The sequence below is a fragment of the Pantoea sp. UBA4549 genome (assembly GCF_002387285.1).
Classification (GTDB): domain Bacteria; phylum Pseudomonadota; class Gammaproteobacteria; order Enterobacterales; family Enterobacteriaceae; genus Pantoea; species Pantoea borealis.
Genome location: NZ_DGLH01000005.1, coordinates 114,607 through 172,277, shown reverse-complemented (window position 1 = coordinate 172,277; position 57,671 = coordinate 114,607). Strand labels below are relative to the sequence as shown.

The 57,671-nt window shown below is 55.9% G+C and carries 51 protein-coding genes (2 of these 51 only partly in view); 31 read left to right on the top strand and 20 right to left on the bottom strand.

What is annotated here, in order from left to right:
- The 9 genes from fhuE to B3041_RS01940 form a co-directional block, all read left to right on the top strand.
- On the top strand, nt 1-763 hold the 3' portion of the coding sequence (fhuE, locus tag B3041_RS01980; protein ID WP_292968794.1) for a ferric-rhodotorulic acid/ferric-coprogen receptor FhuE. The gene continues 1,412 nt to the left of window position 1, outside the view; the window shows 763 of its 2,175 coding nt (coding positions 1,413-2,175); the start codon falls outside the window, past its left edge; it ends in the stop codon at nt 761-763.
- 648 nt (nt 764-1,411) lie between these two features.
- Nucleotides 1,412-2,611: a glycosyltransferase gene (locus B3041_RS01975; protein ID WP_292968792.1), complete on the top strand. Its 1,200-nt coding sequence runs from the start codon at nt 1,412-1,414 to the stop codon at nt 2,609-2,611.
- A 188-nt stretch (nt 2,612-2,799) separates the two neighbouring features.
- The gene (locus B3041_RS01970) at nt 2,800-3,795 is read left to right on the top strand and encodes an MsnO8 family LLM class oxidoreductase (RefSeq protein WP_292968790.1); all 996 of its coding nucleotides are present in this window, start codon (nt 2,800-2,802) and stop codon (nt 3,793-3,795) included.
- Between the two features lie 168 nt (nt 3,796-3,963).
- Nucleotides 3,964-5,274 carry an LLM class flavin-dependent oxidoreductase gene (locus B3041_RS01965; RefSeq protein ID WP_292968788.1) on the top strand — a complete coding sequence of 437 codons (1,311 nt, stop codon included), beginning with the start codon at nt 3,964-3,966 and terminating at the stop codon, nt 5,272-5,274.
- A 20-nt stretch (nt 5,275-5,294) separates the two neighbouring features.
- The gene (locus B3041_RS01960; RefSeq protein ID WP_065647342.1) at nt 5,295-6,227 is read left to right on the top strand and encodes an ABC transporter substrate-binding protein; all 933 of its coding nucleotides are present in this window, start codon (nt 5,295-5,297) and stop codon (nt 6,225-6,227) included.
- 9 nt (nt 6,228-6,236) lie between these two features.
- Nucleotides 6,237-6,746: a GNAT family N-acetyltransferase gene (locus tag B3041_RS01955; RefSeq protein WP_292968787.1), complete on the top strand. Its 510-nt coding sequence runs from the start codon at nt 6,237-6,239 to the stop codon at nt 6,744-6,746.
- Between the two features lie 10 nt (nt 6,747-6,756).
- The gene (locus B3041_RS01950) at nt 6,757-7,683 is read left to right on the top strand and encodes an amino acid ABC transporter permease (protein ID WP_292968785.1); all 927 of its coding nucleotides are present in this window, start codon (nt 6,757-6,759) and stop codon (nt 7,681-7,683) included.
- A complete protein-coding gene (locus B3041_RS01945; protein WP_292968783.1) occupies nt 7,667-8,461 on the top strand; it encodes an amino acid ABC transporter ATP-binding protein in 795 nt (264 codons plus the stop codon). The genes B3041_RS01950 and B3041_RS01945 overlap by 17 nt, the downstream gene beginning before the upstream one ends.
- Complete coding sequence (locus tag B3041_RS01940) at nt 8,461-9,363, top strand: ABC transporter substrate-binding protein (RefSeq protein WP_292968781.1); 903 nt, start codon at nt 8,461-8,463, stop codon at nt 9,361-9,363. Before B3041_RS01945 ends, B3041_RS01940 begins: the two co-directional genes overlap by 1 nt.
- Here the strand turns inward: B3041_RS01940 and B3041_RS01935 are convergent.
- Nucleotides 9,357-10,751 carry an EAL domain-containing protein gene (locus tag B3041_RS01935; RefSeq protein ID WP_292968779.1) on the bottom strand — a complete coding sequence of 465 codons (1,395 nt, stop codon included), beginning with the start codon at nt 10,749-10,751 and terminating at the stop codon, nt 9,357-9,359. The genes B3041_RS01940 and B3041_RS01935 overlap by 7 nt on opposite strands.
- Nucleotides 10,752-11,088: 337 nt before the next feature.
- Here B3041_RS01935 and B3041_RS01930 point away from each other — a divergent pair, with 337 nt between their 5' ends.
- The 3 genes from B3041_RS01930 to B3041_RS01920 all read left to right on the top strand — a co-directional run bounded on the left by B3041_RS01930 (nt 11,089) and on the right by B3041_RS01920 (nt 12,835).
- Nucleotides 11,089-11,649 carry a non-canonical purine NTP pyrophosphatase gene (locus B3041_RS01930; RefSeq protein WP_065647348.1) on the top strand — a complete coding sequence of 187 codons (561 nt, stop codon included), beginning with the start codon at nt 11,089-11,091 and terminating at the stop codon, nt 11,647-11,649.
- A complete protein-coding gene (locus B3041_RS01925; protein WP_065647349.1) occupies nt 11,646-12,440 on the top strand; it encodes an SIR2 family protein in 795 nt (264 codons plus the stop codon). The genes B3041_RS01930 and B3041_RS01925 overlap by 4 nt, the downstream gene beginning before the upstream one ends.
- 71 nt (nt 12,441-12,511) lie before the next feature.
- Nucleotides 12,512-12,835: a YebG family protein gene (locus B3041_RS01920; protein WP_065647350.1), complete on the top strand. Its 324-nt coding sequence runs from the start codon at nt 12,512-12,514 to the stop codon at nt 12,833-12,835.
- A 509-nt stretch (nt 12,836-13,344) separates the two neighbouring features.
- On the opposite strand, the gene B3041_RS16880 is transcribed toward B3041_RS01920, so the two are convergent.
- A complete protein-coding gene (locus B3041_RS16880) occupies nt 13,345-13,473 on the bottom strand; it encodes a hypothetical protein (RefSeq protein WP_414692351.1) in 129 nt (42 codons plus the stop codon).
- Between the two features lie 662 nt (nt 13,474-14,135).
- On the opposite strand from B3041_RS16880, the gene B3041_RS01915 reads away from it, so the two are divergent.
- Nucleotides 14,136-16,076 (top strand): methyl-accepting chemotaxis protein, encoded by a 1,941-nt coding sequence (locus tag B3041_RS01915; protein WP_292968775.1) that lies wholly within the window; start codon nt 14,136-14,138, stop codon nt 16,074-16,076.
- 39 nt (nt 16,077-16,115) lie between these two features.
- Here the strand turns inward: B3041_RS01915 and cybB are convergent, their stop codons facing one another.
- On the bottom strand, nt 16,116-16,655 hold the full coding sequence (cybB, locus tag B3041_RS01910; RefSeq protein ID WP_065647353.1) for a cytochrome b561: 540 nt from the start codon (nt 16,653-16,655) through the stop codon (nt 16,116-16,118).
- A 120-nt stretch (nt 16,656-16,775) separates the two neighbouring features.
- Complete coding sequence (locus tag B3041_RS01905; protein ID WP_292968773.1) at nt 16,776-17,573, bottom strand: SGNH/GDSL hydrolase family protein; 798 nt, start codon at nt 17,571-17,573, stop codon at nt 16,776-16,778.
- 574 nt (nt 17,574-18,147) lie between these two features.
- Between B3041_RS01905 and B3041_RS01900 the strand changes: the two genes are divergently transcribed.
- The 3 genes from B3041_RS01900 (at nt 18,148) to B3041_RS01890 (ending at nt 22,126) form a co-directional block, all read left to right on the top strand.
- A complete protein-coding gene (locus B3041_RS01900; RefSeq protein WP_292968771.1) occupies nt 18,148-19,275 on the top strand; it encodes an acyltransferase family protein in 1,128 nt (375 codons plus the stop codon).
- A 220-nt stretch (nt 19,276-19,495) separates the two neighbouring features.
- Nucleotides 19,496-21,478: an autotransporter outer membrane beta-barrel domain-containing protein gene (locus B3041_RS01895; protein WP_065647356.1), complete on the top strand. Its 1,983-nt coding sequence runs from the start codon at nt 19,496-19,498 to the stop codon at nt 21,476-21,478.
- Between the two features lie 117 nt (nt 21,479-21,595).
- On the top strand, nt 21,596-22,126 hold the full coding sequence (locus B3041_RS01890) for a DUF2058 domain-containing protein (protein ID WP_065647357.1): 531 nt from the start codon (nt 21,596-21,598) through the stop codon (nt 22,124-22,126).
- 12 nt (nt 22,127-22,138) lie between these two features.
- On the opposite strand, the gene B3041_RS01885 is transcribed toward B3041_RS01890, so the two are convergent.
- Nucleotides 22,139-22,825, bottom strand: coding sequence for an RluA family pseudouridine synthase (locus tag B3041_RS01885; RefSeq protein ID WP_292968767.1), 687 nt, complete (start codon nt 22,823-22,825; stop codon nt 22,139-22,141).
- A 51-nt stretch (nt 22,826-22,876) separates the two neighbouring features.
- Entirely contained in the window at nt 22,877-24,175 is a 1,299-nt protein-coding gene (locus tag B3041_RS01880; RefSeq protein ID WP_292969239.1) for a glycoside hydrolase family 10 protein, read from the bottom strand.
- Between the two features lie 139 nt (nt 24,176-24,314).
- Here B3041_RS01880 and B3041_RS01875 point away from each other — a divergent pair, with 139 nt between their 5' ends.
- Nucleotides 24,315-24,635, top strand: a complete 321-nt coding sequence (locus tag B3041_RS01875; RefSeq protein WP_065647360.1) for a hypothetical protein — start codon at nt 24,315-24,317, stop codon at nt 24,633-24,635.
- A 29-nt stretch (nt 24,636-24,664) separates the two neighbouring features.
- Here the strand turns inward: B3041_RS01875 and gabP are convergent, their stop codons facing one another.
- Nucleotides 24,665-26,059: a GABA permease gene (gabP, locus tag B3041_RS01870; protein ID WP_065647361.1), complete on the bottom strand. Its 1,395-nt coding sequence runs from the start codon at nt 26,057-26,059 to the stop codon at nt 24,665-24,667.
- Between the two features lie 100 nt (nt 26,060-26,159).
- Nucleotides 26,160-27,416: a 4-aminobutyrate--2-oxoglutarate transaminase gene (gabT, locus tag B3041_RS01865; RefSeq protein ID WP_292968765.1), complete on the bottom strand. Its 1,257-nt coding sequence runs from the start codon at nt 27,414-27,416 to the stop codon at nt 26,160-26,162.
- 109 nt (nt 27,417-27,525) lie between these two features.
- On the opposite strand from gabT, the gene B3041_RS01860 reads away from it, so the two are divergent.
- Complete coding sequence (locus tag B3041_RS01860) at nt 27,526-29,040, top strand: PLP-dependent aminotransferase family protein (protein ID WP_206099876.1); 1,515 nt, start codon at nt 27,526-27,528, stop codon at nt 29,038-29,040.
- A gap of 49 nt (nt 29,041-29,089) precedes the next feature.
- Here B3041_RS01860 and B3041_RS01855 read toward each other — a convergent pair whose 3' ends face one another.
- From B3041_RS01855 to B3041_RS01845, 3 genes are all read right to left on the bottom strand, one after another.
- Nucleotides 29,090-30,556, bottom strand: a complete 1,467-nt coding sequence (locus B3041_RS01855) for a pyridoxal phosphate-dependent decarboxylase family protein (protein WP_292968762.1) — start codon at nt 30,554-30,556, stop codon at nt 29,090-29,092.
- A gap of 12 nt (nt 30,557-30,568) precedes the next feature.
- On the bottom strand, nt 30,569-31,951 hold the full coding sequence (locus tag B3041_RS01850) for a diaminobutyrate--2-oxoglutarate transaminase (protein ID WP_065647364.1): 1,383 nt from the start codon (nt 31,949-31,951) through the stop codon (nt 30,569-30,571).
- Nucleotides 31,952-32,164: 213 nt separating this feature from the next.
- Complete coding sequence (locus B3041_RS01845) at nt 32,165-32,920, bottom strand: prepilin peptidase (protein WP_292968760.1); 756 nt, start codon at nt 32,918-32,920, stop codon at nt 32,165-32,167.
- 459 nt (nt 32,921-33,379) lie between these two features.
- Between B3041_RS01845 and arnB the strand changes: the two genes are divergently transcribed.
- The 10 genes from arnB to B3041_RS01795 all read left to right on the top strand — a co-directional run bounded on the left by arnB (nt 33,380) and on the right by B3041_RS01795 (nt 44,101).
- Nucleotides 33,380-34,528 (top strand): UDP-4-amino-4-deoxy-L-arabinose aminotransferase, encoded by a 1,149-nt coding sequence (arnB, locus tag B3041_RS01840; RefSeq protein WP_292968758.1) that lies wholly within the window; start codon nt 33,380-33,382, stop codon nt 34,526-34,528.
- Nucleotides 34,518-35,504, top strand: coding sequence for an undecaprenyl-phosphate 4-deoxy-4-formamido-L-arabinose transferase (arnC, locus tag B3041_RS01835; protein ID WP_292968756.1), 987 nt, complete (start codon nt 34,518-34,520; stop codon nt 35,502-35,504). The genes arnB and arnC overlap by 11 nt, the downstream gene beginning before the upstream one ends.
- A complete protein-coding gene (gene arnA, locus B3041_RS01830; RefSeq protein ID WP_292968754.1) occupies nt 35,501-37,480 on the top strand; it encodes a bifunctional UDP-4-amino-4-deoxy-L-arabinose formyltransferase/UDP-glucuronic acid oxidase ArnA in 1,980 nt (659 codons plus the stop codon). The genes arnC and arnA overlap by 4 nt, the downstream gene beginning before the upstream one ends.
- Nucleotides 37,477-38,367 carry a 4-deoxy-4-formamido-L-arabinose-phosphoundecaprenol deformylase gene (gene arnD / locus B3041_RS01825; RefSeq protein WP_292968752.1) on the top strand — a complete coding sequence of 297 codons (891 nt, stop codon included), beginning with the start codon at nt 37,477-37,479 and terminating at the stop codon, nt 38,365-38,367. Before arnA ends, arnD begins: the two co-directional genes overlap by 4 nt.
- Nucleotides 38,368-38,380: 13 nt before the next feature.
- On the top strand, nt 38,381-40,036 hold the full coding sequence (gene arnT, locus B3041_RS01820; RefSeq protein WP_292968750.1) for a lipid IV(A) 4-amino-4-deoxy-L-arabinosyltransferase: 1,656 nt from the start codon (nt 38,381-38,383) through the stop codon (nt 40,034-40,036).
- Nucleotides 40,033-40,365 carry a 4-amino-4-deoxy-L-arabinose-phosphoundecaprenol flippase subunit ArnE gene (arnE, locus tag B3041_RS01815; RefSeq protein WP_292968748.1) on the top strand — a complete coding sequence of 111 codons (333 nt, stop codon included), beginning with the start codon at nt 40,033-40,035 and terminating at the stop codon, nt 40,363-40,365. Before arnT ends, arnE begins: the two co-directional genes overlap by 4 nt.
- Entirely contained in the window at nt 40,362-40,736 is a 375-nt protein-coding gene (gene arnF / locus B3041_RS01810; RefSeq protein ID WP_065647372.1) for a 4-amino-4-deoxy-L-arabinose-phosphoundecaprenol flippase subunit ArnF, read from the top strand. The genes arnE and arnF overlap by 4 nt, the downstream gene beginning before the upstream one ends.
- A gap of 122 nt (nt 40,737-40,858) precedes the next feature.
- Nucleotides 40,859-41,680 carry a TIM barrel protein gene (locus B3041_RS01805; protein WP_292968745.1) on the top strand — a complete coding sequence of 274 codons (822 nt, stop codon included), beginning with the start codon at nt 40,859-40,861 and terminating at the stop codon, nt 41,678-41,680.
- Nucleotides 41,681-41,705: 25 nt separating this feature from the next.
- Complete coding sequence (locus tag B3041_RS01800) at nt 41,706-42,716, top strand: Gfo/Idh/MocA family oxidoreductase (RefSeq protein ID WP_292968743.1); 1,011 nt, start codon at nt 41,706-41,708, stop codon at nt 42,714-42,716.
- A 146-nt stretch (nt 42,717-42,862) separates the two neighbouring features.
- The gene (locus tag B3041_RS01795; RefSeq protein WP_065647375.1) at nt 42,863-44,101 is read left to right on the top strand and encodes an aromatic amino acid transporter; all 1,239 of its coding nucleotides are present in this window, start codon (nt 42,863-42,865) and stop codon (nt 44,099-44,101) included.
- A 40-nt stretch (nt 44,102-44,141) separates the two neighbouring features.
- On the opposite strand, the gene uraH is transcribed toward B3041_RS01795, so the two are convergent.
- From uraH to malE, 8 genes are all read right to left on the bottom strand, one after another.
- Nucleotides 44,142-44,555: a hydroxyisourate hydrolase gene (gene uraH, locus B3041_RS01790; RefSeq protein ID WP_071668326.1), complete on the bottom strand. Its 414-nt coding sequence runs from the start codon at nt 44,553-44,555 to the stop codon at nt 44,142-44,144.
- Between the two features lie 127 nt (nt 44,556-44,682).
- Complete coding sequence (locus B3041_RS01785) at nt 44,683-45,786, bottom strand: NADH:flavin oxidoreductase/NADH oxidase (protein WP_292968738.1); 1,104 nt, start codon at nt 45,784-45,786, stop codon at nt 44,683-44,685.
- 344 nt (nt 45,787-46,130) lie between these two features.
- A complete protein-coding gene (locus tag B3041_RS01780) occupies nt 46,131-46,973 on the bottom strand; it encodes a class I SAM-dependent methyltransferase (protein ID WP_292968736.1) in 843 nt (280 codons plus the stop codon).
- Complete coding sequence (locus B3041_RS01775; RefSeq protein WP_065647379.1) at nt 46,961-48,172, bottom strand: YcaO-like family protein; 1,212 nt, start codon at nt 48,170-48,172, stop codon at nt 46,961-46,963. Before B3041_RS01775 ends, B3041_RS01780 begins: the two co-directional genes overlap by 13 nt.
- 46 nt (nt 48,173-48,218) lie before the next feature.
- The gene (locus tag B3041_RS01770; protein WP_292968733.1) at nt 48,219-48,350 is read right to left on the bottom strand and encodes a hypothetical protein; all 132 of its coding nucleotides are present in this window, start codon (nt 48,348-48,350) and stop codon (nt 48,219-48,221) included.
- A gap of 458 nt (nt 48,351-48,808) precedes the next feature.
- Nucleotides 48,809-49,699 (bottom strand): maltose ABC transporter permease MalG, encoded by an 891-nt coding sequence (gene malG / locus B3041_RS01765; RefSeq protein WP_065647380.1) that lies wholly within the window; start codon nt 49,697-49,699, stop codon nt 48,809-48,811.
- Between the two features lie 9 nt (nt 49,700-49,708).
- Entirely contained in the window at nt 49,709-51,241 is a 1,533-nt protein-coding gene (gene malF, locus B3041_RS01760; protein ID WP_292968729.1) for a maltose ABC transporter permease MalF, read from the bottom strand.
- A gap of 58 nt (nt 51,242-51,299) precedes the next feature.
- Nucleotides 51,300-52,490 carry a maltose/maltodextrin ABC transporter substrate-binding protein MalE gene (gene malE, locus B3041_RS01755; RefSeq protein WP_292968727.1) on the bottom strand — a complete coding sequence of 397 codons (1,191 nt, stop codon included), beginning with the start codon at nt 52,488-52,490 and terminating at the stop codon, nt 51,300-51,302.
- 361 nt (nt 52,491-52,851) lie between these two features.
- Here malE and malK point away from each other — a divergent pair, with 361 nt between their 5' ends.
- From malK to malM, 3 genes are all read left to right on the top strand, one after another.
- Nucleotides 52,852-53,976 carry a maltose/maltodextrin ABC transporter ATP-binding protein MalK gene (malK, locus tag B3041_RS01750; RefSeq protein ID WP_065647383.1) on the top strand — a complete coding sequence of 375 codons (1,125 nt, stop codon included), beginning with the start codon at nt 52,852-52,854 and terminating at the stop codon, nt 53,974-53,976.
- A gap of 26 nt (nt 53,977-54,002) precedes the next feature.
- Entirely contained in the window at nt 54,003-55,304 is a 1,302-nt protein-coding gene (locus tag B3041_RS01745) for a maltoporin (RefSeq protein ID WP_292968724.1), read from the top strand.
- A 114-nt stretch (nt 55,305-55,418) separates the two neighbouring features.
- Nucleotides 55,419-56,330 carry a maltose operon protein MalM gene (malM, locus tag B3041_RS01740; protein ID WP_292968722.1) on the top strand — a complete coding sequence of 304 codons (912 nt, stop codon included), beginning with the start codon at nt 55,419-55,421 and terminating at the stop codon, nt 56,328-56,330.
- An 88-nt stretch (nt 56,331-56,418) separates the two neighbouring features.
- Here the strand turns inward: malM and malQ are convergent, their stop codons facing one another.
- Nucleotides 56,419-57,671, bottom strand: the 3' portion of a protein-coding gene (malQ, locus tag B3041_RS01735; RefSeq protein ID WP_414692344.1) for a 4-alpha-glucanotransferase. The gene runs 808 nt beyond the window's last position; the window shows 1,253 of its 2,061 coding nt (coding positions 809-2,061); its start codon lies off the right edge, out of view; it ends in the stop codon at nt 56,419-56,421.

The window sequence follows — 57,671 nt, the reverse complement described above, 5'->3', positions numbered from 1 at the left end:
CTGGAACCGTCAGGGCATCACCTCTGAACTGGAAGAGAACAATACCACGCCTTATGGCGGTCTGATCTGGGATATCAATGAGGCCTGGTCAGCGTTTGCCAGCTACACCTCGGTTTTCCAGCCGCAGGATAACCTGGACGCTGGCGGCAGCTTCCTGACGCCGATTGTCGGTAAAAATTATGAAGCCGGGGTTAAATCAGACTGGTTTGACAGCCGTCTGACCACCACGCTGTCTGTGTTCCGCACCGAGCTGGATAATGCGCCGGTTGATACCGGGCGTTTCAGCGACAGCGGGAGCGCTATTTATGAAACCACTGATGGTGTTGTCAGCCGCGGCGTTGAGTTTGAAATCAACGGCGCACTGACCGATAACTGGCAGATGACGTTTGGCGGCACGACCTATATAGCGAAAGACAGTAAGGGTGAGGCTTACAACTCACAGCTGCCCCGTACCTCTTTCAATCTGTTTACGCAGTATCGCATACCTCAGTTCGATAAACTGACGCTGGGCGGCGGCGTTAACTGGCAGTCTAAGACCTGGAAAGATATTGGCGGACCTGAGGGTAACGGAAACTGGCGTGTACGTCAGGGAAGCTACGCGCTGGTTGACCTGTTTGCCCGCTACGACGTGACAAAAAATCTCTCATTACAGGCCAATCTGAAAAACCTGTTTGATAAAGAGTATGATGAAAATGTAGGCAGCAGCGGCATCGTTTATGGCGAACCGCGCAGCTACTCGGTGACGGCAAGTTACCGCTTCTGATCCCAACAGGCGCGTTCAGGCGCGCCTTTTCTCCGCTCACAATTAATGATTTTTCCTGATTGAAATCGCGAAGAGCCGGGCCGCAATGCGCAATCGGGCCGAAAAAATAGCGTAGTACCCAGATAAAATAACGCGCCTTACTGTTTAACACGGTTATGGGTTAACCCGTGCGTTTTGTGCAAAACAAAAGCAGCTGTTTTTCAGTACATTTTGCCAAAGCCCGGTCATTTCATCTGCAAATCCATCTAAGCCACTGAATCATATAAATTATAAAAATAAAGCCAGTTGAGCGTTGCCCTTTACTCAGTACAGGATTTTGCCCTCATTATCAGACAACAGCAGCTTTGCTAATATTATCAAAGTTAATGGAATAGCCTTTTAAGGAGGATGGGTAAAAATTTATTCATAACGTTTTCTATGCAATTAAGCGGCAGTGTTTTAATTAGCTTGCTATCAATCATTACGGTAACTTTAAAAATAGCCGTAAAAATAACTAATACAAAATAACACGCTGAAATGTTTTTCGGGGAATAGTCTGAATAACAAAAGAGGAGGCTAATAAAGCATTATACTCGTCAGGCGATCTGCAATTTTAACTTTTTTGAATGCCGGGTTTGTAGTGCTTAAAGTTTATGGCCGGAGTATAAAATGAAAATCATCATTAGCGGCAAGGGATATCCCGAAAAAAGAAATATTGTTACGGATGTTAAAAAAACGTATATCGATTTTCACTCCAGAAATATCTGGACGTATATCAACGCGTTCCGTGGGAAAATTCTTAAACGCAATAAATTGTTTATTTTTTCTGCTCCGCTATGGTCTGCAGGAAACGATAAAAAAGTCGTGCATCTTTTTAACGAGGTGGCCACCAGCCGGGGACGCTGGGTTTCAACATTTGAAACAGAGCTGCCGCGGGTATTACCCGTGCCGGGCGTCGCCAAAACCGCCAATCCACTGTTAAAAAAACTCATGCGCCATGTTGCAGCACCGGACTGTGCAGGCATTATTGCTATTTCAGAAGCAACGCGAAAAATTGAGCTGAAACTGCTGGATGCATTTCCCATCGAACGGGAAGCGATTGCCGACAAACTGCATGTGCTGCATCCACCGCAGCCGGTCCTCTATGAAGGCGGACGTGCCCCTGCGGCCGATAAAATGGTATTTACCTTTGTCGGCAACGAGTTCTATCGTAAGGGCGGGGCAGAAGTCGTGATGGCTTTTTCCGAACTGATGGATGAAGGCGTGATATCAGCCGATCAGATCAGCGTTAATCTGATCGGTGACATCAAAAAACAGCATAATATTGCGCATCATGAATGGCAGGATGATGCCGATTTCCATCATCAGATTGAAACCCTGATAGCAGAGCGTTCGGTGTTCACCCATCATACGGGATTACCGAATGATGCCGTGATGCAGCTGCTGCGCAATACGCATGTCGGATTGCTGCCAACCTGGCAGGATACCTACGGCTTTTCCGTACTGGAAATGCAGGCGTGCGGCTGTCCGGTAATTACCACTAACGTCAGAGCACTGCCGGAAATTAATCCGGCACAGAGCGGGTGGCTTATCAACTGCCCGCTTAACGACATGTTCGAACTTAATGTTGACACCCTGGCAGAGAAAATGGCGCTGCGCATATTAATCGTGTCGCAGCTCAAGGCGCATATTAAAGCGATTCTGGAAGACAGGATGCGCGTGGCCGATTATTCAGCAGCAGCCGTAAACAGGATCCGCCAGCATCACGATCCGGATAAATTTAACCGCGCGCTTTCGGCTATTTATGGTGCAAAAGATACGCGCAGTTCATTTGACCGCAGCGAGGCAGGCACGCTTAAACGCTCTTAATCTGCATCCAGCTTTTAACCTTTCTTTAATCTGACTCCTGCATTTCCTGCAGGAGTTTTTTTATTTCTGTTCCGGTCAGCCAGGTGATATGCGCAAAACAGCAATAGAACTAACAATATGATGTTTTACGTAATGGAATCATCGCCTGCAAACTAAACGCCATATTCATCAGGACAAGGACAGGGCGTATGTCTTACCAATTAAGCGTGCTCGATAAGTCGCCGGTTGCGGCAGGAGAAAATGCGACACAGGCACTGGCGCGCTCGCTCAAACTGGCGCAGCTGGCTGAGAAATGGGGCTATAAGCGCTTCTGGGTTGCTGAGCATCATAACAGCGAGCAGCTGGCCAGTCCGTCACCTGAATTGCTTATCGCCTGGATTGCCGCGCAGACGCGCACCATTCGCGTCGGCTCTGGCGGCGTTATGCTGCAGCACTACAGCCCTTATAAAGTTGCAGAAAATTTCAACCTGCTGGCATCGCTGGTACCGGATCGCATCGATCTCGGCGTCGGCAAAGCGCCCGGCGGGTTGCCGCTTTCAACGCGTGCGCTACAGCTGGGGGTAAAGCAGAGTGAAAAAGGCAGCTTTGCTGAACAGCTTGCACTGCTCGACAGCTGGCTGACCGCATCACCCTCTGCTGATGAAGAGACGCTGCGCGCCACGCCCCAGCCGCCGCGTTCCGCCAGCCGTTTTTTGCTGGGTGCCAGCGACGCGAGCGCAGAGCTGGCCGCAGAGATGGGCTGGCAGCTGGTTTTTGCTGCACACCATAACGGCGATCCGCTGCAGATGGCGCGCGTCCTGCAGCACTACCATGAACGCAGTCGCAGCGGTCGTGCGCTGGTCGCGGTTCAGGCTGTCGTTGCGGATTCGCCGGCAGAGGCTGAACTGCTTACCGATGCGCTGCGGCTTTATCACGTCAGCATTAAAAATGGCCCGGCGGTGACCGTTGCCAGTCTGGAGCAGGCTGAGCGTTATGTGCGTCAGGGTGAATACACAGATTACGTGATAGAACCGCGCACACCGTCACTGCTAAAAGGAACTGCTGCGCAGGTACATGCTCAGCTGGAGTCGATGCACCACCGTTATGGCATTGACGAATTTATTATCGATACGCCACTCGCCGATGAAGCTGCCCGGTTTAAATCACTGGAGCTGCTGGCCACTGCGCGTATGGCTACGGTTTAAGGAGAGCGTAATGATCCGCTCCGTTTTTCTTATCCGCTTCTCTTTCCGGCATTTGCGTGAGCGATGTTGCCCGGCACAGCGCTGATTCTGTCTGCATAACACCCTTTAACTTTTTTTCGCCCGGCATCCTTTGCGCTGCCGACGGCTCTGCTTTGTCAGGAGTTTATAATGAGTAAAAGAGAATTACGCCTCGGTACAATGCTGCACGGCGCGTCGGGTAATATGTCCGCGTGGCGTCATCCGGCTGCGCAGGCGGACGCCAGCATCAGTTTTGACTACGCCAGAAAAATTGCGCGCAAGGCGGAAGCGGGCAGGCTTGATTTTCTGTTTGTTGCTGACGGTCTTTATATTAATGAAAAATCGATCCCGCACTTTCTCAATCGCTTTGAACCGCTAACGCTGCTGTCAGCGCTGGCGGCCGTGACGAAGCATCTTGGTCTGGTTGGCACCGTCTCTACTTCTTATAGCGAGCCTTTCACCATTGCCCGGCAGTTTGCCAGCCTCGATCACCTCAGCGGCGGTCGTGCCGGCTGGAACGTGGTGACCTCTCCGCTGGAAGGATCGGCAAAAAATTTCTCACGGCAGCAGCATCCGGAACACGCGCTGCGTTACCGGATTGCGGATGAGTATCTGCAGGTGGTGAAAGGCCTGTGGGATTCCTGGGAAGAGGGGGCCTTTGTGCGCGACAAGCGCAGCGGTCAGTTTTTCGATCCGGCAAAGCTGCATACGCCCGATCACCGCGGCGATTTCTTTCAGGTGCAGGGGCCGCTGAATATTGAGCGTACGCCGCAGGGGCGGCCGGTAATTTTCCAGGCCGGCGCCTCGGGGGACGGGCGACGCCTCGCCGCACGCCATGCGGATGCGATCTTCACGCATCATGCAAATCTGGACGAGGCGCAGGCGTTTTACCGGGATGTTAAACAGCAGCTGGCTGATAACGGACGCGCTGCGGAAGACCTGCATATTTTTCAGGGCGTCAGCGTGATCGTTGGCGATGATGCCGCTGATGTTGAGCAGCAGTATCAGGCTACCGCGCAGCTGGTCTCAGTGCCGGATGCGCTTAATTATCTGGGGCGGTTCTTTGACCACCACGATTTCTCACGCTATCCGCTGGATAAACCTTTCCCCGAGCTGGGTGATATTGGCCAGAACAGCTTCCGCAGCACCACCGATGAAATAAAACGCAATGCACGCGCGCGTGGTCAGACGCTGCGCCAGGTTGCGCTGGAAGCGGCCACGCCGCGTCCGCTGTTTCACGGCACGCCAGAACAGGTTGCCGATGGCCTGCAGCACTGGTTTGAGCAGGAAGCCGCCGATGGTTTCATTATCCAGGGCGGTACGCCCGACACGTTTGAACGTTTTGTCGATCGGGTTATTCCGCTGTTGCAGGCGCGCGGGCTAAGCCGGCGCGACTATCCGGGCACCACGCTGCGCGCCAGTCTGGGGCTGCAGACCCCCGTTAATCAGTTCACATCATAAGAATGATCAGGATGCATACGATGCAGAGAAAATCATGGATAGCACTGCTGTTAGTGGGGCTGAGCAGCGCAGCCGTGGCAGAAAACGTAGCCGTCAACGGGCAGCAGGTCAGCGTGGAGGCGAATAAGACGCCCATTAATACCGCTAAAAATGCAGCTGCGATCGCGCAGATCCCGGCCGGACACCGGTTTGCTGTACCTGGCGCGTTTACCGTGGCGGTGGCCGCCCTTAATTCCCCTCCGCTTACCGTGTTCAGCGACGACAACAAAACGCTGCTGGGCAGCGAAGTGGATATAGCGCGTCTGGTGGCGGACAGCCTTGGCCTGAAGCTCAACGTCGTGCCGACCTCCTGGGAAGACTGGCCGCTCGGCGTGGCGTCCGGCAAATATGACGCGGCGATCACCAACGTAACCGTCACAAAAGCGCGCAAAGAGCGTTTTGATTTTGCCACCTACCGTAAAGACTCGCTTGGCTTTTATGTGAAAAAGAGCAGCCCGATTGTTTCGCTCAGCAAAGCGGAAGATATCGCCGGCCTGCGCATTATTGTCGGCTCCGGGACCAATCAGGAAGCGATCCTGCTGGCATGGGATCAGCAGAATCGCGCAAAAGGCCTGAAGCCGTTTATCCCGGTTTATACCAAAGATGACGCTGCGCAGACGCTCTCACTGCAGGCCGGACGCGCGGACGCTTACTTTGGCCCCAACGTTATCGGGGCCTGGAAAGCGGCGCTGAACGGGCAGACCAGGCTGGCGGGCAGCGTGGATGGCGGCTGGCCAAAAGCGGCACACATCGCGGTGACGGTGAAAAAAGAGAGCGGGCTGGTGCAGCCAGTCAATACGGCACTGAACGGCGTAATGCAAAACGGCGACTACGACAAGGTGCTGAATCGCTGGGGGGAAGGAATCGAGCGACTTGACCGCTCGGAAATCAATCCACCGGGCCTGGGTGACTAAGGGGACAATATGCATTTTTTTCGTGACGTTTCACCCGCAGCGGCAGAGCTGCAGCCGATTATCGCTGGTCTGTTTGGTGAATATGCTGCCCGCTACGGCGATTTTTTCAGCAGCCAGAATGAAGTGGAGCGGGATGAGTGGTTTTTACCTGCGCAGGGGGGCCTGTTCATTGTACTGGAGCGGGAGGGCGAAATTATCGCCATGGGCGCCTACAAGCGCTATGACGCACAGACGGCGGAGCTGAAGCGCATCTGGACGCGTGCCGATCTGCGCCGGCAGGGGCTGGCCTTGCTGATCCTGCAGGAGCTGGAGCGCCGTGCGCTGCGCGCCGGCTATCAGCGTGTTTACCTGACCACCGGTTTTCGTCAGCCCGAGGCGGTACGCCTGTATATCGGCCACGGATACCAGCCACAGTTTGCCCTGCTGGAAGATATGGAGGTTTATGGTCTGCCGCCGCACGATGGCCGCCTGCGCTTTCTGAAGATAATGGATGTCCACGCTGCGGCGCAGGCGAGCTGAGGAGAAAAAAATGAGCGAAACGCAAAAACTGACCGTGGTACCGGCACGTTATCCGGCGCGCAGCCTGGGCGCGGTGGCAGCGCTGTTTATTCTGGCGGCGGTGGTGGATTCCATCGCATTCAATCCGCGCTGGGAGTGGGGCGTATTTGTGCGCTGGTTTTTCGACCCGGTGATCCTGAACGGGCTGGGGCAGACGCTGCTGCTGACGCTGGCGGGCACCGTACTGAGCCTGATTTTCGGGGGTCTGCTGGCGCTGGCGCGGCTCTCCTCCTCATGGCTGCTGAGCACGCTGGCGTTTGGCTATATCTGGCTGTTCCGCTCGCTGCCGCTGATTGTGGTACTGATCATTCTCTATAACTTCTCCTATCTCTACGACACCTTATCGCTGGGTATCCCGTTTACGCCCTGGTCGTGGGGTCACTTTCAGACGATCAATGTGCTGGGCCAGTTTCCGGCGGCGGTGATTGGCCTGACGCTGGTGCAGAGCGCCTATAGTGCAGAGATTATCCGCGGCGGCTTTCTCGGTGTGGATCAGGGGCAGTTCGAGGCTGCATCAGCGCTGGGGCTCTCTTCTTCGCGCCGGACTTTTCGTATCATTCTGCCGCAGGCGCTGCGCGCGATCATTCCTACCACTTTTAATGAAATCATCAGCCTGGCCAAAGGCACGTCAATGGTTTACGTGCTGGCGATGCCCGAGCTGTTTTACACCATTCAGATGATCTACAACCGCACGCAACAGGTGATCCCGCTGCTGATGGTAGGCGCGGCCTGGTATCTGATTATCACCACGGTGCTGTCGCTGCTGCAGCACAGCGTTGAGCGCTCACTGGCGCGCAGCGTAACCCGCGAGGCGCCGCCATCGCGCTGGCGGCAGTGGCGTAACCGTTACTCAACCCCTGCTGTTATTGAGGAGCGCACTCATGTCCGAAGCCATTGATTACCGCCCGTCCTGTACTGCCGGGGCTGTCACAATCACCGGCGTCAGTAAGTCGTTTGGAAAACACAAAGCGCTGGATGCCGTGTCGCTGTCGCTGGCACCGGGATCCGTGACGGTTATTCTCGGGCCATCCGGCTCCGGCAAGTCCACGCTGCTGCGCACCATCAATCATCTGGAGCGGGTCGATGAGGGCTTTATTCAGATCGATGATGACTACATCGGCTATCAGCGTCGCGGCAATAAACTCTATGAGCTCAAAGAGCGGGCGATACTGCGTCAGCGGGTAAATGTCGGCTATGTTTTTCAGAACTTCAACCTTTTCCCGCACCTCACCGTGCTGGAGAATCTGACAGAAGCGCCGATCGCGCATCGACAGCTTTCGCGGCGCGCGGCCATTGAACGCGCCGGTGAGCTGCTGGACACGGTAGGGCTGCGGCATAAAGCCGACGCCTGGCCGCGCCATCTCTCGGGTGGCCAGCAGCAGCGTATCGCGATTGCGCGCGCGCTGATGCTCAATCCGCGCGTGATGCTGTTTGATGAGCCGACGTCGGCACTGGATCCGGAGCTGGTGGGTGAGGTGCTGGACGTCATTAAAAAGCTGGCGCGCTCCGGTACCACGCTGGTCATCGTGACGCATGAGATTGGCTTTGCACGTGAAGTAGCAGATAACGTGGTGTTTATGGTTGACGGACGCGTGGTTGAGCAGGGCAGCAGCGTGCAGGTGCTGAATCAGCCGCGTCACGAGCGCACCCGACGTTTTCTGGCGCGGGTGCTGTGATGACGCGGTTCATACTAACGCTGGTGGTATCCGGCCTGCTGTTTTCAGCCGCGCAGGGCGCGGCGCTGGATGCGGCTGATAATGAAACGGCGATTCATATTGCCGCCGATCCGCAGGCGATAGCCAGAATTCCGGCAAACTATGCGTTTGTTCATCCTGGCTTTCTGACGGTCGCAACCAGCGCCACTAACTCACCGCCCATTGGATTGTGGGCGTCAGATAACAAAACGCTGATTGGCAGCGATCCCGATCTGGCGCGACTGCTGGCTGAAAGCCTGGGCCTCAGGCTCAGACTGGTTCCTGCGTCGTGGGAGGAGTGGCCGCTGGGCATCAGCGCGGGACGTTATGATGTGGCCATGTTTAATATCGCCGTAACCGAAGAGCGTAAGCGCAAATTTGATTTTGCTACTTACCGGGCTGACAACCACGCCTTTGCCGTCCGGAAAGGGAGTGATATCACTGCGATTACCGGACGGCAGGATGTTGCAGGCCGGCGCATTATTGTAGGATCCGGCACTAACCAGGAGAAGATCCTGCTGGGCTGGGATGCGAAAAACCGCCAGGAGGGATTAGCACCGGTGCAGCCTGTTTATCTTAATGATGACGCCTCTGCCACGCTCGCGCTGTTGTCCGGACGCGCGGATGCCACCTTTGGCCCACAGGCGGTGGCAGCGTGGAAAGCGGCATCACGCGGGCAAACGGAGGTTGTTGGCCACGGTCCGTACCGGGCATGGGTAGCGGTCACCACCAAAAAGGGCAACGGGCTGGCTCCGGCGCTGCAGCAGGCGGTCAATCATGCCATTACCAGCGGGCAGTATCAGCAGGTGCTGACACGCTGGGGAGAGCAGGATGAAGCGGTAACGCAGTCGCAGATCAACCCGCCGGGCATTGTTTATCAGTAGGGACGGGTCGCACCGCGGCCCCGTTTCTCGCCCTGATATTTTTTCACCCAGCTTACCACCTCTGCCGCCGGCAGAGGCCGGGCAAAGTGATAGCCCTGAAAAAACTGGCATCCCCGGCTGCGCAGGTAGTGAAACATCTCTTCGCTTTCAACGCCTTCAGCCAGCACGTTTAATCCCATTTCGCGCGTCAGCTCAATCGTTTTATGTACCACAATAGCGGCTGATTCATTGTCAAAAATATGCATAATCAGGGACTTATCAATTTTGATATCGTCAATCGAAAAATCGCTAAGCGATTTCAGCGATGAGTAACCGACGCCAAAATCATCAATCGCCCATTTTACACCGAGATGGCTGAAATGCGCGATAACGTCGCCGATATGCTGCTGATCGTAGATAAACGTGCTTTCGGTGATCTCAAATTTAAGCCGCTGTGGCTGGATCCTGTAACGCGAGAGCAGCAGCAGGGTTTCCGCGGTGAAGTCGCGATGCATCAGCTGCAGTGGACTGATATTAACAGAAAACACCAGTTCGCCGGCGTGCCGGAGGCGCTCCCAGGCCGCGATGTGCTGCAGCGTGCGCTCCATGACCCAGTGACCAATCTCAATCATCAGGCCACTTTTTTCCGCTACCGGGATAAAAACGTCCGGTGAAATAAACCCTTTAACCGGATGTTTCCAGCGCAGCAGCGCTTCAAATCCGGTCAGGTGCTTACCGGCATCCACTTGCGGCTGAAAATAGAGCTCCAGCTGCTCCTGAGCGATGGCGGCGGAGAGTTCGCGTTTTATCAGGTCAGTTTCAGAGTAATCACCGCGAAAGGTCAGGGCGGTCAGCAGCAGAGAGAGCATGGGAACAATACAGTTAACGATGTAGAAACTGGCTTCCGCCGGCAGCGTAAAATGAAACGATCCCTGCTGCCAGGTCAGGCCGGTCAGGGTAAAAATGAGGTAACAGGCGAGGCAGATTAGCGGAAATATTTTGCTGAGATAGCGCGGCTGTTGCCGCAGGACGAGTGCTGAGCCAATGGTCAGCGCGATCAGATAATTGCAGGCCGAGGGTTTAACGGCAGGATGGTCATTGTCCAGCAGCAGCAGAGCTGTAATGATAAACAGCAGCGCATGCGTGACGATCGCCAGATGCCGCTGCAGTTTGCCGTGAAAGGCAACGGCGCAGATATAGAGGCCCAGCGCCACGCCCAGATAGTAGAGCGACGGTATTGCTGGCGAACGGCTATGGGCGTTAAGCAGCGCCATATAGATGCCTGAGGTAGTGCTGGCCACCCCCGCAATCAGCAGCGTAAAGCGCAGCTTCTTTTCTGCGCTCTCTCCCTTCAGGCTAAAGGGCAAATTACGTACGCGCGAATAGCCCGCAGTCAAAAACGCGATCATCACTCTGCTCTGTAATTGATTAGTTTTATTGTATTCAGGAACGCTATCTTAGCGCTAAGCGAGACGGCTGTCATAGCGCTTTTTCTGCGCGTTGATCTGCTCCGGAGATTTGACATTGGAGATGATATTTATGCGTGGCGGGGGGTTATCACGCAACTTTTCACGGAAGCGAACCGCTAACTGCCTGCGCTTAATTGCGCGCGCGGTTGTCCCTTCTCCCGGTCACGGAGTAGAATCATTCAGGGCACAGCTTGATGTGCTAAACATAACAACAGGCGAAAAACAGCCGGATCACCTTACTAATGCAGTTTAACCCTACTTAATATTACTGGTTGCAATGAAAATTCGTTTCTTATCGGCTAACGAGCTCAAACTCTCTGAAGTGCGTACCATCCTTGAACCGGTAGGGGTGGAAGTGGTGCCTATCGCCCGGCGAATTGAAGAGATTCAGACGGAAAATGAGGTTGAACTGGTACGCGATAAGCTGACCAAAGCGTTTTCCATTATCGGGCGGCCGCTGTTTGTCGAGCATACCGGCCTGTTTCTGGACGGGCTTAACGGTCTGCCAGCCGGACTGACGCGCATTTTCTGGAGCCGGCTCAATGCCGACCGCTTTACCAAACTGGTGCGCGGCCTTGATACCCCCTGCGTGACGGCAAAAACCATACTGGGGTATTGCGATGGCCGTAAGATGTATCAGTTTGAGGGACAGCTGCGTGGTCGCATTGCGCCAGAACCGGCCGGGCCGCAGGAGTTTCAGTGGGACTGCGTGTTTATCCCGGAAGGGCATACACAGACCTTTGCCGAAATGGGGGATTTAAAAAATGAGATCTCCAATCGACGGCTGGCACTGGATCGCTTTGCCGCGTTTCTCAAAACCGCGCGGGGGTATGTATGAAGCCGGAACTTAAACGCGCCTATGATGCCGGCAAACTGATCCTGTTTGCCGGCGCCGGCATCTCCCGCAATTTCGGTCTGCCGGAGTGGCATGAGTTAATTGCTCATCTGGCAAAAGAGCTGGGCTACGATCCTAAAATATTCAACACCTACGGCACGCATCTGTCACTGGCGGAATATTATAAACAGCGCAAAGGCTCACTGGGGCCGCTGCGCAGCTGGATGGATCGCGAGTGGCACCGCCCCGATATCGACGTGCGCAGCTCCGAAATTCATACCATGATCACCCAGGGTAATTTTTCGCGTATCTATACCACCAATTACGATCGCTGGCTGGAAATGGCTCATGAAGCCCACAACGTACCCTATAGCAAAGTGGCTAACGCTGCCGATCTCGTCTCACTGACCGAAGATAAGCGCCATATCATTAAACTTCACGGTGATTTTGACGACGATACGTCGATTGTGCTGGATGAGAGCAGCTACTTTGAGCGCCTCTATTTTGATTCTCCGCTGGATATCAAACTGACGCACGACGTGATGGGCAACTCTGTGCTGTTTGTTGGCTACAGCATCAGCGATTTTAATATCCGTCTGCTGTTCTACCGGCTGACGAAAATGTGGGGAAGAACCGGTCTCGCTACCGCCCGGCCTAAATCGTATCTTTTTACCAATCGCAATAATCCGGTGGCCAAAGAGGTGCTGGGCCAGTGGGGAATTGAGATGATTGTGTCAGAAGAGGATGATCCGCGAAAAGCGCTGGCAGCCTTTCTGGAGGAATTACTTGCCTGAACCACAGGCAGGCTTGCTCATCGCTGCATAACAGAATATACTGTATATAAATACAGTTAATGAGGTGCATCATGGCAGTCGAAACCAAATACGTTGTAGTCAGAAAAGGTGAAGAGAAGATGACGTTTGCCAGTAAAAAAGATGCCGATGCCTGGGATAAAATGCTCGATATGGCAGATGCCTTTACCGACTGGCTGCAGCAGATCAAGCCAGAGCTGGCGGATGCAGAAGCGGAAACCTGGGGCATGCTGCTGGCAGAGCAAAAAGACGCGGTGCAGCATATTCTGCGTACCAGCAAACTGCCTGACGCAGCTGCAGACAAAGATGCTAAACCTGACGTGAAAGAGGCGGAATCTGCCCCTGAAAAAAAAGTGCGCGCGGTTAAAGCGGCCTGATTGTTGTGATGCACCCCGGCGCCGTCTTTGTGACGGCGTTTTGCTGTCGGGGATTAAGCTTTGATTTGATAGCGCGTGCTGCGACCACCGCCCGGGAGTTTTCCAGACAGCTTTTTGCCACCCGCCCTGTTCAATACCAGGTTGCCGTCGCTTGACTCGCCTTTAACACTTTCTGATTAAGCATGAAAAAGCCCGGCATACGGGCCGTTTATCAATGTGAAAAGAGTGAGAAGGTGCCTGAGTAGTAGCTTACCATCCAGACAATATAAACCAGCCACACCAGTAAAAGTCCGGTTAACCCCATTTTACCTGTCATTGTATGCTCCTGTGTTCGTAAGGGCGGAAAGCCTGCAGGAGATACGTTGACAGCAGTTGTACGCCGGGATCTTGCGCCAGATCAACCCGTCAGTGAAATAGGTGATTAATTTCGCAGGGGCGGCATTCATGCCGCCCAGGCCGCGCCACGCACCGAGCCCTGTAGGGGCGGCATTCATGCCGCCCTGGCCGCGTCACGCACCGAAACCTGTAGGGGCGGCATTCATGCCGCCCTGGCCGCGGCACGCACCGAACCCTGTAGGGGCGGCATTCATGCCGCCCTGGCTGCGGCACGCACCGAACCCTGTAGGGGCGGCATTTATGCCGCCCTGGTTACGTCACGCACCAAAACCAGGGTCGCATGAATGCGACCCCTACGGGTATTAATCTGCACGGGCGGCACGCACCGAATCCTGTAGGGGCGGCATTTATGCCGCCCTGGTTACGTCACGCACCGAACCCAGGGTCGCATGAATGCGACCCCTACGGGCAATATCTGCAGGTGCGTCACACACCGAACCCTGTAGGGGCGGCATTCATGCCGCCCTGGCCGCGGCACGCACCGAACCCAGGGTCGCATTAATGCGACCCCTACGGGTATTAATCTGCACGGGCGGCACGCACCGAACCCTGTAGGGGCGGCACGCACCGAACCCAGGGTCGCATTAATGCGACCCCTGCGGGCATTAGTCTGCAGGTGCGCCACGCACCGAACCCTGTAGGGGCGGCATTCATGCCGCCCTGGCCGCGGCACGCACCGAAACCTGGGTCGCATTAATGCGACCCCTACGAATAATAATCTGCAGGGGCGGCATTTATGCCGCCCTGGTCACATTGTGCGTTACTGGTCTCTGAATGTTTTTTAATCTTATCGGGTATGCCATCAAGTTCAGCACGATCGGGCCGATAGAGTGATAAAGGATCGCTGGTGGCCCAGGACGTGGCGCAACTATTGCACTGCTTTGCTAACCCCAGGAGCGCCATCATGGCCACACACGCACGTATAACGAAAAAAATGCGTACCCGTACTCAAATGCTGCTGACGGGCGCCGTCACCATTACCTGTGGCTTTGCCATCACCATTGGCGTGCTCAGCTGGCAATCCAGCAGAGAACAGAAGTCGCTGGCTGAAAACTACCTGCAGCAGATTGCGCAGAGTCAGGCGTTGCAGATTCAGCAGGAGCTGAGCTATGCGCGCGATGTTGCGCACAACCTCGGACATAGCCTGATTGCGCTGCCGGCGGCAGGCATCAGCGACCGGAAAGTGGCGGACCAGCTTCTTATCTCCGCGCTGCGTGATAATCCTGACTACCTCTCTGTTTCAGTCATATTTGAACAAAATGCGTTTGATGGCCGCGATGCGGAGTTTGCCAGCCAGCCTGGTGCGGCGCCTCAGGGGCGCTATGCCTACTTTGTCGATCGCGACGGCAGCGGCAGCTTCAGGCTGCATCCTCTGGCCTCCATGCTGACGCCGGGCCAGGGCGATTACTATCTGCTGCCGCAGAAAAGCCGTAAGGATACGCTGATTGAACCCTACAGCTACGCCTACAATGGCGTACCTGTGTTGCTCACATCTGTGGCCACTCCCATCATCAGCCAGGGCAAACTCTGGGGCGTAGTGACCTCTGATATCTCACTGGCGGCGCTGCAGGCGCGCGTTAATAAGATCAGGCCCTGGGAGGGCAGTGGCTATGCGATGCTGCTCTCCAGCGGAGGCAAGGTAGTCTCCTATCCTGACCAGACACAGACCGCGAAACGCTGGCAGGGAGAGACGCACGCGTTCAGCCGGGCCGTTACTGAACAGTATGACGCCATACTGGGTGAAGCAGCGCTGATAACCTGGCAGCCCGTTACTATCGGCAGCAGTGACCAGCACTGGTACCTGGGTATCGTTGCTCCGGTGAGCAAAGTCATGGCGGCGGCACATCGTCAGCTGATACACGCGCTGATTCTGATGCTTATCAGCATCGTTACCGTAAGCGTGCTGCTGGGATGGGTATTTAGCCGCAAAGTCCTTAAGCCGGTTGGCGGCGAGCCGTCAGAAGCCACGGCTATTGCGCTGGCGGTTGCCGGAGGCAGGCTTAATAATACTATTCCGCTGGCATCGCAGGATAGCAGCAGCCTGTTCTATGCGCTGCATACGATGCAGACACAGCTGCGGGATATGGCGGGCCAGATTCAGGATGCCAGCGCATCAGTGCGACAAGGCGCAGGTGAAATCGCCAGCGGCAACCTCGATCTCGCGTCGCGTACAGAAGAGCAGGCGGCTGCGCTGGAGCAGACCGCGGCCAGTATGGAGCAGATCACCGCCACAGTGAAACACAACGCAGCGAACGCGCATCAGGCAACCACGCTGACAGAAAACGCCACGCATATTGCCAGCCGCGGTGAAACGCTGGTGGGTGAAGTTGTGCAGACGATGGCGCAGATAGATAACAGCGCGAAAAAGATTGGCGACATCACTGCCATTATCAACAGCATTGCGTTTCAGACGAATATTCTGGCACTGAACGCGGCGGTGGAAGCCGCCCGCGCAGGTGAGCAAGGACGCGGTTTTGCCGTAGTAGCCTCTGAAGTGCGTAACCTGGCACAGCGCAGCGCCGGCGCGGTAAAAGAGATTGCCGCGTTAATCGAGGAGTCCGGGCAGCATGTCAGCAGCGGCGTCGGACTGGTGCAGCGGGCGGGTAAAACCATGACCGAAATGACGCAGGCGGTCAACTCAGTGCGCAGTATCATTGATGAGATTGTTATCGCCTCTGATGAACAGGCACGCGGCATCAGCCAGGTCACCATTGCGGTGAATGAGATGGATGGCGCGACGCAGCAAAACGCGGCGCTGGTTCAGCAGATGTCGGCGGCAGCAAGTTCCCTTGAGGATCAGGCGGCGCAGCTCGCGCATACGGCCGCACGCTTTACATTAAGCTAGCTGACGCGCCCGGCAGCGTGCCGGGCGCGCGAAAAGCCATTAACGCGGTTTGCGCGCGGGCATCATACGCAGCAGCGTATTGTCTTTAAACAGATAGTGATGCGCCAGCGCCGCCAGCGCGTGAAGACCGATCAACCAGTAACCCAGCGGCACCAGCGTTTCATGCCAGTCAATCAGCGTATCAGCCAGGTCCGGATCGGGCGCTGCGCTGACCGGCATCGGAATGCCAAAAATCCACCAGTCGCGGCCAAGCCAGAATCGGGAAAGAATGCCCAGCACCGGCAGGGTAATAAACAGCAGATAGATCGCCAGATGGGTAAGATGTGCCAGCCCGGTCTGCCAGTGAGCAGGCTTTGGCACAATAGCTGGCGTACGGTGACGAAACCGCATGACCAGCCGTGACAGCATCAGCAGCAGCACGCAGCTGCCGGCAGAGAAATGCGTCACCACCATGAAGAGACGCTGCCAGGAGCCGCGCGGCGCCAGGCCGCGGAACTCCATGGTGCAATAAGCGAGAACAATTAAAATAAAGGTCAGCCAGTGAAGCAAAATCTGCGCAGGGGCATATTTTGTGCTCATCATTCCATTCCATTCGGTACGAAGCGGTAGTGCTACAATAGCCGAAAGCAGAGTGAAAAAAATGCCCTTTCTGCGTCATCCTGACCTGAATGATGTTACTGCAGTGCCGCAGGCTAAAACTCAGCGCCGGGCAACCTGCTGTGCATCATTACCGGACTTACCGGCTGCCACAAGCTCATCATTGAAACGGGCGGTCAGAACGGAGTAGGTCTCCTCAGCTTTCATGCGATAGAGCTTTTCAGAGGGATGAATACAGTCAGGTGACATCAGCGACTGCCACTCTTTCATCTGCAGAATACGCTGATACTGCCGTGCCAGCGGCAGCGACTCGGCGCGTGCCAGCGCGTCGAGTTTGGTGACATAAGGCGCAACGTTCCACTTCTTTGCCCCCCCGCAAATCGGATGCGGTTCCTGTAACACGACCTGTTTACCCTCCTCGCGGGCAATAGCGATCAGCTCCGTCATCACCTTAGTATACTGGTCCGGACTGACGATATATTTGGCTTCGGTATCTTTAAAATGGAAGTGTCGCGCATCGTTAGTCGCGAAGTTCAGCAAAATTATTTTAGCGGGCGAGCGCTGCATTTCTTCACGCCAGCTTTTATTCTTTTTATAAAAGTATTTCGGGTGCAGTAAATCCATCGCCTGAGCCGAAGCGGCTCCCTTATTTACCACACGGATGCCCGGACCATACTTTTCGCCAAGCCATTTATTTATCAGGGCAATCTCATTGTCTTTGATGTTGATGTTATGTTGTTTGCCATTCTCTCTGACAGCCATTGCCCCCAGCGTGCTTGAACCACCGTAAGCTTCAATAATAAAGTTATTACTGGTATCAGGCGCGTTCGCCCATGCGCTATTTTGCAGGACAAATCCGGTAACCAATAATGAAGCAAAACGAATCAGTGAATAAGGCATAGCAAATTTCCCGCCTGGTGAGGCTCAACAATATTTAATGGATCGGTTAATGAAAGAGTAAAATGTAACCATAACAGCTGTGATACAGGTCATACAATCTTAAAGCGTGAGGAGAAAATCAAAATCAGGTTAATTCTTAAACTCTGGTAATAACGTTGTGAAATGATTTTTCTAATCAGCAGGATAGGCAGGAGCACTGTTATAATTCATGGTCCTGATTTTTAGCGGCAAGCGCAGCGTATTCTGCTGATTCAGAACAACCACGCTAAACCTTTTCATCAGATGTCTCTGTCAGAATCTGACGCCGGAAAAGCGCTCAGGCCAGGAGGACGCTGATTCTTCGCTAAAAGAAGATGCTGACGGCATAGCGTGGAGTCCGCATAACGCATTAACTCTCTAACAGTTTCAAACAGATAACGCTGCTTTACTGAACAGGTCCGTAAAAATGTTACAACTTTTACACAATAGCGAAATTCCTAATCGTTAATCATAAGAATGTATACAGAATTTTCTGGTATTACCTGACCCACGATTAACTTATATTCCGCTCACAATCCCCATCAAGGTATGCGATGTGAAAACACAATCCTTTTTGTCCAGCCGAAATATCGGTCTGGATCTGCTGCGTGCCGGGTTAATTCTGGAAGGTGTCTTGTTACATGCTTCAAGAAGTTTACCCGGTGAAAACCCCTGGTATTATACGGCGCAGCGCGATCCTGCTGAGATATTTACTGCGCTGGTAAGTATGTTTCATACGTTCAGGATGGAAGTGTTTTTCTTTTTATCGGGGATGTTTTCCGCCCTCATTATTCTCCGTAAAGGGCAGCAGTTTTTTACCGAGAATCGTCGCAAACGCGTATTAGTTCCGCTTATTTCAGCCTATTTGTTTATTCCGCCGCTGATGTATTTCATCACGGGTCAGATAAATGACAGGCCTTACTCGCTGGAAGGCTGGCTGAACAGCTACACCATGATGCACCATTTGTGGTTTCTGGTTTCGTTAAGCATCATGTCACTCGCTATACCTGGCAGCTTTTATCAGTGGAGCGCGCGCCAGTTGGGTAAACTCTCGCTGCCCATGCTGATTGCGCTGCTGGTTGTGCTGGGTAACGCCTGTTTCGTGCTGAAATTCCTGGTCAAAGGGCGCGGTGAATTTGTTGAGCTGATCCCGATTACGGCACGTTTCCTGGTCTACTACACGGCGGGCTATGCGCTGTATATCAATCGCGAGAAGATTGCGCATTACGCGAACAGCAAACTGATGAACAACTGGCTGATTGCCGCGCTGGTGGCTGCCGTCTGGGCAGGCTGCTACTACATTGCGCATAATCATATTAGCGGTGTGGTCAAGTATGTGCCGGTAATAATGGGCAGCGTGCTTTCAGCCATGCTCTCTTACTGGATGGTATTCACCTTTGAAAAAATTCAGGTTAAAGAGAACCGCATACTGACCGCTATCGTGGATTCAGCCCTGATCATCTATCTGCTGCACTATCCGGTGGTGATCGCCTTCTCCTGGCTCATTGATGACTGGCTGCCTGCCAACTATGCCGTGCTATATGTGCTGATTGATTGTGCCATTGGTATCGGGCTGAGCGCCGTCTGCTACTGGTTTATCAAACGCTCACGCGTGGCCTCTATGATGTTTGGCCTGAAGCCAAAAGCGAAGAAAGTGCCGGTGCCGCTCGAAGCCCGCATGTGATCCGTTTCACCCGCCAGCGCGTCAGCTGGCGGGTACGGTATTATCCCGCCCTGAACCCCATTATTCTGACGTATACCGCAAAACCCCGGTCACAATCTGGTAAATGCCTTTCTCAATGTCTACACCTTTCCTGCAATACCACCCCGCCTGCGGATGAGCCGCATGCGCATTCCGCCTGTTTAGTCGCCAGCGTGGCGATCGGGTATTTCAGGAGTCAGATATGCGTCATTCCCGTTTTACACCTTCGGCACTTGCCGGTGCCATTGCTCTGACTGCCGTTGCCGCAGCACCTGCTTACGCCTGGGATAGCCTGACTGTATTTGGCGATAGCCTGAGCGACAGCGGTAATGTGGGTCGCTTTACATATGATGGTGCACGGCATCCCCTGTATGACGACATTCTGGCGGCTGACCTCGGCCAGTCACTGCGGCCTTCATCGCAGGGCGGCAGTAACTATGCAGAGGGCGGCGCAGTCACCGTGCCGGCGCTTAACCCGGCGTTAAATACCCAGGATCAGCTTGCGCGCTGGCTGCAACTGAATAACGGTCGCGCGCAGAGCAATGGCCTGTATATTCACTGGGCTGGGGCTAATGATATTGCGGCGGCGGTGCTGGCAAATCCGCTGACCGCGCCGCAGACCGTTGCTGTCAGCGCCAGCGCGGCAACGGCACAGGTCAGAACGCTGCTGGAGGCGGGCGCCGGCGCGGTGATTGTGCCCAACGTGCCCCAGCTCGGCACAACGCCGTTAATGGTTGAGACAGTCATTCAGCTGATTAGTCCGCTGGGTGATTCAGCGCTGCAGGCAGCGTTTCAGTCACTGAACGCGACGCCGGTGCTGAGTACGGCTGCCCGCGAGCAGGCTATTCAGACCGCATTCAGCCAGGCGGCGGGTGAAGTGTCGGCGATCCCTGCCGTACGCGAGGCGCTGGCGCAGCAGCTGTTTGCGCTCTGGCAGGTATTGAGTGAGCAGGTGACGGCACTCTCTGACGGCTTTAATCAGCAGGAGGAAGCGGGGCTGGCCGCGCTCAGAGGCAATATCGTGCGTGCTGATATTGCCGGCCTGCTCAGTGAAGTGATTGCCGATCCTGCGCGCTATGGTTTGACCAACACCATTGGAATGGCCTGTCCGCCAGGTACATCCGCTGCGGAGTGTACCTCTGCCACGCCAGGCTTCAGTGAGGCGCAGCGCTTTCTGTTTGCTGACCGGCTGCACCCCTCACCGGCGGTACATGCAATGATTGCGGATTACATCCGCTCGATTCTTGAGGCGCCGGCGCTGGTCTCGTCACTGACCGCCGCCCCGACGGGGCTCGCCCGTGATATGCAAAATACGCTGGAGGGACATCTGCAGCAGCAGCGTCAGCAGACGCCGGATGCCGGTGAATTTAGCGTGTTCGGAGGCTATGCGGGACAGCACGCTGACTATCGCGGTGGCGATCGGCTGACGGGCGATGCCACCCGTGCCAGCCTGACGCTGGGGATAGGGTATCAGCTGACCGATAGCTGGCAGGCGGGTCTGCTGCTGTCACGCAGCGATCAGCGCCAGCATCCTGACGAGCGTTACACCTACAAGCTGCGCGGCAATCTGGTGGCGCTCTACAGTCAGCTGACGCTGTTTGACCAGGGCTGGATTAATGCAGATGTGCACTACGGCGATCTCAGCTATGACAGTATTGAACGCCGTATTCACATCGGGCCGGCCACTCGTACAGAGCAGGGGAACAGCAGTGGCAAACTGCTTGGTTTTCGTGTGCAGAGCGGCTGGGATTTTCCGCTGACTTCCCATCTCTCTACCGGTCCGGTTGTGCGCTATGCACTCGATTACACGCGCGCCGGTGGCTACCGTGAAAACGGAGACAGCAGCACCGCCATGCGTTTTTCCGATCAGACCCGGCACACGCAGACTGGCGCAGCAGGCTGGCGCATCGATACCTCGCAGTGGCCGGTCAATCCGTGGGCGGAAGTTACCTATAATCGCCAGTTTGGTGACGCTGAGAGCAGCGTTCGCGGTGGGCTGAAATCAACCCGCACGGCTTTCACCCGCACGGTAAGCAGCGGTGATAATAACTGGCTGGAGGCGGCAGCGGGCGCCTCTGTGCCGCTGACAGAGACCGTCAGCGCGTTTACCGGCGTTTCTGCTATCAGCGGCAATAGCGATCGGCGGCAGATAACATGGAATATAGGCCTTAACGCCACGTTCTGAAGGTGAACAGGGCACCGGCTGCCGCAGATATCCGCAAAAGCGGATGCGGCTGTCCGGTACAGCCCGGTGAATAACAGGTATAATCTGCCAGATTAGCCAACAGATTCAGGATCGGAAATGTCTAAACTTACGCTACAGGAGCAGATGCTCAAAGCCGGATTAGTCTCCAGCAAAAAAATGGAAAAGGTGCAGCGTACGGCTAAAAAGTCACGCGTGCAGGCGCGTGAAGCGAAACAGGCCGTTGAAGAGAACAAAAAAGCGCAGCTTGAGCGTGATAAGCAGCTTAATGACCAGCAGCGTCAGGCGGTGCTGGAAAAAGAGTATAAGGCGCAGGTAAAGCAGCTCATTGAGATGAACCGTATTACGACTGGACGGGGTGATATCGATTTTAACTTTACCGATAACAATCTGATCAAAAAAATCACCGTTGATAAAGCCACGCAGGCGCAGCTTATCAACGGCCGTCTGGCCATTGCCCGTCTGGTTACGGAGAAAAGCGATTACGCGATTATTCCGGCCAGCGTGGCGGATAAGATCGCACAGCGCGATGCCAGCGCGATTGTGCTGAACAGCGCACTGAGTCAGGAAGCGCAGGATGAGGATGATCCGTACGCTGACTTTAAAGTGCCGGATGATCTGATGTGGTAAGCAGTCTGGCGTTCAGAACGGAGCCGGCAGCTGCAGATGCAGCGGCTGCTGGCTGACCGGATGAACAAACCGGATCGCACTGGCGTGCAGCATCAGGCGCGCCGCCTCTTCTGTGCCCGGTAACCGCCGGCCACCATAAAAGTCGCAGCCCAGAATCGGATAACCCAGCAGCTGACAGTGAAGACGCAGCTGGTGGGTACGCCCGGTTTCGGGCATCAGCATCACGCGCGTCAGCGGCAGCCCGTCAGGCTGATAAACGCGTGCCGTGACCTGATAACGCGAGCGCGCCGGTTTACCCTTAACCGGACAGACTGACATCAGCGGAAAGTGCGCGGGATCTTTTGCAATCGGCGCATCAATCACGCCTTCATCGCAGGGCAGATGCCCGCACAATAGCGCGGTATAGATTTTTTCAACCTGTCGCATACTGAACTGCGCGGAAAGCGCAGCGTTGATGGCTTTGCTCCGGGCGATGATCATCAGGCCGGATGTGCCGAAATCGAGCCGGTGCACCAGCGAGCAGCCCGGGTAGCGCTGCAGCATCCGGTAATGCACTGAATCACTGTTTTGTGGATTTTTACCGGAGAGGCTCAGCAGACCGGCGGGCTTACCTATCACCAGCAGGTGTTCATCCTGCCAGATAACAGTAATCTTTTCATGGCACGGCGGCGCGATAAACGCGTCAAAATCAGCAGTCATAGCGCATCTGTATTGGGCTAACGGATGCTGATGATAGCGAAACCGTGTGCATCAGTCGCGGCTTTTCCAGCGCTGCTGCAGATAGCGTACTGCTTCCTGCGTCTGCGGCTGTGACAGATACCCCTCGCGGAAGAGGATCGTGCCATCAACATCCGGCAGCGACTCATTCAGCTCAATCTGCTTTTTCAGTTCGGGTACGCCTCCCTGACGCGTCCAGTCGGGCTCCATTTTAGACGCCACGCCCACTTTATAGAGCGCAACGCCAATGTAGAGGCGCACCGGTGTTGGACGAACTACGTCTGCCCACCAGCGGGTCAGCACGTCATAGCGTGCTGCTGCGCGGGCAAACGGCCAGTAAAGCTGAGGGGCGATATAATCCAGCAGACCACGCTGTACCCAGAGGCGCGTATCAGCGTAAGCCTCATCGTAAGCTGCGGCACCGCGCGTATCGGAACCGGCCGGGTCGTGAGAGAGATTACGCCACACGCCAGCCGGACTGACGCCAAACGCCACGTCGGGCCGCAGTTTTTTTACCGTGCGCGAGACCTGCTCAATCAGCTGTAGCGTGTTATTGCGCCGCCAGTCAGCTTTAGTGGCGAAACCGGCGCCATATTGACGAAAAGTCGCGTTGTCATTCAGAGGAGAGGCCGCAGTTTCGGTGTAGAAATAGTCGTCAAACTGCACGCCATCCACGGCGTAGTGCGAAACCACTTCAGCCACAATACTGGTGATCCAGTCGCGCACGTCGGGAATACCCGGATCCAGTACCAGCCGGTCGCTCGCGGTGCGGATCCAGCCGGGATGCAGAACATAGACGCTGGCAGGCTGCTGTGTCAGCGTGCGCTGCAGTTCGCGCAGGGTACCGGGTTTGACGTTGGTCGAGACGCGATAGGGGTTAAACCACGCGTGCACTTTTATGCCTCGCTGATGCGCTTCTTTCAGCAGAAATGCCAGCGGATCGTAGCCAGGATTTTCTCCGATATGGCCGGTCAGCGTATCGGACCAGGGCAGGATTTTTGAGGACCAGAGCGCGGTGCCGTCAGGCTTGACCTGGAAAAACACCGTGTTGATCCCAAGCTGCTTTAACTGGTCCAGTCTGGCGATAAGCGACGCCTGCTGCAGACGAATACGTTCAGCCGGCGCGGCCGTCACCGATGTCACCGGCGGCCAGTCGAGGCGTGAAACAGTCGTGAGCCATACGCCACGCATCGGCTCGCGCGGCGCGTCCGGGGTGAGCGTAACCGGTGGCTTTGCCACGGGTGGCAGCGGCGTCACCAGCGACTTAGGCGGTGTGCCGGCACAGCCTGCCAGCAGCAGTGCCAGCGCGCCGGTGCGCAGCAGCGCTGTCAGATGAAAACGCGATAAACAGGCTATGGTAAACTCCCTTTATAAACGGCTAAGTCTGGCGCTGCCATTTTCAGGGCGTGCGTCAGAAAGTCAACCTTAACGGATGGTGAAGTGCCACCGTCCACGCGTGAGAATAAAAAATATGCAATATGAAGATCTCTATCGCCGCATCGGACAAATTCTCTACAGCTGCGGTCCGGAAGGCGCCCGACAGCTGACGGTACAGGCTGAGCTGTTTGCTGACGAGGAGGGAGGGCAGTATCAGTTTAACTATCTGGATGAGCAGGGTGAACCTGACTGGTTTGAGCCTGATGCGCGAGCCATTAGCGATCTGACTGACGCACTGAAAGCGTTTCAGCACTATTTCGTTGAGCATGAGCTGTCGCCAGGACAGCCCGTCTGGACACACTGCGTGGTGAAAATTGATGTGCCGGAGTCGGCTCTCAGCATTGACGTTTACTGAAACCGGGCATCCCTGCCCGGAACCGTGACTCAGGAACGAACGGCTACCATTCTGGCGTGGCGGCGCGCCGCGCGTTTGCGGTGTACCAGCCGGCTGGCAGCCAGCACCAGCAGCGTCAGAATAGCGGTGGCGATGATCTCCGGGCGATGCTGCTGATTAAACAGCATCGAGCCGAGCACGCCGATGATAAATACAATGGTCGCCCAGGTGAGCCCCGGAAAGAGCCACATGCGATAGCTCAGGGTCTCGCCACGCGCCTCGCGTTTTTTGCGCAATACCAGGTGAGAGGCCGCAATCACCAGATAGACCAGCAGCGCAATCGCGCCCGAGCTGGCCAGCAGGAACTCAAAAACGGCGCTGGGTGCCACATAATTAGCAAACACCGCCAGAAACGCCGCTGCGGTTGAAAGTAATACGGCAACCCACGGCGTACCGCTGCGCGTGGTACGCGAGGCGGCAGCGGGTGCATCCTGACGACGCGACAGCGAAAACAGCATACGCGAGGCGGTATAAAGCGCTGAGTTCAGGCAGCTGCATACGGCAATCAGTACCACAATATCGACAATAAGACGCGCATGAGGAATGTTCATTATCTCCATCGCGGTCTGATAAGAACCATTCTTCATCAGCGCCGGACTGTTCCACGGCACCAGCGAAATCACCAGGAAAATTGACAGCAGATAAAACAGGGCGATACGCCAGATCACAGAATTAGTCGCCTGGGTGATCTGCTTTTTCGGTTCGCGCGACTCCGCTGCGGCAATCGTGACAATTTCCGTGCCCATAAAAGAGAACATTGTGGTCAGAATGGCGGCCAGCACGGCGCTGATACCGTTCGGCATAAACCCTCTGGTATCCCAGAGATGCGAGATCCCCTGCGTGTTGCTGCCGGGCAGCAGGCCAAATACCGCCAGGCTACCTGCCACCAGAAAGCCGACGATCGCGACCACCTTCAGCAGAGCAAACCAGAACTCAAACTCGCCATAGTTTTTCACGCTGAACAGATTGCTGACGGTAAGAAACGCCGTGATCGCCAGAGTATATTCCCAGACGTCCACCTGCGGAAACCAGCCGTGCAGAATAGTGCCGGCGGCGTTCGCTTCAAGCGGGATCACCAGCACCCAGAACCACCAGTAGAGCCAGCCGATAGTGAAACCGGCCCAGCGCCCCAGCGATTTGTCAGCATAGGTGGAAAAAGAGCCGGAATCAGGCGAAGCAACGGCCATCTCCGCCAGCATACGCATAATCAGCACCACCAGCGTACCGGCGGCAATATAGGCGAGCAGCACCGCCGGCCCCGCTTCGGCGATAGCGTGCCCGGAGCCCACAAACAGGCCGGCACCGATAACGCCGGCAATAGAAAGCATCCTCACGTGGCGCGGCTTCAGGCCTGGTGCCAGTACGTCGGCATTCTGAGCGGTCATAGTTTTTTCTCCGAATCGTCTCTCAGGCGACGCACCGCGCCGCCTGGCGTGAAGGTGGACAGTCTGGCCTGCAGCGGACAGGCCAGAGGTGCAACGCGGCTTAACGCTGCGGAGTGAGCAAACCGCCCAGGATATCGAGCGCCTGGCGGAACTGCGCATCCGGAATGGTCAGCGGATAGAGGAAGCGGATGACGTTACCGAGCGGTCCGCAGGTCAGCAGCAACAGCCCCTGTGCCATCGCCTGTTGCTGCAGCGTCTGCGCAGTCTGCGCATCAGCAAACTCTACGGCAACCATCGAACCCAGCGCGCGGATATCGGTGATAGCCGGCTGCGTGGCGCGTGCGCCCTGCAGGAATTCAGTCAGTGCGGCACCAAGCTGTACGGAGCGTTCGCAGAGCTGCTCTTCGGCAATAACATCCAGCACCGCGTGCGCCGCCGCAATAGAGAGAGGGTTACCGGCATAGGTTCCCCCCAGGCCGCCGGGGCCGGGCGCATCCATAATTTCTGCGCGGCCACTCATGGCAGAGAGCGGCATTCCCCCTGCGAGGCTCTTTGCCATGGTGATCAGGTCAGGCTCAACGCCATAGTGTTCCATGGCAAAAATTTTACCGGTACGGCCAAATCCGCTTTGTACTTCATCAGCAATCAGCAGGATCCCGTGCCGATCGGCCAGCGCACGCAGCTGCGTCATGAATTCAGGTGGCGCGATATGAAAGCCACCTTCGCCCTGGACCGGCTCCAGCACAATCGCGGCCACATCCTGCGGAGCGATATCCTGCGTAAAGAGATCATGCAGACTTGCCAGCGCATCCTCCGTGCTGATGCCGGTAACGCTGTTTGGGTAGCGGGCATGGAACACGGATGCAGGCATCGGACCAAAGTCGCGCTTATACGGCGCCACTTTGCCGGTCATAGCCATGGTCATAAAGGTGCGGCCATGAAATGCATTGCCGAAGGTGATAATACCGTGGCGCCGGGTGGCGGCGCGTGCAACTTTGACGGCATTCTCTACCGCTTCAGCGCCGGTGCTGAAAAACGCGGTTTTCACTTTTCCGGTAATCGGCACCAGATCGTTGATGCGTTCCGCCAGCGCAACATAGTTCTCATAAGGCGTGACCTGGAAAGCGGTATGGGTAAATTTTTCTAACTGGTCTTTGATGGCCTGCACGACGCGCGGATGACGATGGCCGGTGTTCAGAACCGCGATTCCGCCGGCAAAGTCGATCCAGCTATTACCCTCAGTGTCATGCAGCGTGGCGTTCTCTGCCTGCTCAACAAACCACGGACACAGGTTACCGGTGCCGCGTGGCAGAGCATCATCTTTACGTTGTTGCAGCTGGCTGTTTTTACCTTCCATAACCTTTCCTTAGCGATAAGCTTCTTTACAAATCACGACAAACACGCTTATTTATGCCTGCAGCGGCACAGGTTGCCAGAGCCAATTCAACGAAAAAGGATGGAGCCAATTGCGGAGTTTGTACGCCGATCATGTATTGGAGCGCCTGCAGTTTGTCGCGGAAGGCACGCTGCAGCAGCGGCTGCTTATCTGCATGCAGCAGGCGATTGCTGAAGGTATTTTTCCGCGCGCCTCGCGCCTGCCCGCCACGCGCGATCTGGCCCGCGAGCTGGCGGTATCGCGCAATACGGTGCTAAACGTGTATGAAAATCTCATTGCGCAGGGTTACGTTACGGCCCGTACCGGCAGCGGTACCTGGATTGCGGAGACGCTGCCGGAGGGATGCCTGAACAGCCCGCAGCGCGTTCCTGAGTCTGCCGCTGTGCTGACCAAACCCGCTGCGCTGTCGCGGCGAGGCGCAACGCTGCTCGGACATGCCAACGCCTCGCCGTGGCAGTGGGGCGCGTTTGTACCGGGCGCGCCCGATGTGCGTCAGTTCCCGCATAAGCTGTTCAGTCAGATCCAGGCGCGACTGAACCGCGATCCGGAGATAGAACGGCTGATTTACAGTAGCAGCGGAGGCTGTCCGCAGCTGCGTCAGGCGCTGGCGGAGTATCTCAGCGTGGCGCGTTCGGTGCGGGCAGACGCCGACCAGATTATTATTACCGAGGGGGTACATCAGGCGGTGGATCTGGTGACACGCGTGCTGTGCGACGCGGGCGACCCGGTCTGGATCGAGGAGCCGGGCTACTGGGGAACGCGTAATCTGCTGCGGATTAACGGTCTTAAAATCCAGGCGAAAGCGGTAGATGAACAGGGCATTATTCCCGATCTGCCCTCGCGCAGTAAGCCGCCAAAAATGATATTTGTGACGCCGTCACATCAATATCCGCTGGGCGTGCATCTCAGCCTGGAGCGCCGCAGACAGCTGCTTGATCTGGCGCGGAAACATAAAAGCTGGCTGGTCGAAGATGACTACGACAGTGAGTTTCGTTTTTCCGGCCAGCCGTTTCCGTCGCTGCAGGGCTTTGAGGCAGATGCACCGGTTATCTATATGGGCACCTTTTCTAAAACGCTCTATCCGGCGCTGCGGCTCGGCTATCTGGTTGTGCCTAAAGCGCTGGCTCAGCCGTTGCGGCTGGCGGCGGCGGAGCTTTATCGTGGCGGTCATCTGCTGATCCAGCGTGCGCTGGCAGAGTTTATTCAGAAAGGACACTACATGGCGCATATCCGCCGCATGCGGAAGCTCTACAGCCAGCGGCGGCAGTTCCTGACCGGGCTTATTGCCCGTTATCTTGGCGAAGCGTTTCTGCCGGCGGTGAACCATCAGGCGGGCCTGCATCTGGTGCTGCCGCTGCCGCAGGGGTGCGATGACGTCGCGATTGCTGCGCTGGCGCTAAAGCGCGGCGTGAAGGTGCGTGCGCTGTCGCAGTATTATATGCACCCGCAGGAGAAACGCGGTTTATTGCTGGGATATGCCTGCGTTGACGAGCGTCAGTGTCAGGATGCGTTTGGCGCGCTGAAGGGCTGTCTGCTGGAGGCGGGAGTGATAACGCGCGGAAGCGGCCCGGAAAATCCGGCATAAAAAAAGCCGGCCACCCGTGAAGGGTGCCGGCCAGATTTCAGCGGGATAATCAGGCGCTCAGCAGCTGATCGGCCGTTTTTTCCACCAGTGCCAGTAGCAGCTTAATATCATCCAGCGTGACGGTGGGATTCAGCAGCGTCAGCTTCAGACAGGTGACGCCCTGATTCTCGGTCACACCTACGTTAGCGCGGCCCGACTCCAGCAGAACATCGCCGATGCGCTGGTTAAACAGCGCAATCTGCGCAACGTCAGTGAGCTGCTGCGGACGATAACGGAACAGCACGCTTGCCAGCTGCGGCTGCATGACCAGTTCCAGACGCGGGGTGGCTTCAACATACTGTGCCACTTCCTGCGCCAGAGTGACGCCGTGGTCGATAATCGCTGCATACTGTTTCTGACCCAGCGCTTCCAGACCCATCCACAGCTTCAGCGCGTCAAAGCGGCGCGTAGTCTGCAGCGATTTAGAGACCAGGTTCGGTACGCCCGCTTCTTCATCAAACTCGGAGTTGAGGTAGGCCGCCTGATAACGCATCAGTTCATAATGACGCGCATCCTTCAGCAGAAACGCGCCGCAGCTGATGGTCTGGAAATATTGCTTATGGAAGTCCAGGGTAACGGAGTCCACTCTATCCAGGCCATCCAGATAGTGACGATACTTCTCTGACAGCAGCAGCGCGCCGCCCCAGGCAGCATCCACGTGAACCCAGATATTACGTTCAGCGGCGATGGCAGCGATTTCACGCAGCGGATCGATAGCGCCTGCGTCGGTGGTTCCCGCCGTAGCAACAATCGCCAGTACCTGTTCGCCGTTCGCTTCAGCCTGCGCCAGTTTGGCCTGCAGATCGTTGACGTCCATGCGCGCAAAGTCATCGGACTTTACCTGAACCACTGACTGATAGCCGTGGCCCAGCAGCGCCATGTTCTTCTGCACCGAGAAGTGCGCGTTTTCAGAACAGAACACTTTCATCTTACGCAGATCGCCGGTGATACCATCCTGCTGCACCGAGTGGCCCTGACGGGCAAAGAACGCATCGCGAGCCAGCATCAGGCCCATCAGATTGCTCTGGGTACCGCCGCTGGTAAAGACGCCGGCGTCTCCGGCAGCGTAACCCACCTGAGCACGCAGCCATTCAATGAGTTTGACCTCAATGATGGTCGCTGAAGGGCTCTGATCCCAGGAATCCATGCTCTGGTTCGTGGCGTTGATCAGAACTTCGGCGGCCTGGCTTACCACCAGGCTTGGGCAGTGCAGATGCGCCACACACTGCGGATGGTGCACTGACAGGCTATCTTTAAGGAAATACTCAATCGCGCGCTCAATCGCGGCCTGGTTACCCAGGCCGTCAGGATTGAAGTCAAGCGCAATGCGCTCACGCAGTTCGGCAACCGTTTTGCCCTGATACATCTCAGGCTGCTGCAGCCACTGCACAACCGCGGCGCTGCTCTGGGCAATCGCCTGCTGATACGCCTCAATGCTCTGCGCAGAGGCGGCCAGAATCGGATTCACTTCACTCATTTACTTTTCCAGTCAAACAGGTTTGACGCCAGCGCCCAGCAGCGCCTGCTCAAATTTATCCAGGAACACGGCCAGCTCTTCGTTAGTGATAAGCAGGGATGGCAGCAGACGCAGCACAGAACCGTGACGGCCGCCGCGCTCCAGAATCAGGCCCGCTTCGAAGCATTTCTTCTGCAGCAGCGCAGAAAGCTCGCCATCTGCCGGGAAGCTGCCCATGTGGTCAGCCGGCTCATCGGGCTTAACGATTTCAATACCAATCATCATGCCCATGCCGCGAATGTGACCGATAACCGGGAAGCGCTGCTGCATCTCTGCCAGCTGTGCTTTCAGCCACTCACCCTGTTCAGCGACTTTCGCAGCAATATTCTGCTCAGTCAGCACTTTCAGGGTAGCCAGACCGGTTGCCATCGCCAGCTGATTGCCGCGGAAGGTACCGGTATGGTGGCCCGGTGACCAGGCATCGAACTGCTTTTTAATGCCCAGCACAGCGAGTGGCAGGCCACCGCCAACCGCTTTTGACATCACGATGATGTCTGGTTCAATGCCGGCGTGTTCAAAGGCGAAGAACTTACCGGTGCGGGCAAAGCCTGCCTGAACTTCGTCCAGAATAAGCAGAATGCCGTGCTCCTGCGTGACTTTGCGGATGCGCTGCAGCCACTCAGCCGGAGCCGGGTTCACACCGCCTTCACCCTGAACCGCTTCCAGAATAACGGCTGCCGGTTTACGCACGCCGCTTTCTACGTCGTTAATCAGGTTGTCGAAGTAGTAGGTCAGCGCTTTCACGCCTGCGTCACCACCGATGCCCAGCGGGCAGCGATACTGGTGCGGGTAAGGCATAAACTGCACTTCCGGCATCATGCCGTTAACCGCTTCTTTTGGTGACAGGTTGCCGGTTACGGCGAGCGCACCGTGCGTCATGCCGTGATAGCCGCCTGAGAAACTGATAACACCGCTGCGGCCGGTAACTTTTTTCGCCAGCTTCAGTGCAGCCTCAACGGCGTCCGCGCCCGATGGGCCGGTAAACTGCAGGCAATACTCTTTGCCCTGGCCAGGCAGCAGAGAAAGCAGTGATTCAGAGAATTGATCTTTCAGCGGTGTGGTCAGATCAAGAGTATGTAACGGCAAGCCGCTGGTAATGACATTTTGGATGCTCTGCAGAACATCAGGGTGGTTATGACCAAGTGCCAGCGTCCCTGCGCCAGCCAGACAGTCAAGATATTGCTTATTCTCAACATCCGTAATCCACACGCCGCTGGCTTTAGCGATAGCTAAAGGCAATTTGCGCGGGTAACTCCTGACGTTTGATTCAAACTCAGCCTGACGGGCTAAGAATGCGTCGTTGTTTCCGTTGAATGAGCTGGCACCAAAATTATCAATACGGACTTTATCCGTCATCATATCTCTCCTTCAACCGGGGCTCGCAGTGGCTGGCCGATTGACTAATTGAACAAAAAAGTATCAGTAATGTAAAAAGCGCGGCCAATATAGAGCCTTTTTACTGACATCACAATGATTAATTTTGTGTAGAATTGTTTATTCTTTTCATATACGAATCATAACGTTGGACAGAAACTGGCCGTTGTTATTTCTCTGCTAAAACGGTCAGGTTCAAATTATTGAATGAATAAAGAGACTTATGCCCGCCAGTGAAAGCCATGGACCAAACGGGATAAGGCGGCCAGGCTGCTGAAAACGCCATAATCTGACAAAGGTCACAAAAATCAGCGCGCTGCCACTGGCCATAATCAGCAGCACTGGCAGTGACGTCAAACCAAGCCAGGCACCCAGTGCCGCCAGTAATTTGGCATCTCCCTGTCCGACACCGGACTGGTTTCTCAGCAGCTGATAACACCAGCCAGTAAAACGCATCACGCCATATCCGGCCGCAGCGCCTGTCACCGCATCATGGAGCGTGCCTGGTAATACATCAGCGCTATGCAATAACAGGCCGAGCCAGAGCAGCGGCAGCGTAATCGCATCCGGCAGCAGCAGATGCGTCATATCGATAAGGGAGAGCGCCAGCAGTGCCCATGCCAGCAGCAGTGCGGCAATCAGCCGGCTGTCAGCGGGCAACAGCACGATCAGCAGCAGGGAGAGCAGGAGTGTCGCGATCTCAGTAGCCGGATAACGGCAGCCGATCGGACTATGGCAATCGCGACACCGGCCGCGCAGCAAGATCCAGCTCAGCACCGGAATCATGTCATACCAGCGCAGGGCGCGTTCACAATGTATGCAGCAGGATGAGGGCGTCAGCAGTGAGGTGAGCGTGGCCGCCTGTGCGATATGCCGCGGTAACCGATACACGACAACATTAATAAAGCTGCCAACGGCCAGCGTCAGCAGGGTAACCAGCAACATCACCATATCGTCTTCCTGCTCTCATCATGTTATTAGCCTGCGAGCAACCTACCTCATCCTCTGGGGTAACGGGAGTGACAATACTCATTTTCAATAACTTGCAACGTTCGTTGCGCGCCGGGTTCAGAAAAACAGCGTATCAAACCCGAATAACCGCTGCGCTTTTTGCTGCATCGCGCCCGGCACAATTATCAATCAATCCTCAACGCTGAAGAAGTTGGCTGAATAATCACCGTAAATTTAATGTTGCGTTAAGTTTTGCTGCTTATGGTGATTACGCAGGAAAAATAGCAGGCTGGCTAATGATTTGGCAGGCCGCATCAGGAAGTGATAAACCCGGCAGCAGACAAAATGTCATGAGGTTTTTCGCCTGAACGCGTTGAAAGTACGTTGAGGTTGCGCGTGATAGCTGATGCAGGCTCTGGCCCTGCATCTGTATCAGAGCATAATTGATAAGGTGGATTTATGTCTTTCTTACCCTTTTCACGCCCCGCTTTGGGCGAAGAAGAGCTGGCTGCCGTCAGGGCGGTATTTGCTTCTGGCTGGATTACCACCGGCCCGAAAAATGCCGAACTGGAGCAGGCTTTCTGTGAGCTGACCGGAAATCAGCATGCCATTGCCGTGAGTTCAGCCACCGCCGGCCTCCACGTCACGCTGCTGGCGCTGGGCATTCAGCCCGGAGATGAGGTCATTACCCCTTCACTGACCTGGGTCTCTACACTCAATATCATTACGCTGCTGGGGGCCACGCCGGTCATGGTCGATGTTGATCGCCATACGCTGATGGTGACAGCAGAACAGATTGACGCGGCGATCACGCCACGCACCCGCGCAATTATTCCGGTGCATTACGCCGGTGCGCCGGTTGATCTTGCGTCAATCTGTGCGCTGGGCGAGCGCTATGGCATCCCGGTAATCGAAGACGCTGCACACGCAATCGGCTGCCACTATGACAGCCAGCATGTCGGACAGCGCGGCACGGCAATCTTTTCACTGCACGCCATTAAAAATATTACCTGTGCCGAAGGCGGGATTGTTGTGACGGATGATGGTGACCTGGCCGACCGGATACGCAGCCTGAAGTTTCACGGACTGGGCGTGGATGCCTGGGATCGCGATACGCACGGGCGAAAACCGCAGGCAGAGGTGATCGCGCCTGGTTTTAAATACAATCTGCCGGATATCAACGCCGCTATTGCGCTGGTCCAGCTCGGCAAACTGGCCGATATCAACCGCCGTCGCCGGACGATTGCGCAGCGTTACCTGCAGGCGCTGGCGGATACGCCTTTTCTGCCCCTGAAACAGCCTGACTGGCCACATCTGCACGCCTGGCATCTGTTTATCATCCGCGTCGATGAAGCCACCTGCGGCATCAGTCGCAATGCGCTGATGGAGGCACTGAAAGCAGAGCAGATCGGCACCGGCCTTCATTTCCGTGCGGCGCATACGCATAAATATTACCGGGAACGTTATCCGCATCTTAGCCTGCCTGACACGGAATGGAACAGCGAACGTATCTGCTCGCTCCCGCTGTTTCCCGATATGCAGGACGAGGATGTGAGCCGGGTAATCAACGCGCTGCGCACGCTGGCAGGAGGCCGTCATGCTGGATGAAAAACCGCTTCAGAAAATCTCTGTGGTTATTCCGGTTTATAACGAAGAGGAGAGTTTGCCGGAGCTGGTACGCCGTACCAGCGCGGCCTGCGGCACGCTGGGCCTGAACTATGAGATCCTGCTGGTGGATGACGGCAGCAGCGACCGCTCGGCGCAGATGATCGCCGATGCTGCTGACATGCCAGGAAGTCACGTAGTGGGCGTTCTGCTTAACCGAAACTATGGTCAGCACTCGGCGATAATGGCGGGCTTCGCACACGTGTCGGGCGACATGATTATCACGCTGGACGCCGATCTGCAGAACCCGCCGGAAGAGATCCCGGCACTGGTGAAGGCGGCGCAGCAGGGCTATGACGTGGTCGGCACCGTCCGCCAGAACCGGCAGGATAGCTGGTTTCGCAAGCGCGCCTCACGCGCCATCAATCAGCTGATCCAGCGCGTCACCGGCAAAGCGATGGGCGATTACGGCTGCATGCTGCGCGCCTATCGCCGGCACATTGTCGACGCCATGCTCAACTGCCATGAACGCAGCACCTTTATTCCCATTCTGGCCAATACCTTTGCCCGCCGCACTATCGAACTCCCGGTCGCACACGCTGAGCGTGAGTTTGGCGATTCCAAATACAGCGTTATGAAACTCATCAATCTGATGTATGACCTGGTGACCTGTCTGACCACGACGCCGCTGCGCCTGCTCAGCATCATCGGCAGTCTGATTGCGCTGGCGGGCTTTGCCTTTTCAATACTGCTGGTGATCTTACGCCTGTTTTTTGGCGCCAGCTGGGCCGGCGACGGCCTGTTTATGCTGTTTGCGGTGCTGTTTATTTTTGTCGGTGCGCAGTTTATCGGGATGGGCCTGCTGGGCGAGTACATCGGGCGTATCTACAACGATGTACGCGCACGGCCGCGCTATTTCATTCAGCGGGTGATCCACCCGCAGCACGAAACCTCTCAGGTTCAGGAAATCAAATCATGAAAACAGTTGTTTTTGCCTATGCGGAAATGGGTTGCGCAGGAATCAACGCGCTGCTGAAAGCGGGTTTTGAGATCACAGCGATCTTTACGCACACCTACACCGCTGCAGAGAGCCATTTTTTTGATTCCGTCGCACGCCTCGCCGCTGAGCGCGGCATTCCGGTGCATGCGCCTGAAGAGGTTAATCATCCTTTATGGCTTGAACGTATCCGGGCACTGGAGCCTGATTACATTTTCTCATTTTATTACCGGGCGATGCTGAGCGACGCTATCCTGGGATGTGCAGCACAGGGGGCATTCAACCTGCACGGCTCGCTGCTGCCTGCCTATCGCGGTCGCGCACCGCTTAACTGGGTACTGGTTAATGGCGAAACGGAAACCGGCGTGACGCTGCATCGTATGGTGAGCCGGGCCGATGCCGGTGACATTGTCACGCAGGAGCGGGTCACCATTGATGAACAGGATGATGCGCTGACGCTGCACCGTAAGCTGGTCGCCTGTGCCACGCAGCTGCTGGAAGGAGCGCTCCCGGCGCTGAAGCGGGGTGAGGTCGTTGCCCGGCCGCAGGATGAGCGGCAGGCCACCCGCGTGGGACGCCGTACGCCGGAAGATGGACGTATCCGGTGGGAACAGAGCGCACGGCAGGTGAATAACCTGGTGCGCGCGGTCACCTGGCCGTGGCCCGGCGCATTTGCCTTTGCCGGTACGGTAAAGTTTATGGTGTGGAAAGGGCGTGTGCATACCGGCACGCCTGTTGCCAGAGCCGGGACCGTGCTCTCGGTTGATCCGCTGCAGGTCGCCTGCGGCGAGGGTGCGCTGGAGATTGTCACCGGCCAGTGTGATAACGGCGTGTTTATGAATGGCAGTCAGCTGGCGCAAAGCCTGGGACTGGTGCCCGGCGCGCTGCTTTACTCTGAGCCGGTGGCCGCTGTGAAACGCCGTACGCGGGTACTGATCCTCGGTGTGAACGGCTTTATCGGCAATCATCTGACTGAACGTCTGCTGCAGGATGATAACTTTGAGGTCTATGGGCTGGATATCGGCTCTGATGCGATAAGTCGTTTTCTCAGCGAACCGCGTTTCCACTTTGTTGAGGGCGACATCAGTATCCACTCTGAATGGATTGAATATCACATCAAGAAGTGTGACGTGGTGCTGCCGCTGGTGGCGATCGCCACGCCCATCGAGTACACCCGTAACCCGCTGCGGGTGTTTGAACTCGATTTTGAAGAGAACCTGAAAATCATTCGCGACTGCGTCAGGTATAAGAAGCGCATTATCTTCCCTTCTACGTCTGAAGTTTACGGTATGTGTACCGATCGGCATTTTGACGAGGATAGCTCCAACCTGGTCGTTGGCCCGATCAATAAACAGCGCTGGATCTACTCGGTTTCCAAACAGCTGCTCGATCGGGTGCTATGGGCCTATGGTGAAAAAGAGGGCCTGCGCTTTACGCTGTTCCGCCCCTTTAACTGGATGGGACCCCGGCTCGATAACCTTAATGCTGCACGCATTGGCAGCTCCCGCGCCATCACCCAGCTGATCCTCAATCTGGTAGAAGGATCGCCCATTAAGCTGGTGGATGGCGGGGCGCAGAAGCGCTGTTTCACCGACATCCGCGACGGGATTGAAGCGCTGTTTCGCATCATTGAAAACCGCAACGACAACTGCGACGGGCAGATCATCAATATCGGTAATCCGGAAAATGAAGCCAGTATCCGCGAGCTGGCGGAGCATCTGCTGACCAGCTTTGAACGTCATCCGCTGCGCGACCGTTTCCCGCCGTTTGCCGGATTTCGCGAAGTGGAAAGCAGCAGCTACTACGGCAAAGGGTATCAGGATGTCGAGCACCGCAAGCCGTCGATAAAAAATGCGCGCCGGCTGCTGAACTGGACACCCGACGTGGATATGGATACCACCATCGATAACACGCTGGATTTCTTTCTGCGCACCGCTGAACTGCAGGAGAAGCCATGAAAAAAGTGGGGCTGCGGGTCGATGTTGATACCTGGCGCGGCACCCGGCTGGGCGTCCCGGCGCTGCTGGAGCAATTCAGCCTGCATCAGCTGCAGGCGAGTTTTTTCTTCAGCGTCGGGCCGGATAATATGGGGCGCCATGTGTGGCGCCTGCTCAAGCCGCGCTTTTTCTGGAAAATGGTGCGCTCCCGCGCGGCGTCGCTCTATGGCTGGGATATTCTGCTGGCGGGTACCGCCTGGCCAGGGCGTCATATTGGTCGCGGCCAGGCGGACATTATTCGCGCCACCGCCGATCATCATGAAGTTGGCCTGCACGCCTGGGATCACTTTGCCTGGCAGACCTGGGCGGGCGTCTGGTCAGAACAGCGGCTGGCTCAGGAGATAAGCCGGGGTAAGCAGGCGCTGGACGCGGTGACAGGTGACAGTGTCACCTGCTCGGCGGTTGCCGGCTGGCGTGCGGACAGCCGGATTATTGCCGCAAAAGAGCCCTTTCATTTCCGCTACAACAGCGACTGCCGCGGCAGCGGTCCGTTTATCCCGCTACTGCCTGACGGCACGGAAGGCACGGTACAGATCCCGGTCACGCTGCCCACCTGGGATGAAGTGGTGGGGCATCAGGTAAGCGCAGCACGCTTCAACGATTTTATTCTTGAGCGGATGCAGCATGCCGCAGGTACACCGGTCTATACCATTCATGCCGAAGTCGAAGGGATAGCTGCGCGCGACGCTTTCAGCAATCTGCTCGACCGCGCCCGGCAGGCCGGTATTCACTTCTGTCCGCTCAGTGAGCTGCTGCCTGCCGACCTTTCCATGCTGCCACGTGCCCCTGTGGTACGAGGCAGTATCGCCGGTCGGGAAGGGTGGCTGGGCTGCCAGGCTGCAAACTAAACAGGGCGTTCTGATGCGTACAGGAACAAAAACCACACTGCTTTTGATGCTCTTTGCGCTCTACTATCTGTTGCCGGTGCCGTTTCGCGACCTCTGGCAGCCCGATGAGCTGCGTTACGCGGAAATAAGCCGTGAAATGATTGTCAGCGGTAACTGGGTTGTGCCGCACTTTTTTACGTTGCGCTATTTTGAAAAACCCATCGCCGGCTACTGGATAAACAGTCTGGGTCAGCTGGTGTTTGGCCACACTAATTTTGGCGTGCGCGCCGGCGCGCTGTTCAGCACCTTTGGCAGCGGCCTGCTGATTTTCTGGCTTGGATGCCGGATGTTTGCCAGTCGTAACGTCGCGCTGCTGGGCAGTGTCGTTTTTATGACCTCGCTGCTGGTTTATGGCATTGGCACTTACGCCGTGCTGGACCCGATTCTGATGCTGTGGCTGACGGGGGCAATGTGCAGCTTCTGGTATGCAGCTCAGGCACGCACATTCCGGCAACGGTTCTCCGGCTATCTGCTGCTGGGGGCGGCCTGCGGCATGGGGTTTATGACAAAAGGCTTTCTGGCACTTGCAGTCCCGGCACTGGCAATTGTGCCGTGGATGATGTGGCAGCGTCGCGTTATGGAGCTGCTGCGTTGGGGGCCGCTGGCGCTGCTGACCGCCGTGCTGCTCAGCCTGCCGTGGGCGCTGGCGATAGCGCAGCAGGCGGGAGATTTCTGGCACTACTTTTTCTGGGTTGAGCATATTCAGCGTTTTGCTGAAGAGAATGCGCAGCACAAAGCGCCTTTCTGGTATTACCTGCCGGTGCTGGTTGCGGGCGCGCTGCCCTGGCTGGGGCTGCTGCCCGGCGCGCTGATAAGCGGCTGGCAGCAGCGCCGCCAGCAGGCAGGCATGCTCTATTTACTGTGCTGGGTCGTGCTGCCGCTGCTGTTTTTCAGTATTGCTAAAGGCAAACTGCCCACCTATATCCTGCCCTGTTTCGCCCCGCTGAGTCTGCTGATGGCACGTTATGCGCTGGGTAACAGCGCACGATTAAGCACCGCGCTGCGTCTCAACGGCTGGATAAACCTGATGTTTGGCGCGCTGACCGCGCTGACGGTGATAAGCGTACTGGCGCCCTGGGGGCTGGCACACCGGCCGCTCTACAGCAGCGACGAGAAGCTGCGCGCCTCTCTGGCGGCGCTGGCGTTTACCGGCTGGGCGCTGGCGGCAGGTGTCAGCCTGCATACCCGGCGCTGGCAGCTGGCAGCGCTCTGCCCGCTGGCGCTGGCGCTGCTGGTGGGATTCGCCATTCCCGAGCGAATACGGGACGCCAAACAGCCGCAGAACTTTGTCCGTAACATAGCGGATCAGCTTACGCACAGTCGCTATATTCTGGCAGATAACCCCGGCGTCGCCTCTGCGATTGCCTGGCAGCTTAAGCGCAGCGATATGATTTTTTATACGTCCAAAGGCGAACTGGAATATGGCCTCAGCTATGCCGATGCCCGGAAACGTTACGTTGCGGATGCAGATTTTGCCGACTGGCTGCGGATTCATCGCAGAAAGGGGGATGTCGCGCTGGTACTGATGCTGGATGCCGGACAGAAAACGCCCGATGCGGCGCTGCCGGTGCCGGATGAGATCTGGCAGCAGGGCCGGCTGGTCTGGTACGGATACCGCCACGCGCCATGAACCTGCTGCTGATTGTTCTGGTCAGCCTGCTCAGCTGTGCAGCTCAGCTGTGTCAGAAGCAGGCCGCGCTGGTGGCGTCAGACGCTCCGCGCAGGCGCATGGTGCTCTGGCTCGCGCTCAGCCTGCTGCTGCCTGGAATGGCGATGCTGCTCTGGTTGCAGGTATTGCGCAGTGTGCCGGTCAGCCAGGCGTATCCGATGCTCAGCCTTAACTTTGTGCTGGTTGCCGCAGCGGCACGCCTGATCTGGCGCGAAGCCTGTACGCTGCAGCAGTGGCTGGGCACGCTGCTGATTGTCACAGGGGTGGCTTTGATGGGGAGCCAGCTATGAAAGGCACCGGTCTGGCACTCTGCAGCGTGGTACTGGTGACGCTGGCGCAGCTGATGCTGCGCGGCGCGATGATGAGCTTTCCTGCGTTCAGCGCGCTGCTGCATGGCGGCGCGCGTCCTGCGTTAATGCTCTGCGCGGGCCTCGCCGCCTACGGGGTGTCGATGCTGTGCTGGCTTGTGGCGCTGCGCTACCAGCCGCTCAACCGGCTCTATCCGTTACTCAGTCTGAGCTATGTACTGGTCTGGCTGGCTGCTGTTGTACTGCCGTGGTTTCATGAGCCCTTTCGCTGGAGCAGTCTGGCGGGCGTGGTGCTGATTGTGGTGGGCTTACTGGTGATATCGCTGCCGCGCAGTAAAAAACCGGGCTGCTGATATGCACTCAGGCAGCAGGATACAAGCTGATGTAAATCACTCAAAGAAGCAGCGGAGTCGGTCAGCCTGATGTTTTAGTATCCCTTCAGTTGCCTTCCAACCCGTACGTATCAGGACTGAATATGACCGGTAAACTAAGCAGCGACCGCCTCTGTATTAATCGCAAAATTGCCCCCGCCCTGAGCATCAGTGAATTTTTCGCGCTGGTGGCAAAGCTGGGGCTGCACAAGGTTGAACTCCGCAACGATATGAAAAGCGGCAGCGTGACCGACAATCTCGGCGGCGCACAGGTCAGCGCGCTGGCCCGTGAGCATGCCCTGACTATCGAAACCATCAATGCCGTTTATCCGTTTAATCAGCTCAGTGATGAGGTGCTGGAAAAGACCCGTAGCCTGCTGAAAGACGCTGCGGAAAGCGGTGCAAAAGCGCTGGTGCTCTGTCCGCTCAACGATGGTACGCCGGTCAGCGACGCGCAGACTATTGACGCTCTGCAAACCCTGGCGCCGCTGTTTGCGGAGCAGGGCATTCAGGGACTGGTTGAGCCGCTGGGCTTTCCGCAGAGCTCGCTGCGTTCAGCCGCGCAGGCGCAGCGGCTGATTAAACAGGCCGGGGTGCCGTTCAAAATTGTGCTGGATACCTTTCATCACCATCTCTATGAAGGCGCCGAAGCGGACTTTGCCGGACACGTCAATGTTCATGAGATTGGTCTGGTTCACCTTTCCGGCGTGACCGATACCCGTCCGGCTGCAGAGCTGACGGATGAAGAGCGTATCATGCTTAGCGCTGATGACAGACTGCAGACAAAACAGCAGGTTGCCCGCCTTGAAGAGATGGGTTACCGCGGTATCTATGCGTTTGAACCCTTCTCGTCGGTGATGGAGAACTGGAGCGCTGCAGAGGTTGAGCAGCAGATCCGCAGCAGCATCGACTACCTCAACAGCTAACCGCGACCGGCTAAGGGAACAGACTATGACACTCAATATTGGCGTAATTGGTACCGGTGCAATCGGCCGTGAACATATCCGGCGCTGCAGTCAGGTGCTGCAGAACGCGCGCGTGGTAGCGCTGAATGATATCGATCGCCGTCAGTGCGAAGAAGTAGCAGCTGCGCTGCAGCTGCAGGCGGAGATATACGACAGCGCGCACGACCTGATCAATGCGCCCGACGTACAGGCCGTGCTGGTGACCTCCTGGGGACCGACACATGAAGAGTTTGTGCTGGCCGCAATCAAAGCAGGCAAGGCTGTGTTTTGTGAAAAACCGCTGGCGGTCACAGCGCAGGGCTGCATGAATATTGTTGAAGCGGAGATGGCCGGCGGTAAAAAACGCGTGCAGGTCGGCTTTATGCGTCCGTATGACAGCGGGTATCGTGCGTTAAAGCAGGTGGTGGAGAGCGGTGAAATTGGCGCGCCGCTGATGCTGCATTGTGCACATCGCAATCCGGAAGTCGGTGACAGTTACACAACAGATATGGCGATTACCGATACGCTGATTCATGAGCTGGATGTGCTGCGCTGGTTACTGAATGACGATTACGTCAGCGCACAGGTGATCTGGCCACGCAAAACGCGCCACGCCAGTTCACATCTGAAAGATCCGCAGATTGTCCTGCTGGAAACGGCGCAGGGTACACGCATCGACGTTGAAATTTTTGTTAACTGCCAGTACGGCTATGACATTCAGTGTGAAGTGGTGGGAGAAAGCGGCATTGCCCGGCTGCCGGAACCGATGGCGGTACAGACGCGCAGTAACGCATCGCTCTCTGTGGCCATTCTGACCGACTGGAAAAAGCGCTTTATTGATGCTTACGATGTGGAGCTGCAGGCGTTCATTAACAATGTCCTTGCAGACGAGCTGACCGGGCCTTCTGCCTGGGATGGTTATGCGGCGGCGGTGGCAGCAGACGCCTGCGTCGCGGCGCAAAAGAGTGGTGACATTGTTCCGATTACCATGCCGCCCCGTCCGGCTTTTTATCAGTAATCCTGCCTAATCTGCGCGCCTGGCTTACGGGCGCGTTACTGTCATCGCCTGATTACAGGCGCCGCAATCTTTTTTCCGCTTTGTGCTCTACATACTAGTACATGATGTGTATCATCCCGCCTTTGCTAATTTTCTGAGTCGTTTGAATGTCAGTACCTCAACTCACGTCGCGCCAGCCCTCAGTCTGGTGGGGCGCTATGATCATCTGTGGCACCGTCGTGGGTGCCGGCATGTTTACGCTACCCGTTGTTATGGCAGGAAGCTGGTTTGGCTGGGGCGTGCTGCTGCTGTTTATCAGCTGGGGCGCTATGCTGCTCTCCGGCCTGCTGTTTATGCGGGTCAGCCTGCATTATGCAGCCGGGGAAGGCTATGACACCCTTGTACGCGATCTGCTGGGACGCGGCTGGGCGATACTTAACGGTTTAAGCATCCTGTTTGTACTGGGGATTCTGACTTACGCCTATATTTCCGCCAGCGGTCCGGTCTATCAGCACTCCCTCAGTCAGCTGGGCGTACCGCTCACAACGGCCGGTGCAAAAATTGCGCTGACGCTGCTGGTTGCAGTGGTGGTGTTGCTTGGTACGCGTGGCGTGAGCCGGCTGATGACCTTCTGCGTGGTGGCAAAAATTGCACTGCTTATTTTGTTATTTGGCGGACTGCTGATGCAGGTTGACAGCGGCTCGCTGCTGCAGCCAGCGCCAGAAGGCAGCGCGTACTGGCCCTATGCGTTTGGCGTGCTGCCGTTCTGCCTGGCGTCTTTCGGGTATCACGGTAACATCACCGGTCTGGTCAGCTATTACCAGCGCGACCGTCGCAGGATCGCGCGTGCCCTGCTGCTCGGGACGCTGATATCGCTGGCGCTCTACCTGTTCTGGATCGTCAGTACGATGGGTAATCTGCCGCGCAGCGCGTTTCCGGCTATTGTTGCGCAGGGCGGTGACATCGCCGCGCTGATGGCGGCCTTAGGTACTCATCTGCAGGTGCCGGCATTAAGCCTGATGTTGTCGCTCTTCTCTCATTTTGCGGTTATCGCGTCGTTTCTTGGCGTCACGGCAGGATTGTTCGACTTTGTTGCCGACCGGATGGGATGGGGAGATACACCCGGAGCACGGGTAAAAACGGCGCTGCTGACGTTTCTGCCGCCGCTGCTGGCCTCCATCCTCTGGCCACACGGGTTCGTGGCGGCTATTGGCTACGCCGGTCTGTTTGCAACCCTGTGGGCAGTTCTGATCCCGGCCTTACTGGCGTGGCGGGCAGGGCAGCGCTTCACCACGCATGAAAAATCGCCGCTGGCGATTACGCTGGTGGTACTGTTTGGTGTGCTGAACATCGCCGCGTGGCTGCTGAGCTGGCTGGACTGGCTGCCGTTATTTGGCGCGAGCTGAAATGAGAACGCGCTGGTCTGAAGCCAGCGCGTTTTGAATATCAGTTACCGCGATAGGTTGAGTAACCATACTGGCTCAGCAACAGCGGGATATGGTAATGCTGATCGGTTTTTTCCAGGTTAAATATCACCGGAATTTCCGGAAAGAAAGTCTGCTGATTAACCGACTTATAGTACTCCCCGGTTTTGAACACCACACGATAAATACCTGACTGCGCCATTTTATCTTTTGGATAAAGTGCCGGGATCCGCCCCTGCGCATCCGTGGTGGCTTCCGCCAGCTTTGTCCAGTTATCGCCTGCTTTCTGATCCAGCTCCACTTTTACACCCGCAGTAGGGATACCGGTTTGCAGATTAAGCACGTGCACGCTGACCGGATTTTTCATGGTATCAGCGGCGGCGACGCCAGCAGTGCAAAGTAATACAGCAGAAAGCAGAAGGTGTTGAGGTTTCATTTCATCGTCCTTTAATGTGAATGCGTGAAATGAAGCATAAAGGCTAAAGGCCGGAGCGCCTTACTCTGGTCGCAATCTGTGAAATTTCCCAGAAAGCAGCGGCAGGCGGGCAGCCTGCCGCAACGGATTATTTACCGTTCTGTACCAGGGTGCCTTTCAGGCCGTGCGGCTCTGAACGCAAATATTGCGGCGGGGCTTTGACGGTGGCGCCCAGTTCAGCGGCGGCGTGCCACGGCCAGTGCGGATCCCAGAGCATACCGCGTGCCAGCGCGATCAGATCCGTATCGCCGGTATGCAGGGCCTGTTCTGCCTGCTGCGGATCGGTTATCAGTCCGACGCCAATTACCGGGATATCCACTACTTTACGGATATCGCGCGCAAACGAGAGCTGGTAGCCTGGGCCGATATCGATCTCCTGATCGGGTGACAGCCCGCCGCTTGAGACATGAATATACGCACAGCCTGCGGCGGCCAGCTGCTGGCTGAACGCAATAGACTGCTCATTATCCCAGCCGCCGGTTACCCAGTCAGTGGCTGAAATACGCACGCCCACCGGCACTGAGTCTGGCAGGGCATCACGTATCGCCTGAAAGACCTCCAGCGGATAGCGCATGCGGTTTTCCAGCGATCCGCCATACTCATCATCGCGCTTATTACTGAGCGGTGAAAGAAACTGATGCAGCAGATAACCATGAGCGGCATGCAGTTCAACCAGTTCAATTCCGATGCGCACCGCGCGCTGTGCGCTATCAACAAAGGCCTGCTTCAGACGCATCAGTTCTTCTTTACTCAGGGCATGTGGCGCCTGTTCACCCGACTGATAAGCCTCGGCGGAAGGTGCCACCGTCTGCCAGCCTCCCTGTTGCGCAGAGATCTGCTCGCCGCCTTCCCAGGGTACGGCACAGGAGGCTTTGCGCCCTGCGTGACCCAGCTGAATACCTATCGGCAATGTGGCCCATGGACGGATATCCTTCAGCACGCTGGCCAGCGCAGCTTCGGTCTCATCGTCCCATAATCCCAGATCGCCCGGTGATATGCGGCCGATATCCTCAACGGCTGTTGCTTCGATAATCAGCAGGCCGGCACCGGAGAGGGCGAGCTGCCCCAGATGGATACGGTGCCAGGCAGTAGCTTTACCCGCCTCAGCGGAGTACTGACACATCGGCGCAATAATAATGCGGTTCTCCAGCGAGAGCTGTCCCAGTTTTGTGGCGCTAAATAACAGACTCATCTTAACCTCATGTTTTCAGGGGATCTCAGGTGAAGTAAGTGTAGATGGTCATGAGCAAACGGAGGTTACGCGATGCAGGGATTCTGTTTCTAAGCGTTAAAGCGGGAAAAACTACACCCTAGTTACAACATACTTAATCAATTTAACTATTTTACATGAGACCACAGCAATCGTATCGCCTGACAGGAACACAGATGGGCGCTAAATGAAGGCTTACATCTGAACGAGCAGAGCTAACGATATACAGCGGCATCCTGCGGATCCGGCCAGAAACGCTGGCCATAATGACACCGGGCGCGGATGGCAGGGCAATGCTGGTTTACTCCTGACAGCAATCCGGTCTTTTATGTTGCTTGCAATAAGTAGTATTGGAAAAAACCGGCAAAGCGTTCGCTGTAACCGCTTGTCATCTTAAGAGCAATGTTTTTGCCCCTTACATAGTCAGCAATATCAATATTTACAGGGGTATGGCCAAAGATAATTACGTAACCTTTCCTGTTAAGCAGCGTAATCAGCTTATCAATAACAGGGGCTGTCTGATCGTGTCTTATCACTTCATGATTAGCAAAGCGGCAAAAAATGATATCGAACCTGGTACGGGCACTGGTTTGCATAAAGTCGCTGTGTACAACATGCGGAAGCTGCTGCCTGGCTTTTACAACCATTTTTTCAGCACGATCTGCAGCAAAATAGTTTAGCCGGGGAAGTTGCTGTTTTAATGAGGCAAGAAATGCTCCGGTAGAGCAGGCGGGGTCAAACACACGGCACCTCGGAAAAGCGATATCCTGAAGCAATTTCAGAGTATGTAACCGGAAATGCGCTTCCTGCCTGTCCAGCTTCTCCGGCGTATCAGCCATCTGGTTCCAGAATGATTCCGGGCATATAGCCTCATTACCCTGGTCATCCAGCGGCGGCCACGGAAAGTGAATATTATAATCCGGGCAGGCGGGGAGTAATTTTTCACGCCACGCCGGATCGTCGGGCACTCTGATGCCAAGGGTTATTTCATCTTTAGTTTCATCCAGCGAAATGAGTATGCCGCGTATCATCCCGGGAAGAATGATGCTATAGGCAGTGTCGTGAATAAATGGCGTCCGTATGCCGGCAAAAAGTGATTCCTTTGTTGTCATGATAAAAATATCATGCCGCTCGCGATTCGGGACCCGAATGTAGATTATTTTACGCATGTCTGATCCTGATCATTCCGGCAGGGAATAACGACGTTACCCAACGTGACCAGGGCGAATCGCTCCATACCAGGCATGACGGCGCAGGCCAGTGACACGCCGGCAGGATCGCTGTCTATCTCTTTAAGCCATACAGGCAACCCGGCCATTTCGCACATTGTTGTCAGGCAGTGAAGGTGCTCTTGCAGATTCAGTTCAACGCGTTTCTGAGGCAGGTCAACGCTGACGGAAGCGAAGCTGCTAAAATCGGCAACAAGGCTGCGATATAATTTTTTATGCTTTCTCAGGTTTTGCTGGTGTTTTTCCAGCTCCTCAGTGAAGTAAGTGAAATTATCGGCCAGTTTATGCAGCTGGACCAGTTCTTTGATAGCCCTGGCAACCGCATGGTCGGCATAAAGTGAACAGCCAGCGCCGTAGATGTTTATCCCCATGCGTGGCTTACTCTTACAGTAAGCAAGATAAACAGGAGGCAGTGACGGTTCTGAAGCATCAATAATTTTAATTTCATCCTCTAAGGCAGACTGAGCATCATTGAATATTTTTTCAGATGCAGGGGGCAGTGAGTCCGTATTAACCAGTCGGATCTCTTTTTGTGTACCGTAGAAAAACGTTTTTGCCAGCAGGAGACCTGTGCAGTGCCGCTCTATTATTTCCCCGATGGCGTGAATTGCTGCTTCAGTAAAACCATAACCCGCAGCGATACCTGCATTACTGGTATAGCGTCGCGCTGCGCTATAGTCTGTAGTGTCTCCCTGAATGATATGGCTGAAATATTCGCAATTCGTTAAAAAAAGAGGCCAGAGCAGTGACGCACTACCCTTTTTATCTGTAAATTCCACTGCTGCAATTTTGGCGGGTAATGATTTCGCAAGAATAGGTAATGGCAATATCCCGCGAAGTTCTGCCTGCTGAATGACTGACTTGAAGGGATATAACCTGCTTTTCTCTCTGAGTGCCGGAAAGCTTCTGTAATGTTCATAAGCTTCATAGAGTGCACCAACGCTGGCTTCCTCTGCATAGCCTTTACCGCAGCCAGCGATCGGTCTGGTGTTACTCCCCTTATTTAACAGTGTAACCGTAGCTGAAAGCGTATTGCCAAAGTTGTCATTTTTGATCTGTATATTCTGGCGGGAAAAATAACGTTCTATCGCTTTTCTTGACCTGGTAAGGGTGACAGATCTTTCAGGCAGGATAATCATGATAAATGTCCATATTAAAGCGGCACAATAATGTGCCGCTGAAATGTTAGTCTTCAGACTGACTCTCTTCATCCGCCTGTGAGACGGATGCTAATACTTCCTGTTCTTCAATAGTGAGTACAGCTTTGTTTGCATTTTCACTATTGCTGTTGCTGATGCCTGAGTTTAAATATCCCATGATCATATTCCTTTATTAATAAACCGCCGATTGCGGTATAAATATATTTAATTTATGAGAATTTTAAATTCAAATCGCAAATAATAAATATGTGCACCAGATCAAAGTATGTTTATTGAAGGTTTTTGCTATTTTATTAGTGTTTCTGGCGTATATATCGATCGGAAATTGTCTGATTACCGAAAAATCAAACCATCTCTTTTAAAAACGTTTTCTGACTGGTTGATAGTTAAGGAAATATCAGAAGCTGTAATTACGCTGGCATCCGTATATTTTATTAAAAAGTTTCCTGATTAAGTTGCATAAATCAATCATCTCTAAGTCTGATACAAGGAAATATATTGGGATAAAATCTGTTGTTTTGCCTTTCTCACCAAAAAAAAGACGGCCCGGAGGCCGTCAAACGCCCCAGTGGTGGTTAAACACCGGGGCAGCGAGGTCACACAATGATGAAGAGGTTAGCCTTTGACGCCGCCTGCTGTCAGGCCGCTGACCAGCCAGCGCTGTGCCAGCAGGAACACCAGCGTGATGGGAATGGCAGACAATACCGCGGCGGCGGCAAAGTCGCCCCAGAGGTAGTTCTGCGGGTTTAAATATTGCTGCATGCCAACAGCCAGCGTATAGCTGTTAACGTCCCGTAACAGTAATGAGGCAACCGGCACTTCGGTCACTGCGGCGATAAAGGCCAGAATAAACACCACGGCCAGAATCGGCACTGACAGCGGCAGCAGCACCAGACGAAACGCCTGCCACGGTGTGGCACCATCCAGCGCAGCCGCTTCTTCCAGCGAGCCGTCAATCGTTTCAAAATAGCCCTTAATGGTCCAGACATGCAGCGCAATGCCCCCCAGATAGGCAAAGATTACGCCGCCGTGCGTATTGAGGCCGAGGAAGGGGATATACTGTCCCAGCCGGTCAAACAGCGCATACAGCGCCACCAGCGACAGCACCGCCGGGAACATCTGAAAGATCAGCATCCCTTTCAGCAAGGTTGCGCGGCCGGCAAAACGCATGCGGGCAAAAGCGTAGGCGCAGGTGGTGGATAACGTGACGATACCCAGCGCGCTAATCGCCGCGATTTTCACTGAATTCCACAGCCAAAGCAGTACCGGGAAGGGCGGCGGCGTAACGCTGCCATCTGCATGGGTAACGCTGAAGCCCAGTGCCAGTTTCCAGTGCTCCCAGGAGATCTGATCTGGGATCAGCGATCCGGTTGCAAAATTGCCGGAACGCAGTGAAATAGCGACCACCATCAGCAGCGGAAACAGAATGCCGGCAATAAAAACCAGCAGCAGCAGATGCGTCAGCAGCAAACGAAGCTTTTGCGATTTGGGTTGAACCATTGCCATAATTTTTCCTCAGTCAAACTTCATGCGCACAGCTTTCAGGTTAATGACGGCGAGCGCCCCGACCAGCATAAAAATCAGCGTCGCAATAGCCGCAGCCAGGCCAAAATCCTGTCCGCCGCCGCCCTCAAACGCAATACGCCAGGTATAGTTAACCAGCAGATCGGTATAGCCAGCAGGCGTAGTAGTACCGATGCGATCCGGCCCGCCGTTAGTCAGCAGCTGCACCAGAACAAAGTTATTAAAATTGAAGGCAAAACTGGCGATCATCAGCGGCATAAGCGGCTTAAGCAGCAGCGGCAGCGTAATGCGGAAAAAATTCTGCAGCGGACCTGCGCCATCCATCGCCGATGCTTCATAGAGATCGTCCGGAATGGCTTTCAGCAGCCCCATACACAAAATCATCATGTAGGGATAGCCAAGCCAGGTGTTCACAATCACCAGCATGGTACGCGCCAGCGCTGGATCGCTGAACCAGGCAGGCTGGACGCCAAACAGCGCATTGAGCATGACGTTAACTTCGCCAAAACTCTGGTTAAACAGGCCCTTAAAAATAAGGATGGAGATAAAAGCCGGTACGGCGTAAGGCAAGATCAGCATCACGCGGTAGATAGCCTTACCACGCAGCGCCTCCCACTGCACCAGGCAGGCCAGCACCATGCCCACTGCAACGGTCAGGATCACCGTGACCAGAGAGAAGATCAGCGTCCAGCCGAAAATGGCGAGAAACGGTTTCTGGATCCCTTCATCGGTAAAAACGCGCGCAAAATTCTTCCAGCCTGCGTTGACCGTAAAGCCCGGGCTAAGTTGTTCACTGTTCCAGCTGCCGTCGGCAGCTATCTGCTGGTAAAAACCCGTATCGGGATTAGCCTGATAGCGTACGCCGGTTTGCTGATTTTTCAGCACACCCCGGCGCTCTGCAACATACAGCGGGCGGGTACCCGAGAACTGACGTAACGAGCTCATCACCAGTTCACGCCCATCCGGCAACCGGGCACGGATCTGGCTCAGCGCCTGGCGGTGCGTGGTGATCACTTTCAGCGTGGCGCGCTGCGTGGCGGGCAGCGACGCCTGCTGCAGCGTCAGGGTCTGCGCGGCACCCAAATCAAACGGCGTGGAAACGTAGCGCTCACCGCTGCTGCTGTCGCTGAGCATCAGCTGCCAGCGCCGATCGGCCGGATAGAGTGCAAAATTCAGTCCTGCGCCATCCTGATACTGCCTGCCAAGCAGCACCTGCTGCGCGCGTTCCTGCGAAAGCTGATTGGTACTGCTGTAATTGGTAAACGCGATAGCGATAGTACAGGCCAGTGGAAACAGCACAAAAATAGCCATGCCGGCCAGCCCCGGATAGACATAGCGCCACGCGTAAGCGCGGCGATTAGCATAAATCCAGATGCCGGTCGCACTGACGATCAGTGTCATGAGCGCAAACAGATATTCACCCTGCGCATACATCAGCACCAGCAGATAGCCGACTAACAGACAGCAGCCGCCAACCAGTGCGCCTTTCAGCATCCGGCTGTACCGTTCCGTTTTTCCTGACATGATTCGGAATTCCTCAACAGCTGATAAAAAGCCGGCCAGCGCCGGCTTCAGAGAAGGTTCACTTGTTCAGACGGGCCTGCGCATCTTTCAGCGCGGCGTCGACGCTCTGACGTCCTTTCAGCGCATTGAGTGTGGCGGTGCGCATGGCATACCAGAAAGCGGACATCTGCGGAATGTTTGGCATGATATCGCCATTCTGCGCATTGCTCATGGTGGCGGCGATACGCGGATCTTTTTCCAGAATGGCCTGATACGATTTCAGCGCCACGGCACCCAGCGGCTTATCTTTATTAACCGCTTCGAGTCCGTTATCCGTCAGCAGGTAGTTTTCCAGAAACTCTTTTGCCAGCTCTTTGTTAGGGCTGGCGGCATTAATACCGGCGCTCAGTACACCGACAAAGGTTTTAGACGGTTTGCCATTAAGTGTGGGCAGCGTGGTCACCCCGTAGTTGATACCGCTTTTATCGATGTTGCTCCACGCCCACGGGCCATTAACGGTCATTGCCGTCTGCCCTTTATTAAACGCCGCTTCTGCTATCGAATAGTCAGTATCCGCATTCAGCACGTTGGCTTTGACCTGATCTACAAGGAACTGCATGCCCGCTTTCGCCCCTGCGTTATCCACGCCAGTATCTTTGATATCAAATCCACTCTGGGTAGGTTTGAAGGCGTAGGCACCGCCTGCCGCCAGCAGTGGCCAGGTAAAGTAGGGCTCCTGCAGGTTAAACATAATGGCGCTCTTGCCTTTGGCCCGCAGCTGCTTATCCAGATTGGCGATGGCTTCCCAGCTTTTTGGCGGCTCAGCGACCAGATCTTTGTTATAGATGAGCGAAAGCGATTCTACGGATACCGGGTAACCAATCAGCTTGCCGTTGTAACGCACCGCATCCCAGGTAAAGGGAAACAGTTTATCCTGCACATTTTTATCGGGTGAAATCTCTGCCAGCAGGCCGGACTGTGCGTAGCCGCCAAAACGGTCGTGGGCCCAGAAAATGATATCGGGGCCATCCCCGGTGGCGGCCACCTGCGGATACTTCTCCTCCATCTTGTCCGGATGTTCCACGGTGACTTTGATGCCGGTCTCCTGCTCAAATTTTTTGCCAACCTCGGCCAGTCCGTTGTAGCCCTTGTCACCGTTGATCCAGATAACCAGTTTTCCCTCTTCGATTTTTGCCATTGCCGAAGCAGAGAACAGCACAGCGGAGAGCGCGGAGAGCGCGAATAAGCGCGAGACGGTTTTCATTGTCATAAGTCCATCCTGTAAACGAAAGCGGAAAGTAGCGTCCCGTTTATTGTCAGGTTCTGCCGTCGTGTTTCATCCTCCTGCTCTCTACGCCTGCGGGCATAAGTGCGTGATCGTGCCCGCAAAAACCGCTGTTTTTATGGGCTGGCGCACACTTTCCCACGCACTTTTCTGCGTCAGACTTCACAAAAATTTCTTTAGTGCGCAGCTGAGCGTCAGCATTTATTCGTTCTCCTCCTCCTGACTCATCCCCCTTACATTCCCGTTGTGGTGGAGGATGTCAGCGACGCTTGCGGCTTTCATGATGAGCCACAGAATCGGCCAGTGGCCATAGCAGCCAGCAGGGTACGTTGAGAGGAAAAGTATTATGGCGAGCGTTGCGTTACGTCATGTCTCCAAAACATGGGGTGAAACCGAAGTCTCAAAAGATATCAATCTTGAGATTGCCGAAGGTGAGTTTGTGGTGTTTGTCGGGCCATCCGGCTGTGGTAAATCGACCCTGCTGCGGATGATCGCCGGGCTTGAAACCATTACCAAAGGCGATCTGCTGATTGGCGGCAAGCGCATGAATGAGGTGCCGCCAGCCGAACGCGGTATCGGCATGGTGTTTCAGTCATATGCCCTCTATCCGCATCTGGACGTTGCCGAAAACATGTCCTTTGGCCTGAAGCTGGCCGGCGTCAGGCGTGCTGAGATCCAGCAGCGTGTAAATCAGGTAGCCGAAGTGCTGCAGCTGGCGCATCTGCTGGACAGACGTCCTAAAGCGCTTTCCGGTGGCCAGCGTCAGCGCGTGGCGATTGGCCGGACACTGGTGGCAGAGCCACGCGTTTTCCTGCTGGACGAGCCGTTATCCAACCTCGATGCCGCGCTGCGCGTCCAGATGCGCATCGAGATTTCGCGGCTGCATAAGCGGCTGAAGCGCACCATGATCTACGTTACCCACGATCAGGTAGAGGCGATGACGCTCGCTGACAAAATTGTGGTGCTCGAAGCAGGGCGCATTGCACAGGTTGGCAAACCGCTGGAACTTTATCATTACCCCGCCAATCGCTTTGTCGCCGGATTTATCGGTTCCCCGCGCATGAATTTTCTTCCGGTAAAAGTCACCGCCACTGCGATCGATCAGGTTCAGGTGCGGCTGCCCAATAATCAGCTGGTCTGGCTGCCGGTTGAAAGCACCGGCGTGCAGATTGGCAGCAACATGTCACTGGGTATCCGGCCTGAACATCTGCTCTCCAGCGACATCGCCGATGTCACGCTGGAGGGTGAAGTGCAGGTGGTTGAACAGCTCGGCAATGAAACGCAAATCCACATTCAAATCCCCGCCATCCGTCAAAACCTGGTCTATCGCCAGGAGGACGTGGTGCTGGCAGAAGAGGGCGCCCTGATGGGCATCGGCCTGCCGCCGGAACGCTGCCATCTGTTTCGTGAAGATGGAAGCGCCTGTCGCAGGCTGCATCAGGAGCCTGGTGTATACCCTGCAAAACAATAAAAGCAATGACCTCAGGAGATAAATAAATGATAACTCTGCGCAAACTCCCCGTGGCGATCGCTATCGCTGCGGGCACCCTGTCCGCCTCCTCTATGGCGGTGGACTTCACCGGGTACGCCCGTTCCGGCATTGGCTGGACCGGCAGCGGCGGTGAACAGCAGTGCTTCCAGGCAACCGGCGCACAAAGTAAGTACCGTCTGGGTAACGAGTGTGAAACCTACGCCGAGCTTAAGCTTGGGCAGGAAGTCTGGAAGGAGGGCGATAAGAGTTTCTATTTTGACACCAACGTTGCCTATTCCGTCTCGCAACAGAATGACTGGGAAGCCACTTCACCTGCATTTCGCGAAGCCAACGTTAAAGGTAAAAACCTGATCGATGCATTGCCGGGTTCCACCATCTGGGCCGGTAAGCGCTTTTATCAGCGCCATGACGTGCACATGATCGACTTCTACTACTGGGATATCTCCGGTCCGGGCGCGGGCCTTGAAGATGTTGATCTCGGCTTCGGCAAACTCTCTTTCGCCGCCACGCGCTCCTCGGAAGCGGGCGGCTCCTACACCTTCTCCAGCGATCGCATCCGTGACTACGCCACCAGCACCGCGAACGACGTCTTTGATGTGCGCCTGGCGGGCCTGGAGACTAACCCGGATGGCGTGCTGGAACTTGGCGTTGACTATGGTCGTGCTAACGCACGCGATGGTTATCGCCTGGAGGATGGCGCATCCAAAGATGGCTGGCTCTTCACCGCCGAACATACGCAGAGCATGCTGAAAGGCTACAACAAGTTTGTGCTGCAGTACGCAACGGACGCGCTGACCTCACAGGGTAAAGGGCTGCCGCAGGGCACCAATATCAATAACGACGGCAAAATGTATCGCGTGCTGGATCACGGTGCCATCTCGCTGGCCGAGCGCTGGGACCTGATGTACGTTGCGATGTATCAGAACACCGACCTCAGTAATAATCGCGGCAACGAATGGTATACCGTGGGCGTGCGTCCGATGTACAAATGGACGCCTATCATGAGCACGCTGCTGGAGCTGGGCTACGACAACGTGAAGTCGCAGCAGGTCGGCGATCGCAACGGTCAGTACAAAATTACGCTGGCCCAGCAGTGGCAGGCGGGCGACAGCATCTGGTCCCGTCCGGCACTGCGTCTGTTTGCCACCTATGCCAAATGGGATGAGAAGTGGGGCTACAGCAAAAATGCGGAGGGTAACCTGACCACGCTGGCCGCCGCTGACAGCACCGGTAACGGCCTGTTCACCAATAGCCGGGGCGACAACGACGAGTGGAGCTTTGGCGCACAGATGGAAATCTGGTGGTAAGCCACAGCGTTACCCTGTAACAGAATAGCCGCACGAACCGGTGCGGCTCACCGATTAGACAGCGCCGGCCATTGCCTGGTGCCAGCGCTGCCTCCCGCTATCAGAGATAAAACGATGAAAAAAACGCTTACCGCGCTCTGCCTGAGCGCTGCGCTGCTGACCAGCGCCACGCTGCCCGCTGTTGCTGCTATTAATCTGGTGCCGCAGGATCTCTCTACCGCACCCGCCGTTTCGCCCGATAGCCTGCAGCGCCTGAACTGGCAACCTGCTGATACATCGCGTGCGGTGACAACCCTGCTGAGCGAAAGCGACAGCGGAAAGGCTCTGCCGGGTATCCGTGGTCCGGTAGCGGCGTATAGCCTGCCCGCTAACCAGGGTGAACTGACCGTCACGCTGAGCAGCGAGGTCGCTGACAACCGCGTGTTCGCGCCTAATGTTCTGGTACTTGATGAAAACCTGCGTCCGGCGGCCTGGTTCCCGTCGCAGTTCTTTACTTATCAGCAGCCGGGCGTCATGAGCGCCGATCGTCTTGAAGGCGTGATGAAGCTGACCCCGGTACCGGGACAGCAGAAAATTTATCTGCTGGTCTTTACCACCGACAACGATCTGACACAGACCACCACGCTGGTCGACCCGGCCAAAGCCTACGCGAAAGGCACCGGCCATGCGGTCCCTGATATTCCCGATCCGGTTGCCACACACAGCCAGACCGGCAGGCTGAAGCTGAACGTCTCCACCAGTTCCGCATCCTCAATTCTGGTGGGGCCGCTGTTTGGTTCATCAGCGCCAGCGCCGGTTATGGTTGGTAATACCCAGCCGCCAGCGCCTGCTGCCGTGCGTCCTGCCTCTGTCGTGAAACCGGTGCCGCTGGAAAACGACACCGAAAGTTACTTCAATCAGAATATCCGTCAGGCGGTCAGCCAGGGCAACATTGATAAAGCGCTGAAACTTCTGAATGAGGCCGAGCGTCTGGGATCAACCTCCGCGCGGCAAACGTTTATCAGCAGTGTAAAAGGCAAGGGGTGAAACCGCCCCGCAGTGCTGAGTTGCAGCACCTGGTGCGCTACGGCGCACCTTTTTTATTGCAGAAAACGCCCCGGTCCGGGGCGTCTGATTAAGGGCGCTGCTGACGTATGCGGCTGACCTCCTGCAGCAGATGTGTAATCCCCTCATCCGCAAACATCGCCTCCAGTGACAGTCTGAGCTTGCGGCGCCAGTTCGGGTAACTATCAACCGTACCGGGCACGTTGACCGGCTGCTCCATATCGAGCCACTCCTCCGGCTGCAGACCAAGCAGCGCGCTGTTGCTGGCGGCCACCAGGCGGTGAACTGCCCGGTTTATCGCGCGGCGCATGGGCGCGCGCCCGCGCTGTCGCGGATAGCGGTGCGCCAGCGCGCCCTGCTGCTGCAGCGTATGCAGCAGCGCCTTTTTCGCCGCTGCGCGCTCGCGGTACAGACCCGCCAGAATCGCTTTATCCGGATAGAGCCCCAGCCTGCTGCCGAGGGTTAAGTCATCACTCTGCCACCAGCCGCGCAGCGTGGGCATATCATGGGTGGTGACCACCGTCATTGCCTGCCGTGGCCAGGCTTCAGGTGTCCGAAATGCGCGCTTTCCGGTCTGCTCAAAGTAGAGCACTTTGTAGGAATAGACGCCGCTGTCGCGCAGCTTAGCGACAATCGCTTCCGGCACGGTGCCCAGATCCTCACCAATCACCATACAGCGATGGCGCTGGCTCTCCAGCGCGAGAATGGCCAGCAGTGCATCCACCGGATAATGCACGTAGGCGCCCTCAGCGGCACTCTCATACTGCGGGATCCACCAGAGGCGCAGCAGCGCCATCACGTGATCGATACGCAGCGCACCACAGTCGCGCATGTTGGCCCGCAGCAGCTCGATCCACGGCGTAAACGCACGCATCGTCAGGATCTGCGGATCCATCGGCGGCAGCCCCCAGTTTTGCCCCAGCGGACCCAGAATATCGGGTGGCGCGCCGACGCTGGCCTGAAGACAATAGAGATCGCGTTCGCGCCAGGTTTCTGCGCCATCCTGCGCGACGCCTACCGCCAGATCGCGGTAGAGGCCGACCGGCATCTGTTGCGCGCAGCATACGGCCCAGCACGCCGCGAACTGTGAGGCAGCCAGCCACTGCAGCCAGAGGTAAAAACGCACCTCGTCGCTGTGTTCAATGCGAAATGCCAGCACGGCAGCGCTGTCGGGGTGCTGATACGCTTCCGGCCAGCTTTTCCAGCCGAAGAGGGCGGGGTTTTTAGCGCGCTGATGCGCCTGCAAGGCATCGAACAGCGCCTGACTCAGCAGGCTCTGTCCGCCCGCTTTCACAAACGCATCAAATTCCTGCATGACCGGCT

Excerpts from the sequence above, each read along its gene's own strand:
- malE (WP_292968727.1), bottom strand. The coding sequence starts at position 52,490 with ATGACAATGAAAACCGTCTCGCGCTTATTCGCGCTCTCCGCGCTCTCC.
- arnB (WP_292968758.1), top strand. The coding sequence starts at position 33,380 with ATGTCTTTCTTACCCTTTTCACGCCCCGCTTTGGGCGAAGAAGAGCTG.
- malK (WP_065647383.1), top strand. The coding sequence starts at position 52,852 with ATGGCGAGCGTTGCGTTACGTCATGTCTCCAAAACATGGGGTGAAACC.
- B3041_RS01795 (WP_065647375.1), top strand. The coding sequence starts at position 42,863 with ATGTCAGTACCTCAACTCACGTCGCGCCAGCCCTCAGTCTGGTGGGGC.
- malF (WP_292968729.1), bottom strand. The coding sequence starts at position 51,241 with ATGTCAGGAAAAACGGAACGGTACAGCCGGATGCTGAAAGGCGCACTG.
- B3041_RS01945 (WP_292968783.1), top strand. The coding sequence starts at position 7,667 with ATGTCCGAAGCCATTGATTACCGCCCGTCCTGTACTGCCGGGGCTGTC.
- B3041_RS01930 (WP_065647348.1), top strand. The coding sequence starts at position 11,089 with ATGAAAATTCGTTTCTTATCGGCTAACGAGCTCAAACTCTCTGAAGTG.
- cybB (WP_065647353.1), bottom strand. The coding sequence starts at position 16,655 with ATGAGCACAAAATATGCCCCTGCGCAGATTTTGCTTCACTGGCTGACC.
- B3041_RS01805 (WP_292968745.1), top strand. The coding sequence starts at position 40,859 with ATGACCGGTAAACTAAGCAGCGACCGCCTCTGTATTAATCGCAAAATT.
- arnC (WP_292968756.1), top strand. The coding sequence starts at position 34,518 with ATGCTGGATGAAAAACCGCTTCAGAAAATCTCTGTGGTTATTCCGGTT.
- B3041_RS01800 (WP_292968743.1), top strand. The coding sequence starts at position 41,706 with ATGACACTCAATATTGGCGTAATTGGTACCGGTGCAATCGGCCGTGAA.
- B3041_RS01960 (WP_065647342.1), top strand. The coding sequence starts at position 5,295 with ATGCAGAGAAAATCATGGATAGCACTGCTGTTAGTGGGGCTGAGCAGC.
- B3041_RS01955 (WP_292968787.1), top strand. The coding sequence starts at position 6,237 with ATGCATTTTTTTCGTGACGTTTCACCCGCAGCGGCAGAGCTGCAGCCG.
- arnD (WP_292968752.1), top strand. The coding sequence starts at position 37,477 with ATGAAAAAAGTGGGGCTGCGGGTCGATGTTGATACCTGGCGCGGCACC.
- B3041_RS01940 (WP_292968781.1), top strand. The coding sequence starts at position 8,461 with ATGACGCGGTTCATACTAACGCTGGTGGTATCCGGCCTGCTGTTTTCA.
- B3041_RS01925 (WP_065647349.1), top strand. The coding sequence starts at position 11,646 with ATGAAGCCGGAACTTAAACGCGCCTATGATGCCGGCAAACTGATCCTG.
- B3041_RS01770 (WP_292968733.1), bottom strand. The coding sequence starts at position 48,350 with ATGGGATATTTAAACTCAGGCATCAGCAACAGCAATAGTGAAAATGCA.
- B3041_RS01890 (WP_065647357.1), top strand. The coding sequence starts at position 21,596 with ATGTCTAAACTTACGCTACAGGAGCAGATGCTCAAAGCCGGATTAGTC.
- arnA (WP_292968754.1), top strand. The coding sequence starts at position 35,501 with ATGAAAACAGTTGTTTTTGCCTATGCGGAAATGGGTTGCGCAGGAATC.
- B3041_RS01970 (WP_292968790.1), top strand. The coding sequence starts at position 2,800 with ATGTCTTACCAATTAAGCGTGCTCGATAAGTCGCCGGTTGCGGCAGGA.
- B3041_RS01775 (WP_065647379.1), bottom strand. The coding sequence starts at position 48,172 with ATGATTATCCTGCCTGAAAGATCTGTCACCCTTACCAGGTCAAGAAAA.
- B3041_RS01895 (WP_065647356.1), top strand. The coding sequence starts at position 19,496 with ATGCGTCATTCCCGTTTTACACCTTCGGCACTTGCCGGTGCCATTGCT.
- B3041_RS01845 (WP_292968760.1), bottom strand. The coding sequence starts at position 32,920 with ATGGTGATGTTGCTGGTTACCCTGCTGACGCTGGCCGTTGGCAGCTTT.
- B3041_RS01785 (WP_292968738.1), bottom strand. The coding sequence starts at position 45,786 with ATGAGTCTGTTATTTAGCGCCACAAAACTGGGACAGCTCTCGCTGGAG.
- B3041_RS01915 (WP_292968775.1), top strand. The coding sequence starts at position 14,136 with ATGGCCACACACGCACGTATAACGAAAAAAATGCGTACCCGTACTCAA.
- B3041_RS01920 (WP_065647350.1), top strand. The coding sequence starts at position 12,512 with ATGGCAGTCGAAACCAAATACGTTGTAGTCAGAAAAGGTGAAGAGAAG.
- uraH (WP_071668326.1), bottom strand. The coding sequence starts at position 44,555 with ATGAAACCTCAACACCTTCTGCTTTCTGCTGTATTACTTTGCACTGCT.
- arnE (WP_292968748.1), top strand. The coding sequence starts at position 40,033 with ATGAACCTGCTGCTGATTGTTCTGGTCAGCCTGCTCAGCTGTGCAGCT.
- arnF (WP_065647372.1), top strand. The coding sequence starts at position 40,362 with ATGAAAGGCACCGGTCTGGCACTCTGCAGCGTGGTACTGGTGACGCTG.
- malM (WP_292968722.1), top strand. The coding sequence starts at position 55,419 with ATGAAAAAAACGCTTACCGCGCTCTGCCTGAGCGCTGCGCTGCTGACC.
- B3041_RS01965 (WP_292968788.1), top strand. The coding sequence starts at position 3,964 with ATGAGTAAAAGAGAATTACGCCTCGGTACAATGCTGCACGGCGCGTCG.
- B3041_RS01905 (WP_292968773.1), bottom strand. The coding sequence starts at position 17,573 with ATGCCTTATTCACTGATTCGTTTTGCTTCATTATTGGTTACCGGATTT.
- B3041_RS01975 (WP_292968792.1), top strand. The coding sequence starts at position 1,412 with ATGAAAATCATCATTAGCGGCAAGGGATATCCCGAAAAAAGAAATATT.
- B3041_RS01745 (WP_292968724.1), top strand. The coding sequence starts at position 54,003 with ATGATAACTCTGCGCAAACTCCCCGTGGCGATCGCTATCGCTGCGGGC.
- malG (WP_065647380.1), bottom strand. The coding sequence starts at position 49,699 with ATGGCAATGGTTCAACCCAAATCGCAAAAGCTTCGTTTGCTGCTGACG.
- B3041_RS01780 (WP_292968736.1), bottom strand. The coding sequence starts at position 46,973 with ATGCGTAAAATAATCTACATTCGGGTCCCGAATCGCGAGCGGCATGAT.
- B3041_RS01885 (WP_292968767.1), bottom strand. The coding sequence starts at position 22,825 with ATGACTGCTGATTTTGACGCGTTTATCGCGCCGCCGTGCCATGAAAAG.
- B3041_RS01950 (WP_292968785.1), top strand. The coding sequence starts at position 6,757 with ATGAGCGAAACGCAAAAACTGACCGTGGTACCGGCACGTTATCCGGCG.
- arnT (WP_292968750.1), top strand. The coding sequence starts at position 38,381 with ATGCGTACAGGAACAAAAACCACACTGCTTTTGATGCTCTTTGCGCTC.
- gabP (WP_065647361.1), bottom strand. The coding sequence starts at position 26,059 with ATGACCGCTCAGAATGCCGACGTACTGGCACCAGGCCTGAAGCCGCGC.
- B3041_RS01875 (WP_065647360.1), top strand. The coding sequence starts at position 24,315 with ATGCAATATGAAGATCTCTATCGCCGCATCGGACAAATTCTCTACAGC.
- gabT (WP_292968765.1), bottom strand. The coding sequence starts at position 27,416 with ATGGAAGGTAAAAACAGCCAGCTGCAACAACGTAAAGATGATGCTCTG.
- B3041_RS01850 (WP_065647364.1), bottom strand. The coding sequence starts at position 31,951 with ATGACGGATAAAGTCCGTATTGATAATTTTGGTGCCAGCTCATTCAAC.
- B3041_RS01855 (WP_292968762.1), bottom strand. The coding sequence starts at position 30,556 with ATGAGTGAAGTGAATCCGATTCTGGCCGCCTCTGCGCAGAGCATTGAG.
- B3041_RS01935 (WP_292968779.1), bottom strand. The coding sequence starts at position 10,751 with ATGATCGCGTTTTTGACTGCGGGCTATTCGCGCGTACGTAATTTGCCC.